This window comes from Desulfosporosinus acididurans (assembly GCF_001029285.1).
Classification (GTDB): domain Bacteria; phylum Bacillota; class Desulfitobacteriia; order Desulfitobacteriales; family Desulfitobacteriaceae; genus Desulfosporosinus; species Desulfosporosinus acididurans.
Genome location: NZ_LDZY01000001.1, coordinates 1 through 57671 on the forward strand (window position 1 = coordinate 1; position 57671 = coordinate 57671).

Below are 57671 nucleotides of genomic sequence, written 5' to 3' on the forward strand. Positions count from 1 at the left end.
AAAAAATCGCATTCAGAGGTGGCTGAAAATCTACTTTCCCGAGCATGAAACGGTGTTTGGAAAGTTTGATGCGACAAGTAGCATGCTGGTTCTGCAAGTTGCCCCGCAACCTAGGGATATCAAAAGACTTGGAGTAGAAGGAATAAACCGAATTTGGAGAGACAACAAGTTGAGAGCAGTCGGAATGAAAAGGGCTAAGAGCCTGTATGAAGCTGCTCAGAAGAGCATTGGTTGCACCGAAGGAGAGTCTTGTTCCCGAATGGAAATTCAGCTATTACTCCAAGACTATCACACTAAAACAGCACAATATCAGGCAGTCATAGAAACCATCGATGAGTTGTGCCGTCAGATACCAGAAGTAGCGAAGTTACTTGAAATTAAAGGTGTTGGCCTTGTTACCGTGGCAGGCTTTCTCTCCGAAGTTGGAGATATTAGACGCTTTAATTCTCCAAAGCAGATCCAAAAGCTTGCGGGCTTAGCCTTACGAGAAAGCAGCTCAGGTAAGCACAAGGGACAGACCACGATCAGTAAGCGCGGCCGCGCACGACTGAGGGCAATCCTATTTCAAGCAGTGATGCCGCTAGTCGCAAAAAACGCAGAGTTTGCAGAGATACACAACTACTACACAACAAGGATCAAGAATCCCCTGAAGAAGAAACAATCACTAATTGCCTTAAGCTGTAAACTAATTCGGGTGTTCTATGCAATATTAACAAAAGGTACAGAATACGATCCGGAAAAGCTAATTAAGGACATTCATCGTCCAGTTGAGCATTTAGCAGCGTAATTAGAATAGCAGCGAAACCATAAGAAACAAACGATCTGTGGGTTAAAGCGTCACCACAGAAGCGAGCAATCCAGGTAACCTAGCAAAACAAAAGAGCTGGTAGTCAGTCGCATATTTTTCCATTAGAGCAAGGACTCGGTAGAGGAGCATAACTGACACCCAATCATGGATAGGTGGAACGAAGGAATTTAGGGCAGATTTATAATCTTGACCCTGTTAGACATGGGAGGTTTACCACCGTGAGAATCATGGGTTTACAACGGCCAACATATCCACAAATAGTAGACGTTGGCTTTGCCATATCCAATTTCTCCGAATTAGACATTTTATGCGAATTCTATCCGTGGTGAGCTAATTTGGTTAGCTAGGAATTCTATGAAAATACGAGATATCTAAAGAAAATATCAAGATATTATAGGGAGGGAAAAATTAAAATCAACAACTGTTCTGTCTATTTCTACGGAGATTATGATGAAAGCACATGAAACCACGTACTCTGGCATTATATACTTCGTATATAACTAATTGCTGAGTGAATAGTGTAAAATAAATTAATATTTTCTTAAAGCAGGTAATTCTGAATTATTAGCGAACTCTAATTATTAGGAAGAATAATGACATGAGATGTTGTAAGGTGCCATTACATAGTCACGTAAAAAGGAGAGAGGCTAATGAGCGGAAGGTGTTATACACTTCATAATGGAAACAAAAAATTAAATGGTAATTTCAATACCGCCATAAGAGGAACTACTGCTGCTGTCATCTATTTAAAGACATCGAACAACTATAACGCCAAAGAAGACCAAGATGATCGAAAAAAGGCCATAATCTCGGTGAGTATTATATGTACCTTCTTATTCTTCTTGACTACTCTTGTTATGGTTGCAAATATAAACTAATTTTTAACATAAACACGAAGATTGTTAGAAGCCGCTCACAGTTAGCGGCTTCTAACAATCTTCCAACAGATAATATAAATAGATTTACTATGTTATAATGAGAGACCGATGTTGGTAAGAGAAAGATTATAACATTCTGGGATTTCCCTTTACTGTAAGTCCATTATAGACAAAATGTCCTCTGGGAAATAGGCGATATAATCTGGTTGTTCACCTTGTAACATCTCTAGCAAATCATATCCCCAGTTGGCCCAAATAATCTTAATGTCCAGCTTTTTACAGGAACTTACATCTCTTATTTCATCTCCGACATAAATTACTTCTGACGGTTCTAACTTTTTGGAGATTAATAATTTTTTAATCACCTTGTCCTTACCTAAAATATTATGAGAATTAATAATAGTTTCAAATACATTAAGTTGTTTTTTACCCAAAAAATCTCGGATGTTACTCTCAGAGTTTGAAGAAACTATCGCTAATTCATATCCTTTTTTCTTCAGCTCAATTAAAATTTCTCTCATACCTGTAACCAAAGCAATACTTTCCAAAGAATGTTTGTACTGTTTAGCAAAATCAGCCGCAAAGAGCGGGAGTTTGTAAATCGGAAAATTAAGGGTCCTAAATCGTTCGTGCAGAGGAAGCCTTTTAATTGAATCGAAACTCTTGATTTTCCTTACATGATATTTGTCAGCGAGTTGATTGTAAATGTTGACAGAAATATTTTGAGAATCAACCAGAGTGCCGTCGAAATCAAACATAAGTAATTTCACCATCGGAATGCTCCTTTTATGTTATTAAAAGGGTAAACGAATCTTGTATAGTATATTCACCCTAAAACATAATTTGACATTTGACAGTTCTTCTTTCACAGACCATCAGTGATTAGTTATCATCGTTATATTCAAGAATGACAAAAGGGGGACAAAAGATTTAAAATTTGGCTATATGTCCTTGAAAAGCTCTTTGCTCTAATTTAGTGTTTACTAATGAATAAATAACCGGTATCACGATAAAGGTCAGGAAGGTCGCTGTCAAGAGTCCAAACATGATCGTTACCGACATCGGTCCAAATAACGCGCTTTTGGATAAGGCAAGAGGTATAAGCCCGGTGATGGTTGCCGTAGAACTTAGTATAATCGGACGAAATCTTTGACTAACAGCAAACATACAAGCTTCATCAATCGATAGCCCCTCTTCCCTCCCGCCGTTAATATATTCAATAAGCAGGATCGCGTTTCTAATGACTACCCCAATAAGGCTTATGATTCCCATTACGGCTGTTAAGGATAGCGGCATTCTAAAGACCATGAGTCCAATAACAACTCCTATTAAGGATAATGGCAGAGAGCACATAATAATTAAAGGCTGGACAAAGGATTTAAATTGAATAAATAATAAAACGTAAATTATTAGAATCGTTAAAACTCCTGCCAAGGCGAGACTGGTGAAGTTCTTCTCGATTTGATTTTTTTCTCCGTCATAGAGAACATTGACACCATTCAAATCCATGGCAGCAATCTGCTGACTTAACGCATTTTCGATATTAACCGAATTGTATCCAGTTTTAACATCACTGTACACTGTCACCGTTTTTTCCTTTTTGTAGTGTTTAATTTGATCTAGCTCAGGAGTGAGTTTTATGGATGCCACCTGGGCTAAGAGAACCTTATTATCTGTAACACTGGATTTAATTTGCAAGTTTTCAAGATCTTTTACTGAGGAAATATTAGTTTTTACTAAAATGCCAAACTCACTGCCGTTTTTTCTGTAAACTGAGCCGCTGTAACCATTTAGGGCAATGTTAATTTGCTCAAGAATATCTGATTTAAGCAACCCAAGCTGTGACGCTTTGGCCACATCAATATTGACCTCATATTCATAGGATTTCTGCGCCGCATCATCTCTAACGTTCATAGTTCCAGGTATATTTAACAACTTCTGCTGAATCTTTTCGGAAGCAGAATATAGTTTCTCCAAATCATCTCCTGTAAGCCTCAAGCGTATAGGGGCCCCTATTGGCTGAGCTTGTTCTAATTGTTTTACTGTAGCTGTCCCTTGACTAAGTTTGCTGTCCAATAAACTTTGTAGATGCTCAGCGAGCTCCTGCCTTGTTTGGAACCGATTTGTTTTGTTCAGATCGATTCGTACCATTATTTGTGCTGTATCTTTGGAAGCTGCTACTGAAGCTAAGGTTATATAAAATTTTGGCATACCTCCGCCTATGGCAGAGGTATATCCTGTCACTTCTTTTTGAGCTTTAAGGACATTTTCAACTTGTTTAACCAAATTTGCTGTACTGTCAATATCTTCAACCTTCTCATTGGAAACATCGATATACAGGATATTCTTATCAACATAAGGGAAAAACTGCATTCCTAAGGTTTTCATTAGGCCAAGAGCGGCTAAGAAAATTCCTAAGGCTACGACAACAATCCTCAGTTTATGCTTTAGTCCATAGCTTAAAAGTTTACGGAACATTTTACGGACAATGCTTTCTTTATTAAGAGTTTTACTTTTTCTAAAAAATAGAGAAGACATGGCAGGCGTTACAAGTAAGGCGGAAATATACGAACAAGTCACACAGATCATAACAACCTGAGGCAAGGTCCTTAGAAATTCCCCAACAGCCCCTGGGATCGTGAGCAGCGGAGCAAAGGCACCCACGATAATTAACGTGGATGTAAATACCGGCACAAATAGTCGCTTTATGCCTTGAAATGCTGCCTCATTTCCAGATAGCCCTTTATCAATACCTACTTGGACAACGTCACCGATTACAATTGCATCATCGACCAGTATTCCCAGAGCTATGATAAGGGCCGTGGTAGACATTTGCTGAACTTTAATCCCCAGGATATACATCGCAAGAAAGGACATGGATATAGATATTGGGATAACCGCAGAAACCACCATGGCATTGCGAAGACTCATTCCAATGAGTACAGTGATAATAACCAGAATTATTCCTTCGCGAAGATTCTTCATGAAAAAAGAAACGGAATCACTGACGTCTTTAGGCTGAAACGTTACCTCGTCGATCGTCAAGTCATTTGGCAGTTGTTTCTTTAGAGCATCTAATTTTTTACTAATGTTATCACCAATCAGGACAATATTTTTATTGTCTTGGAAATATCCTGCCAGCAATACCGCATTAGCACCGTTATCTCTAAATTTAAGACTCGAATCTTGATCATAATCCATGTATACTTTAGCAATATCTTTGATTCTTAAGGTTTCTCCGGTAGTCGGTGAAACCCCTATTATTGTATTTTGGATATCTTGAAGGGAAGTAAATGTCCCCGGCGTTTCAACCTTGATCTTCCCTGTTTTCAAATTCAAAGATCCGGATGGAATATTAATATTTTGAGCTTTTAGTACTTTACATACGTCGTCTAAGGACACGTTATATTTATTGATTTGAGTCCAATCGACGTCAACGATTACTTGTTTATCCTGCTTTCCCTTGACATCAAATCTGGAAATACCGTCAACATTGCTCAATTCTTTCTTAATATCATCGGCATAATCACCCAGTTGCTCATAGGAATAATTCTTACCCGAGATACTTAAAATCATCCCCGCTGTCTCTGTAAGGTTAGTATCAATCGTACTATCTTGACATCCATCAGGAAGCTCCGATTTTAAATCTTTAATTTTATCTCTTAGGTCTCTCCAAGCTTTATCTTTATCGGCATCATTGTTCAAATAGACGATAACGATAGAAGCACTATTCTTGGAATATGATTCGGCATAATCATAGCCATCAATTTCCTCAACTTTATCTTCTATTTTCTTAGTGACAAGTGTTTCTATATCACTTGGAGAAGCTCCGGGATAAATCGTGGTAATCATAGCAGCAGGAGAGGAAACGTCCGGGCTTTCTTGCTTAGGAACTACATAATAACTATAAAACCCTGCGATAATAACTAAAACTACTAGAAATAAGACTATTTTTTTATTCTCAATGGCTGCTTTAATCAGTCTCAATATTGTTCACCTCACTTTTCAGAAACTTGATAACCCGCTTTAATATTCTTCATTCCCTCAATAACAAGTTTATCTCCGGCTTTTAAACCTTCTACTGAAACTTTATCCTCATGCGCATCGCCTAAGGTTATATTTTTCCGAACAGCTCGGCCATTCTCTATAACATATACGTAATCTTCACCGTCATTTAGAATGCAGCTGATGGGAATCAAAATCGACCTCTGATCCCCTGTCTCTATGTACACTTTTACACTTTCACCGATATAAAATTGATCGTTGTCGATAGGATTTAAAAGCTTAATTTCAGTACTAAACGTCCCTGATTGCTGATCCGCCATTTGCACAATATTGCTGATTTCGCCATCAACACTCTGATTATCTATAGTTATCGTTGCTTTCGTGCCGACTTTAATTTTCTTGACATCCTTATCTGATAATCCGACAGTAATGACTTGATCATCGCTTCTCATTAAAATAACGGGATTTCCGGCTGGCTGTAATTCCCCTTCTTTACAGAGAACATCGACCACATAACCATCCAGATCCGAAACCATTGAGGCATCCTGTACCAAGTCCATTTTGGAATTATAATCAGCAGTCGCTGCATTCAACTGAGCTAAAAGTGCTTCTTTGTCTTCATCTCTAGATCCATCTCGAAGCTGCTGCAAAGTCTGCTGCGCACTGTTCAGAGCAGCTTCGCTGCTGTCAAGTTGCAGCTTTGAACCATCCAAAGCCTGTTTGGAAATCGCTGAACTATTATATAAGGTAACATTTTTATCATACAAATCCTTATAATAATTATAATTATCCTGCGCATTTTTCACCGCAATCTCGGCCTTATTAATATCTTCTTGCTGTGCACCATTTACGGCTTTGTTATATTGGGCGGCTGCTGCATTCATTTGGGACTGAGCAGCTTGCATTGCATAATTTAAGTCTGTTTTGTCAAGATCAACCAGGGGCTCGCCTTTGGTAACATGCTGTCCTTTCGTAACGTAAATTTTGGCAATTTTGGCGGAACTTTTAAAGGATAGCTTTCTTACCTCACTCTCGCCGGTAATCCCCTGATACTCCAGCGAAACTGGATAGTTCTCTTCCTTTACCTGTATTGTCTTGACAGGATAGGTTTTTGTATCAGATTTATTGCTGTCACTATTTGCTCCACATCCACTAACGAGTAAAAATGACAAGAACAATGAGAAAATAAGTAAAACTCTTTGTTTCATCCCCTAATCCCCCTCGAGTTATCTCTTAGCAAAATGATTACCGTTCCCTGATTTTTATCTGCTTATCGTGTTCACCCAACTATTCTTTAGGCCTCTTAATTTTGTAAGCCGTTGACTAAAACTTTGGAAGCGCTTCTGCATAATCGTTCAATTTCCATCGGTATAAGGTCGCCTTTCAATCGAGTCTGAACAATAAAAAGACCAATTAAAGATTCTACATACATCAAAGAAACTGTAAAAAAGTCATTTTTCTCAAGTTTCTTTTCATCATGTAACCTGACTAATTTTCTCTCCAATATTTCAACGATCGATCTAAACGTGCTTGTAACATTTTCAACGAGCTCTGATCTCTGCTTGGACTCAATTATTGCCACAATCAATACACCCTTGCTTTGAACGATCCTCCTATACAATTCCATTCCAAATTGAAAAAGCATTTCTTCTAAGGGAATGTCACTTTCTATGATGCTCTCAAGTTTTGAATTGCTGTGTTTAGTAAGATCTTTGGTTATCGCTAAGAAAATCCCCTCTTTATTTTTAAAGTGCCTAAATAGAGTTGCTTCATTGACATTAGCTTCTTTGGCGATCATTTTCGTAGTCGTACCTTTAAAGCCATGATCCACAAAAAGTTGTTTAGCTGCTTCAATAATTCTGATACTCAGAGTATTATCAGTTAAATTACCAGTCTCTATCGTCTCCATTTTATAACCACCACCTATTGACATTATGCGTGCAAGCACTTGCCTGTTTATTGTACCAAACCAATGCTGTCTATGCAAGCAAGTGCTTGCACTTATTTTGCCCGGATCACTAAGCCTAGCGCAAAAGAAAAAGAGCAACAGTTTTTTGTCACTGCTGCTCCCTAAATGATCAGACTTCCAAATTAATGAGTCGAAATATCTTCAACAAATGCTAGAATATCCTGACTCTTCGCAGTTAAGTTTTCAAGTGATGTTGAAATTTTCTCGACTTGATTACTTATTTCAAGCATTTCTTGGTCTAATGTCACGGATATATTGGCAATACCTCCGATTAAATCCACCATCAACTTCTCATCATTGATTGTTGATTTCACGACTTCGTTAGACCTTTCAGCTAATTTTCTTACTTCCTGAGCCACTACTGCAAAGCCTCTGCCTTGATCTCCCGCACGTGCGGCTTCAATTGCGGCATTAAGAGCCAAGAGATTGGTCTGACTTGCTATTCCTTCAATTAAATTCGATGAATTAACAAAATGGTTTAATTTATCATTCATTTCTTCAACATCTTGTCGTAAAGTTGAAGCTATTTCGGTATTATTAGATACCCTGGACATAATGTTTTGGATGTTTTTCACACCGTTCTCATTTTCAGCTGCTATTTCGTTTAAAGAAGCCTTAATATTAACAACATCATTTTCAAGTTTTTTACTGTATTCCAGTCTTTCAGCGCTCAAGTCCTGAAGTTGAGTTAATATCTCGGAGTTCTTACGGTTTAAATTAATTAATTCGCCTTTAGAATAGTTAACACAATTACTTGGAACGCTTAATCCGTTGTGGATTGCCTTCGCCATTTCTTTACATGTCGAATAACCACAGGCAACACAATTAATTGTACGAGATTCGACATCTTCTTTGTGCATGGACTTAAATAATTGATCATACTCAGGCTCAGTTGGTTCCGATAAGTCTCTCGCTTTTTTGGCAGTATTATATACACGTACGAAATCTTCTAATTTTAGAGTTCTATTAAAATAATCGTTTAACCATTCCATACGCTTTATAGATTTTTTAAATCCCTGTTTTTCTTCTTCCTTCATTTTCCTAGTTTTCATGGCATTAAAACTAAAATCTATATCGTCTAGTACGTTATCCTTGATTATTGAAGCTGTGCCGATATTACAGCCATGCTGACAATTTAAAATATCGACGAGAAGAGGTACAGGCTTATTTTCTTTAACACGATCACCATAGATTTCCAAATAACCATAGACGGTATCTGGTCCTTCCACTTGTCTTACCCAAGCATTGGGAACAAAAGCCTCAACGTTTTCTCTTAACCCCCCTGGTCTGCTATAAAGGCACCCCAAAGAACAGGCTAGATCAGAAAAATCGACCTCATTGTAATTTTTGAGGTTAATCTTGTTATTTTCCAGATATTCTTTCAGTTTTTTAAACGTTACATTGTATCCTATTATATTTTGTGTGGAGCCAAATTCCCCCTTTTTTGCTATACAAGGAGACAACATTGCTAATTCCGAGTTATCCTTTAAATACTTTTTCACATAAATTGCTGAGCAAAGCATCGGACTATGAATGGGAGAAAGTTGGGGTAATAATTCTGGCTTTAACTTCTCAATGTAATTAACTATCACAGGACAAGGTTGAGCAATCACTGTGTGTAAGTTCTGCTGTTCTATAGTTCTTAGATATGCCCATGTCGTAATATCTGCTCCAAAGGAGACATCATAGATTACATTGACACCATTTTTAATCAAAAAACCGAATAATCTTTTAAAGTCAGGAAAATTTACTCTGATCGACGGCGCTGCCAATACAGTAATCTTCTTCCCATGTTTTAGATCATTAAAGAAGCGTTCAGTATCATCAAGATAAGAACGTGCACCATGATCACATGTTGAGATGCATTTACCACATTCAATACATCGTTCGTAGTTTATTTTAGCCTTAACCTTATCATTCTTAACGTAGACAATATTAGCATCAACGGGACATTCCCGAACACATTTATTACACCCCTGACAACTACTTTCGTCCGTTACAATATTACCATTAAAAGTTGAAGAATCTTGCTGCATAGTTTCCCCTTTCATACATTTCCTCATAAGCAAATAGGCAGAATTTTAGAGAGTGCGTCCATACATCATTCAGATCGGAAAACTGCGAAAATAACAATTAAAATTATAGTCCAAAATAAAGATCCAAAGAAGTCCCTATGGTCACATAATTTAATGCCAAAAGCATTAATACGATTGGCATTGGATTTTATACGCAAAAAACACAGGCAAATAATCGGCCTGTGCTTAGATTAACTTTGAAGGGCAATTTGTTATTACTTTTTTTCCCCTTACTCCCTTAATTTATTTTGCACCGCATTTTCTTCTTCAAATAATGTCATTTTATAGTGTAAATCCTCCAGGCAGGCGGGGCCAAACCCTTTTAGATTTAATAAATAATCATCTGTTGTTTTTTGAACATCGTCAATAGTATCTATTCCGGCATTTGAGAATATTATAGGTCCTGGAAGTGAGATTTAATACAGATAGTTCAGGCGATTTGAGTAATTTTGCACAAAGGAGTTCGCATTTTTCGGCGTCTTCCTGCCGATTATACCTGGTCTGACAAAGCGAACAAGCAAATACGCTAGTCAATATTTCCATGACCATAGTTACCCTCTCCTAACCCCACAAATAAAATGTTTTATAACATTTCGGTCATATCAATTTCGTGGAAGGTGAGAATATCATGGTGACATTCTCACCTTTAAATTTGCTTTCTCAACTCGTCCAAATTTAAAAGTTAAGAGCAGCTCTTGCCCTTACTAAGGCATTTGAGGTTGAAGCAAAGACTTCATTTTCGGACATAAAGATATTTTCCGGGCCAATGTCAGTATCAAAGTTTGACTTTTTAAACAAGGCTGCAAGATCCGGTTGAACACCACTAATGATCAAAGTTCCGTTATTTTCCCGCACATTCCTGACAAAGACCTTCAAAGCTGTCAGTGACGTTAAGTCAACAGTGGTTACATGATTCATTCTGAGAATAAACACTTTGGATTTATCAACCAAACTTTCAAGTTTATCTCCTAAATCGGTTGCTCCCCCGAAATAAAGATTTCCTTCAAGTTGAATTACCAAAACGTCAACCTTTTCTTCAACGGTTTTCACTTCTTCGAGAATCACCTGGGATCCATCACTCTGTGCTGGAATCAAAAGCTTAAGCGGTGCTTTGTTGGTATCCTTCAGATATAAGGCAATGGATAGAGCAATCCCTGAATAAATTGCATAATCCAAGTTTGGCAGCACAATAACTAAGATACAGGTTACCCACATGGCAATGGAATCGGAAGAGAATATACCTGCTTTCACGACTTTCTTTATTTCTTCTTTGTCAATCAAACCATACCCTGTATAAATCAGGACCCCTGCCAAACCTGCACTTGGTATATATTTCGCATAGGGTGCAAACAGCATGAGAACAATGGCTACAAACACACCGGAAAGAATTCCGGCTAATCTGCTGGCTCCCCCGTTAATATAGTTAATGGCGGAACGGGAAAATGAACCCGAAGCCGGAAGGCACTGGAAGAAAGCCCCTATGATATTTGATAAACCCTGCCCTATAAATTCTTGATTGGAATCAATTTTTTGCCGGGTTTTCGTGGCAATTGATTTAGAAATAGATATTGCTTCAACTAAACCAATGATGGAGATGGCAAACGCTCCGCTCAGCATATCTTTGACTGAGGAAAGGCTAAAATGAACCATGGTAAAGGGAGGAAAGCCGGAAGGGATATTACCTGTAAGTTTGACGCCTTTCTTTTCCAGATCAAACATAATGATAAAAAAGATAGGCAGAATAATCCCAATTAAAGCTCCCGGAAGATTTTTACTGATCTTTTTGCATATCAGCACAATTATAATAGTCATCAGGCCGATGCCTAAAACATAGGGATTCGTTTTATTTAGATGAGTGATAATATAATATACTTTTTCCAGCGTAGACATTGCTGAAGAGTTTTTAATCGATATCCCCAGAAATGTATTTAATTGTCCCAGAGCAATGATCGTTCCTGCTCCGGCTGTAAACCCTACCAAGACGGTGTGGGAAACAAAATCAATCACTTTGCCGAGTCGAACTACTCCATAAAGAACCTGTAAAACGCCAACCATAAAGGTCATTAGGAAAAGCATTTGATAAGCATTAGGGAGATGCATAAAGCGTATCATAGCGCTTGCAGTGAGTAAACAAATCGCATTCGTCGGTCCTGTAATCAGTTGGTTAGAACAGCCAAAGGCGGAACCTATAATCGCCGCAATGATCCCGGTATAGAGACCATAAATCGGATTGACGCCCGCAATCAGAGCATAAGCCATATACTGAGGAAGACCAACAACTACAACAGTTAAGGCACCTATAATATCATGCTTGAGATCCCCTTTTTTATATCCTTTAACCGTTTCAATAATCGGAACCCATTTAGTCATTGAAGGCATACAACTCCCACCTTTCAATAAGCGCAGTAACGTAAAGTGAAATTTTTCACTATTAATCTAAGAGTTTTTCTTTATTTTTGACAAATCATTTTTTACTTCTACAATCTCTTAGCTGTACATACTTTAAATTCCAACGATGATACCGAAGTCACATTTTTTAGCAGTCTTTATGACTGTTTTATCTAATATCGATTATTAGTTATAGAAGGTAAAATTCAAAAATCCAATCAGGGCGCTAACGAAACTCTTTCTAAATCATGTTCCTCCCCTTTCCCTCTGAATTTTGTTAATAACGTTAGAGATTGAATTAGTACTAATCCTCAACAAATCAATCATCCTTCCTCTCTTTGAATTATCACTATTTATTACAAATTCAGATTAGCACTGTGGACTGTATAAGTCTATAGAAAATCAGTATCCTCACCATCATATATGCTTATGAACAATTTGATAATTCATCTTATCACTAGTCCCATTGGCATTTCTCAAGTTCTCTTCTGAAAACCTTAAAAAAGCTCCCCAAGCAGCATTTGGGGAGCTAAAGAATAAGAAGGGTTCCTATAACTTTATGCACTAATTTGTAGTTTATAACTGCTATCGAAATAGCCCCGATGTTCAGCTTTAACTGAACGAGTTCATTTGACAATTAAAACTGAACATTTTGCGCCATAGAGAACACGTTGACTAACACTGCCTAGCAGACAATCTGTGATGGCTCCATATCCGCATTTCCCCATGATTACCATGTCGATTCTCTCATCTTCAATTTCCTTTAGTATTACCTTGTCAGGTTTACCGTTCAATATTTTCCGTGTGACGGTAATCTCTGCGGTATTATTGATGCCGGCCATTGTTGCGTCTAAGGCAAACTTTCCTTCTTGTTCAATCTGGTCTGGTGAAATAATGAACATATCCAGACATGAAACTTCAAGCAGAATTTCGGCGGCGTTTTAATTTTTAGTTAATTAAGCTGTTCGATGACGGGTTATCTTGGGATACCTAAATCCAGCCTCTTTGGCCATAGTTACGAAAAATTCTTTGTCACATGCGACCGTGATCTTAAAATAGGATAATTCCTTAAAATGGGTATCAGTACACTCTTTAATTTCAACCTGCCATTGGATTCCTTGACCTTGGGCAAACGTTAGTATTTTCGTCAGATAGTCCAAACTTACATTAACCAATCCCAGCGGAGTTACATTATCATCATCAGGGGTAACAATTTTATTGATTACTTGTATCTCCATATCCTGAGGGACTTCCGCACCGGTAGCAATGAGTCGTTTAATTAAATCATCATATATTAATTGATACGATTTCAGCTCTTCTCCTCTTAAGTTTCTGACGCCATCATCTTGACCTTTTAACGTAAATCTCTGAATTAATTGATCACACTTTCTCATATAGAATAACCTCCTTTGCTTGATAAAGTACTAACATTCACAATTACACCTGTCTTTATCCACCATATCCTTGTTAAGAGCTGCTATCCTTCGAGATTGATTAAAGATTAGCGTTATCCTCAACTAAATCGTAACATTCCCCAGGCTCTTATGTCTATAGGATATCCCTATGTTATCGATTATTCATTTTAATCGGCATTATAGTAACCCCGCTTCAGGCTCTGGAAAATCTGCAGCTAGTTGCAATGATGTAAGAAGAAAGTATTAGATTTTTGCAAAAAAAGAGCTGTGTGAAAACACAGCCCTAAAACTGAATTAAAGTATTAGTAGTTTAATTCCCCGTAATTTTAGCGCTCATCTTGAGCTAAAAAAGCATTGATTTCCGCCCGTTGCGGGATTGAAGTTTGGGCGCCTTTTCTAGTTACAGTAAGAGCCGAAGCTGCTGAAGCAAAATGCAAAGCAGCCTGAAGGGGCTTGCCCTCAGCAATAGCGGCAGCGTAGGCCCCTACAAAAGTATCACCGGCTGCCGTTGTATCCAGCGCTTTAACCTTGAACGCCGGTTGATACATCGTTGTTCCTTCACTGCTCATATAAAATAATCCCTTGGCGCCTAAGGTTACAATGATTTCCCGACACCCTTGTGCCACTAAGATTTTGCCGGCAGAGTGCACTTCCTCAATACTTTCAGTTTTAACTCCAGTTAATACAGCCGCCTCTGTTTCGTTAAGAATTAATAAATTAACCATGTGATAGATATTCTCTGGCGGCACAAAAGCAGGCGCAGGATTGTATATAATATACTTTCCTTTCGCTGCAAAGTATTCGAATACATAGGCTAAGGTTGGGTAGGGTATCTCATTCTGAAGAATGATTAGGTCTGGCTCGTCCAGCAACTTGCCTGCCTCGTCAATATCCTTCGGATCTAACGCTCCGTTGGCCCCTGGAGAAATAATAATACGATTTTCCCCTAGTCCATCGACGGTAATGAAAGCCAGTCCTGTTGAAATATCCTGCTTGACAAGCACTCCACCTGTTCCGACACCCGAGGATCGCAGGTTTTCTAAGAGAATTTCTCCATAAGCGTCCACGCCTACTGCCCCGATCATTTCGACTTTAGCTCCCGCACGAGCTGCAGCTACTGCCTGATTTGCGCCCTTCCCGCCCGGAATATAGCTCGTTTCAATGGCTTTAATTGTTTGGCCCGGCAAAGGCGCTTTTTCAACGCGATTGACAATATCCATGTTAAGGCTGCCGATCACTGTCATGGAACGCATCATCCTGCTTCACCTCCCTTAAGACATAATCCAGAAACAGTTACAAAGGAATGATTACTCCCTCGACTAATTTACTGAAATAAAAGCATCTGATCAGCTTAAAAACCTTTAAATGATGTTCCTTTTTCAACAAGTTTCAGAGGTGAGCTGACAGTCGCCGAAACGGAATTGCCCTTGACCAGTTTCATAGCGTTCTGAACTCCTAATACTCCTTCTTCAGCTGGCTGTTGAGCAATGTCAGCATAGAAAAGTCCTTGTTGAACGTTATTGACCGCTTCTTGTTCACCATCAATACCGACAATCGCAATCCCTGTTTTATTGCTTTGTTGAATTGCTTTCGAGGCGCCTAGAGCCATCTCATCATTTTGGGCGAAGACCCCTTTAACATCGGGATTAGCCTGAAGAATATTTTGCATAACGTTTAACGCTTTACTGCGGTCAAAATTAGCCGATTGTTTAGCAACAACTTGAATTCCCTTTGCTGTCGCAATTTCTTGGTCAAACCCTTGCTCTCTGTCCCGTTCAGCTGAAGTACCAATGATCCCTTGAAGCTCAACGACTTTGCCCTGGCCATTCAGAGCTTTTATAATCTCATCAGCAGCCATTTTTCCTGCCTGAACGCTGTCGGAGGCAATGAAACAGGATACTTTACCGGAATTTACACTACGATCCAAGGTTATAACAGGGATGTTCGCTTTATTAGCAGCAGCAACTGCGCTGGACAAACCTTGACTATCGGTTGGGTTAAGAATAATAGCACTTACTTTTTGCTGAATTAAGTCTTGAACTTGGTTCAATTGAGTAGCAGCGTCATTATTACCATTATCGATAATAACTTTTACGTTTTCTTTCTCAGCTTCCTGTTTAACTCCATTTTCCATAGCTACAAAAAACGGATTATTGGTCGTGGAGACAGCGAAACCAATGGTATAATCGCCGGATTTTGCTTGAGCAGCTGTTTTGTCGCCTGAACCATTGTTAGAAGCAGTACCGCATCCAGAAACAAGACCCACTGTCAGAACACCTAGCCCCAAAATAGTTTTCCATTTTTTCATTGCCATTTCTCCTCTTTACATTTATTTTTATTTATTTGAAGAAGAGGCCGCAGGGCCTCTTACCTCGCTGAGGATTTCTTGCGATCAAGCATAATCGCCGCAAGAATAATTAATCCTTTCACGGCATCTTGATAGAAAGAATTGACATTGAGCAGATTCAAACCATTATCAATAATTCCGAGAATCAAGGCCCCGATAAGAGTCCCTACTAACGTGCCTTCTCCCCCGGCCAAACTGGTCCCGCCAAGTACGACTGCCGTAATGGCATCCAGCTCATATCCTACGCCTGCAGTTGGTTCTGCAGAGCCTAAACGGGAAGCTAAAATTATTCCTGCTAAAGAAGCCAAAATACCACTGACAACATAAACACTCAAAAGATAACGTTTTACTGGAACTCCAGCCAAGAAGGAAACTCGCTCATTTCCTCCAATTGCATAAATGCGTCTTCCGGCAATTGTTCGATGGAGTACAACCCAAGCGGTAATAAGGACAAAAGCCATTACCCAGACCGGAATAGGAATTTCCAAAAATGTCCCGGTGCCGAATTTAGCAAACTCTTGAGGCAAATTATAAATAGGCATGCCATTGGTATAGATTTCTGTCATTCCTCGAAACAGCGTCATCGTCCCTAAGGTAACAATAAAAGGGGCCAAGCCTGCATAGGCGACAAACAATCCATTAACTGCTCCAGCCACCCCCCCAAAAGCCAAAGCTGCAATAACAGCTACCCAAGGGTTAACGTGTCCGACCATTAGCTGCGAAGCAAGCGCTGCACTTAAAGCCAGAGTAGATCCAACCGATAAATCAATCCCAGATGTAAGAATGACAAAGGTCATTCCCACTGCAATCAAAGCATTCACTGAAATTTGCAGGGCAACGTTGCGCAGATTTCCAAAGGTAAAAAACTTAGCGGTTGCAAAAGAGAGAATGAAAATTAAAATAATGAGACCAATTGTCGGTCCTAAATGATAACGTTTAATAGTTTTGATAATTCGTTCCATTATACCTCACCTCCCGTAGCTAAACGCATAAACGCTTCTTGTTCCATCTCTCCGCTCTGTAATTCGCCCATAATAACTCCTTCGTGCATTACATAGACCCTATCGCTCATGCCCAACAATTCAGGCAAGTCGGAAGAAATCAGCAAAACTGCCTTTCCTTCTAACTTCAATTGGTTCATTAGCTGATAGATTTCCTGTTTCGCTCCCACGTCAACGCCTCGTGTCGGCTCATCCAAAATCAGCAATTTCGGGTTACAAGATAACCATTTACCAATGACGACCTTTTGTTGATTTCCACCGCTTAAATTTTGTGCAGACTGCTCAATAGTTGGAGTTTTAACTCTCAATTGTTTAACCCAATGCTCCGCATTCTCCCGTTCCTTTTGCCTGGAAATTATGCCCCAACGACTTCGCGCATCGAGGGTTGGGAGAGCCAAATTTTCACGAATGGAAAAGGGAAGATGCAGTCCTTCATTTTTACGGTCCTCGGTTACAAGGGCTATCCCGGAACGAATTGCATTAATAGGGGTTCTTAAGGAGAGTTTCCGGCCTTCAAGGATGATTTCGCCGGACTTTAAAGCATCGATTCCACTTAAAGCACGAGCCACCTCCGTGCGTCCGGAACCCATCAGGCCGCCAAGGCCCACGATTTCCCCTGCTCTAACTTCTAAACTAACGTTCTGGACAAATTGCGTACTTAATTGCTTTGCACGCAGTACAATCTCAGTCGGTGTCGTTTCAACATGAGGATAGCGTTCCTCAATCTCCCGGCCAACCATTAAAGAAACCAATTCCCGCTCTGTTGTCTCCTCGGTCTTAACCGTGGCAATGAACTGACCGTCCCGTAATACTGTCACCCGATCTGCCACAGCAAACAATTCCTCCAGGCGATGGGAAATATAAATAATTCCAACGCCTTTATCCTTGAGAGAACGGACAATTTCAAAAAGTCGTTCTGTTTCAGCCCGGCTCAAAGCGGAGGTAGGCTCGTCCATAATGAGAAAGCGAACATCTTTCTGCAAGGCCTTGCCAATTTCCACTAACTGCTGTTCGCCAACACTTAGGCCGCCCAGCGATTCTTTGGGATCACGGTTAAGATTCAATGCTGCCATTGTCTCCCCAACCTTCTTATAGAGAAGAGGATAATTAACGAAACCCAGAGTCCGAAATTCATTCTCATGCCCAATCAGAAAGTTTTCGGCCACCGATAAGTTAGGAAATAGGTTAAGCTCTTGATATATCATCTCGATCCCTAGGTTCTGGGCATCGGGAATCGCCTTAATAGATACAGTCTCTCCGTCGATTGCTATTTGCCCTGCATCTGCTGCATAGACCCCAGTTAAGATTTTCATTAATGTGGACTTACCGGCGCCATTTTCACCAAGTAAGGCCACTACCTCTCCCCCACTGACCTGCAGGTCTACCCCTTGAAGAACCTTGACACCTGAGAAGCCTTTACAGATTCCCTTCATTTCTAAGAGTGCCATAAATTCACCACCTAAAATACAACGCTAGACTTTAAGATGACATTGGCATAAGAGGTCCACTCACCAGTGCGGACAATTACTGCAGCCGATGCTAAACGTTCTTTAAATACTTCGTGACTTACAAGTTCCAAAGGAGCATCTGTCGCCTCCTTGATTTTAGCAAACAAATCCGGATGAGCCTCTTGCAGTTCCTCAGCGATTGTAATTTGTTCGACGCTCAATTCGCCAAGAACAGCATTGAACACATCCTCAAAAGCAGGAACACCCTCACAAACCGCTAAATCAACAAATGGGATCTGGGGCGGGATCGGTAACCCATAGTCTGCAATAACTAAGGTCTGACCATGACCTAATGCAGCAATGAATCGTGACAATTCCCCATGAAGCACGCCTTGTTTTTTCATTCCCTTGACACCCCTGTCTTTTTTTCTGTATTATCGCTTGATCGAAGGCAGTAGTTTGACAATGACATTTGTACCTTTTGCACCTTTAGAATATGATACCGTTACCACATCGAATCGTTAAAACTATAGTTGAAGGACATTGTTAGGAAATGATTGCCAGTTCATCTAAGTAACTTAAATACACTTTGTTGTTGAAGCCCGGGGCACTAACTTAACCTCTAATTCATAAATGCGATTATCGACCTCGGCCCCTTCTATTTTCTTGATTAATAAATCTGCAGCCAAGACTCCCATTTCATAAATAGGCTGAGCTATTGTTGTTAACTCCGGTTCAACAGCCTCTGCCAGATGAATTCCATCAAACCCGCAAATAGCTATCTGATTCGGAACGTTTATACCCAAACGCAGGAGAGTTTTTAGCGCACCCACCGCCATCAAATCATTGCCCACAAAAATACCATCGACATCAGGATGCCGTTCCATCAACACATGGGCGGCATTCATTCCTCCGTCCAGCTTAAAATTCCCAGGTACCATTAAAGTCGGGCTGTACCATTTAAAATTCTTAACAGATTCCTCATAGCCGATTAAACGGTCTTTAGCAGTATTAATTTCCTGAGGCCCATATATATGAGCAATTTTATTGCATCCTGCGTCAAGTAAATGTTGAACAGCAAGTTTGGCGCCTTCAAAATTGTTGGAGCGAACAACGGTACAACCTTCTTGGGAAGGTGCTCGGTCTAAAACAACAAAAGGTATATCGATTTTCTCTAAATACTCGACATCATTGCGGTTAAGGTTATGGGAAGCAAAAATAATCCCACTGATATACTTTTGTTTAAGAATATTAATGTAGGCCTTCTCTTTATTTGCCTGGCCGTCAGAATTGCCGAAGATTACAGTATATCCTGACGTCCGCGCCACATCTTCAACAGCCCTGCTTAACTCAGGAAAAAAAGGGTTCACAATATCCGGCAGAATTAAGGCAATCGTTCTGGTCTTCTTATTCGTTAATCCCCTGGCAACGTCACTCGGCTCATATTTTAACATTTGAATAGCCTTATTGACTTCTCTCTCCGTCTCGATATTAACATAACCACTCTTATTTAAGACTCTGGAGACCGTTGAAATCGAGACCCCCGCTAACCTTGCAACATCCCTTATAGTAGCCATATATAACTTTCAACTCCGATTGTCTTGCATATCATGTGGAACCGCTACCACAGATTTGCCTAATATGTCTCACCAAAGTACAGAATAGTCTCATTTTTCACAGGTCGAAATCCTTCTTTTTAATCATTTTCATTTTTTCTGCCACGAATCTGCAAAATAACGCTGTTTCAAGCACTCTTTGCATAGCTTATTCTTAAAAATAGCTAAAATCATGTCTCCGGATGTCAGTTTATTTTCTTGCAGCCTAAGATCTGGGAATCAAAAAGCCAAGTCACTCAGCTACTCTTCATTTAAAATATGAAACCGTTTTCATATGGTTCGTTATCAATATACTGATTTTTGGCTGAATTGTCAATCAAATAATTTTACCAGCAGCTCAATTTCAGTCAAGATGATTGTTTCTTCTTGGCCTTTCCATAGAGCTTAAAGGTTAAAGAATGACCGTTGATATCACTTCGGATTAGAATGAAATCCCCTGAGTCATTTCTGAACTTGAAATCCAGATCCGGATAGGCAACCGTTGCATCCTGCCCTGGAGGAACATAGGCCACAGGCAGGCTATGACGCGACCGCTCAATAACAGTTACCGATGAGGATGCTAAACGAACTGCATTGTATAAAGTGCTGGAGACCTGACAGACTCCGCCGCCTAGACCCGGCACGAAGGAATTTCCTTCAATAATTATAGCTTCTTGATACCCAGCTTCAACAGTTCTGGGTCCTACAGTTTGGTTAAATGAAAACGTCTCTCCCGGTTTTAGAACCAAACCATCAATAGCTTTGGCTGCTAACTTAAGATTGATGGTCCGTTCTTTTTGATTTAAATCGAAGATGGTTGAGTATTCACTTATAAGATCATAGCTCTTTACTTTCTCCAAGTCCTCTTGGGTTAGACCTGGCTTTATGCTTTTAAATGGGATAGGAATATGTGCTGCATCCTCGATAGGAACCTTTTTTATGCTTGTTATTAGGTTCTCGATATCAACTTGTTTTCCAACCTTTTCGGCGACTATTTGCATTGAGTCATCAGGGTTAACGATAAAGTGGGCATTTTCTGCGGGCATATTCAAACTTGAGAGACGTTGAGTCAGGATGCCTGACAGGGTTTGATTATTCCACGTGTAGTCTGGTGTAAAAGTTATACCCCAACTCGCTTTAAATTTAGCTTCAGCTTTATTAAGGATATTCCCTTCTCTTCCGATAAGATAGGCCTGCTGCAGTGGCTCTTCATAAGAATATGTGAAACCAAGTTCTTTCATCGTAAATGAAAAGGTTTTCTCGCCGGCTGTGAGCTGAAGGGGATGTTCGTATAGTTTAGTTCTCTGTTGTTCCAGCTTGGACTGGGCATCTGCAAACGTTAATTGTCCCAAAGGAATTTCTAAGACAATACCCTTGGCAATCTGTCCCGTGTCCCTGGTATATAAAACGAGTGAAAGGCCTATCCCACCGATAATTACAAGAGCAATAATGGCAATAATTATGAGGGGGTGCCGTTTGGCCGAAATCAGAGGTTTTGACTCATCTGCGGAGCCGGAATCTTTATCCACGTTAAAATCTCCCTTCGCGCTTAGTAACGTTTAACTATATGCGGGAAGGAAGAAAAACTTCATTGATCTTCCGCTGGATATTGCTGGAGAAGACATACAATATTAAGTCTGAATTAAGTCTGAATTCTTGAGGGGCTGTTGCATAATGAATAAATGGATGATTCAAACCACTATTTATGCAGGGCTTTGTTTAATGAGGGACGCTTATGCATTTTGCAACGCAACAGCCTCTTTCGGGTTTTTAAAAAAAGCTTTAGAAATTCACAAGAAATTCACAACTCATTCATAACAAAATCGTATTGGATCCCTATACTTAAACCATAAAATTGCAGATCAATATTAGGTACTTTTAAGCACAGGAGGAACTAAGTATGAAAAAAACAAAATGGATTGTAGGTCTCTCAATCGCTAGCTTAATAGCTTTTTCTGGCTCAGTATATGCTGCTATGAACTCTAAATCCGTAATACCCCATTCCTCGGGGAATAACAGCAATTATTTACTTACTGTTTATAAAAATCCAACTAGCCAAACAGCCGCCAATACCAGTGCAAGTAATTTTGCAGATGATAATTCAAACACCAGCCCAGGATCCTACGGATTTCCTGGTGGGTATGGTATGATGGGCGGCTACTACAGCAATAGTTCCGGAAACAACGGTTCCGGGAACAATAGCTTCAGTAACGGCCAGACAGGTGGCTATTGCGGTGGCTCTGGATTCATGAATGGTTACGGATATGGAAATGGAAACGGGAACACATATAGTCAATCTTTAAAGGATGCGACTAGTGCGGCAAACGAAATGAACTCTTCTTTGACCAATGCCACCGTCGACAAAAATTCAAATACCATAACTTATACTGGCTCAGCAATAAAAATTGTAATGCTGGGCGGACCTGAGGAAGCAGACGGCAAATTTGTGATCGGTGGTTTAATAAATCCAACTCTAAAAATTCCTCAAGGCGCTAATGTAACGTTAGAAATCATCAATGAAGATAAGGGCATGCCCCATGGAGTTGAGTTAACAACCGCAGCTCCTCCCTATGCCTATATGCCAATGATGCAAGGAGCCACTTATCCCGGCAGCTTTATCCCACCAGTTCCGGAGTCGGCAAATAACCAGTATCCCTCTGCCCAAGTCTCATTCTCCGCAAGTCAAACCGGTGAGTTCTACTATATCTGCCAATACCCTGGGCATGCAGCCAAAGGAATGTTCGGCAAAATTGTTATTGGCTAAAATATTAAGACGGCTCCAGAGTCAAAAATCTCGCAAAAAAAGGACAAATTTCTTGATTGATTGCTGTTTCGTGAAAAACTATAGTCTTCAAAATCAAGGAGCGCACCCGTTTAAGACGAGTGCGTTCCTTATTAGGAAACTAGCCGAGTCTTTAATTGCTTGAGATTGTCCGAAAATGTCGTTTTCTTGTATAATAGCTATAAGCCTTGGGAATGGAGGAACTAATTTATGAGAATTTTGCTCGTTGATGATGAAAAGAAAATCACTTCAGTGCTAAAAGCCTACCTTCAACAAGAAGGCTTTCAAGTGAATACTGCCCTCAATGGTTTAATTGCACTAACCATGTTTAATGAAAACGCTTATGATCTTGTTATCCTGGATTTAATGCTTCCTGGCATGTCAGGAACAGAAATATGCCAAGAAATTCGGAAAACCTCCTCAGTACCGATCATTATGCTCACAGCCAAAGTGGAAGAAGAAGACCGCATTCAAGGTTTAAGTATCGGTGCCGATGATTACATTACCAAGCCCTTCAGCCCTCGTGAAGTCGTTGCCCGTGTACGGGCAGTCCTTCGGCGATCAAATAACGAGACCTCTCCTCTGGCGGATGTCATTACTTACGACAATGGTCTCACCATCGATAACATTCAGCATGAAATTCGACTTCATGATCAAGAAGTCTTTCTAACTCCCACCGAATTTAAAATCCTGGGCGCACTGGCCAAACATCCCGGACGAGTTTACTCCCGCGGCCAATTAGTGGAAATCGTTCAGGGCCACGACTTCGAGGGAGATGACCGGGTTATAGACGCCCATATTAAAAAAATCCGCCAGAAAATCGAAACAACACCAAGCGATCCTCAAATTATTATGACGGTTTACGGAGTTGGCTACAAATTCAACCCCAACGCCGGAGGATAAGATGAGAAAAAAATTATTTCTGTCCACCCTTATCATTACCCTTATTACCTTAACCTTCAGCATACTTGCTGTTGATCTGGTTTTTCACCAGCAATTCAGTAATTACTTAACGAAAACCAACGAAACGTTAATTGAACAATTACCATCACGTCTTAGCGCCGCCTATCAGAGCAAAGGGGCCTGGGATCCCGCTTCACTCCAAGACATAAGCCAATCACTCCCTGCAGGGACTATTGTGACCTTGACTGATCCCAGCGGCAAACAAATTACTACGCTAAGCAACATGATGGGCGGTATGATGAATGGTCAGGATGGAATGAGTATGGGGATGTCGATGTACTCGACTCCAGCCACAAGTTGGAAAACAAAAACTCTGACCGTTTCCGGGCCTCAAGGAATTCTGGCTACAGCCTCTGTTCGCTACCCCTCATCGGCACCGATTCTCAATCCCCAGGACGTCCAATTTCAGTCCTCAGTCTTTTACTCGTTACTGTTAGCTGGAAGTCTAGCCTTACTCTTTGGAATTATCCTCAGTTATTTTACCAGTCGTCATCTCGTTAAACCGTTGAAACGATTAACTCAAGCCGCCGATCACATCGGCAAAGGGCACTTAGATGAACGAGTAGATATTATGACCAACGATGAGGTCGGACAATTAGCCGTCGCATTCAACGTGATGGTTGACAATTTGAAACGCCAGGAAACTCTCCGCAAACAGTTCACAGCAGATATTGCCCATGAACTGCGCACACCTCTAACGTCTATCAAGAGCTATATTGAAGCATTCCAAGACAACGTTCTGCCTGCGGATGAAGAAAACCTTTCCTCCATTCATGAGGAAATTGATCGCCTTGTTGATCTATCCAGTGACTTAAAAGACCTAAATGTAGCTGAAATGGGAGCTTTGAAACCGATCTTCGAATCGGTAGACTTGAAACATCTTCTGGAAAAAGTTACCCATAGTCTCAATCCCTTAATTCAAGAGAAACAATTAACTCTCAATTGGAACCCTCCAGCCGAATCGGTCATTATGACGGGAGACGGGCGGCTCTTAACAAGGCTGTTTTATAATCTAATACACAATGCTTATCGCTATTCGAATGCCGACGGTGAAGTAACCGTCACGTTGAAACCAGAGCCCAATTTTTCAACAGTCAGTATCAAAAACACGGGCAGCGGCATTCCGAAAGAGGAACTTCCTTTTATCTTTGAGCGCTTTTACCGTACCGACAAATCCCGCGCCCGCGAAACTGGAGGAACGGGTATTGGTCTCGCACTAGTACGCCAAATCACTACCCTTCATCAAGGGACGATCCAGGTTCAAAGTGAAGTAGACAAGGAGACGGTATTTAGTATCCGGCTTCCAAGAAAAATCCAACAATGACCCGACTATTAAAAATGCCATCGTTAAGTAACAACTTCCCATGCTCGGATGAAAATAGATCAAGCTGCAAGGAACTGTTTTAGCCTCAGGGCCAGAACAGTTCCTTTTTAGTTCTTAAGATTGCTTCCATTTATCTATATTTACAGATAGCCTTTGTTTCTCAGCTGACTCACTTTAAATCACTCGAAATTAGTGCACTATAATCTACTTTAACGGAATATTAAGAACCTCATTATAGGTCTTGACATAAGTCATTCGCTGGACGTCGAGTTCAAGGTTTTGCCCTGTTCCTGGAAAATGAAGAGTTCGCGTATGAATAACCTTATCCGATTTTCCCTCCATAATTTTGTCATAACGATCATTCTGAGTATCATTCAGGCTCACCTGTTTCCCATCCATTAAAAGGTAGACTTTTGTCAAAACCACTCCATCCTCACTGCTCAGGGTAATATAGGTATCCCCTCCTGAGGTATAGACTTTCTTGATTTCGATGGTTTGCCCAAGAATGTTAAGGGCAGAATTATCCGAACCGATCTTGAGGTTAAAACTCTTATTCACCTGGTGATCCGCCCCTAAGCTGACAAGCTTTATCTCTAGTTTTTGGAGGTCCGTAGGCAGAGCATCATAATCTTCATTAAAAGTTATCCCGTGAAAGTTTGTGCCCATTCCTCCCCCTTGTATAGCAACTTCCTTATCGTTCGCATAGAGTCTTAAGTCAAAAGAATTCAAAGAGATATGCTTAAGGTGCTCTTCCCCGCTTAATTTTGCTTCTGCAAGCTCCAGAATATTCATCACTGACCCCTCAATTACGGTTTTAGTGGGTGATGCGAGAAGAGAATCGATGTGGATTTTATTTCCATCAACATTAAATGTTTCATTAATGTTCTTTTTCAGAGTATAACCCATAGCTGTATTGCGATTGAGGGTGAAAGTGATATTGCCCCTATCCGTCGTACCCTTATCTGTTATAGACACCGTTAATGTCAAGTTCTTTTCGAAGAACTTTGGCGGGGCAAAACTTGTTACGGATTTGATTTCGGTATTATCCGCACTAATTTGCCCAGTACTGTTATTCTCCATATACTCTCCAAACAAACCCTTAATAGTCATCATCGGCGTCATATCTCCATGCTCCAACTCTCCTGCCGGTGCTTTCAGGGTACTAAAGAGCAGAAGCTGATTGCTGTCCAGCATTACCCCGTCCAAAGTCAAGGTAAAACCATTCTTAAAGGTATAACTTTTCCCAATGCTCTGTCCTTTCCCTAACGTATTCAGTTGCTTTAAAGTCCCGTTCATAATCTGGTCATATCCCAGCAATTGCTTACCATAATACGCCAGAGCATCATAGTTATAAGCAATGAGAGAAAAAGCTACGAGAATCACAGCAATACTCACTTTCCATCTCTCTAGCGGACGCCGAGGGGCCCTTCGACTAGTCAGGGCGCTTCGCAGCCTTATTTCCAATTCATCGGGAACAGATAAACGTTCAACGTTTGCTTTCCCTTCTTCAAAAAGTTCCTCAAATTTGTTCAACCCACTCACCCCCAATGCTTCGCTGCAAGAGTCTAAGTCCGGTATGAATCCGTGATTTTACCGTTCCCAACGGGATATTCAGAATCTGGGCAATAGATTCATAATCCAGGTCCAAATAGAAGCGCAGTTTAAGTACCTCCCGCTGTCCTTCGCTTAATTTAGCCCAATGCTTCTTGAGCGAGATTTGCTCCTCCTTTTCAGAAAAAACATCTTGATAACTGCCTTCCGGAACCTTTTCCATAGCAATAACCTTTTTCTGCTTACGTAACATCTTGTGGCAGCAGTTAACTAAAATGGTCTTGCTCCAACTGTAAAAAGAGGCTTCGTTTTTTAGTCGCCTGATGTTCTCAAACAGAAGCACAATCATATCTTCCATTGCGTCCAGTGCATCCTCTTTGTTCCCCATATAAACATAAGCCAGCCTGTAGAATTCTTCTTTTTTCGCCATTACCAGTTGGACCAAAGCCTCTTGATCCCCCGCTTTTGCCCGTTTCAGCTGTTCTTCCAGATCCACCTTGTCACCTCACTCCGGTCTGTTCTGAAAGTAAGAGTATTAAGGATGGTAAAAAGTTCATTAGAATCACAGGAAATTTATACAAATACAATTTATACCTATTGAACTATAACCAAACGTAAATTATCCCAATTTCCTTGAATTGATTATAGTTTATCAAGGCGCCTTCTGCCTAGCATAACCGATGCTCAGTAGCCACCCCTGCATTAGTATGGTATTGGAAAATGTTTCTGATTATTAAGGAGTAGTTATCGAAACAATAGTAAAAAGGAAACTTTTTCGTCGAGGTACCCCCAAAATTACGGACCTTTACACGAACTATTTACTAAGTGGAGGGGTTAAAGTGCAAAGCGTATCGATTCAACAGATGTTAAAATTAGCCCAAAACGGAAATGAACTTGTGAGGGAAGAGCTTATTAGAACTCATAAACCTTTTATCATAAAAATCAGTTCAAGCGTTTGTAAGCGCTATCTTACTTGGGGGCATGACGATGAACTTAGCGTTGCTTTGGTGGCCTTTAATGAAGCCATAGACAAGTACAACCCTGATGAAAATGCAGCTTTCTATGGGTTTGCTAAAACAGTTATAACCCGCCGCCTAATTGATTACTTTCGCAAAGAATCTAAATATCAGCATTTATCACTTAATCCTACAGAATTTGACGATAACGAACCGTTCGATTATGACTCAGAAGTATCTTTTGAACGTTATAAGGAAAAGGAACAAAACAATGATTTCGCCCATACAGTCAAAGATTATATCCAAATCCTCGCTGACTATGGAATAACTATGGAAGATTTAGTTAAAGTTTCGCCAAAACATCGCGATAGCAAAGCGACTCTTTGCCGAGCAGCTCTTGCACTTTCTCAGCAACCTAATTTAATGCAATACCTTAAAAAGAATAAATGCTTGCCTCTTAAAGAGTTAGAACTTTTGACCGGTATAAAACGCAAGGTCTTAGAAAGAGGGAGAAAGTATTTGATTGCCACTGTTTTAATTCAAACCCATCCAGATTTAGGACCTTTAAAGAGTTTTACACAATTTGATTTTGTCAATCAAAGAGAGGGGTTAGCGTAATGAAAGAGGCTAGAGGTATCGTTATGAAGACCTCTAAAAAGAAGACGATCCTATATACTGAAGGTGGTGACTATCTGGAAATTCCAACCCCAAAGACACCTCCTATGCTGGGGCAAGTGATCGAAATGGATCTGCCTATCCATAAGGCTTCCGGGCAAAAATTTATTAAATTAGCTTCCATTGCTGCGGTGCTTCTTTTGGTCGTAGGTTTAGGGGTATTCAATATTGCTTCCAACGCAAATACTGCCGTAGCTGCCGTTGTGATGGATACTAATAATAGTAAGGAACTTTTAGTTAACCGCGATGCCAAGGTTCTCAAGGTCGTTGATTTGGCCCACGGAACTCAAGCTTCATCATCTGAAGTACAACTTCAAGGAAAAGATATTTATACTTCGGTAAACTTAATAATGGCTTCGGCGAATTCTCAGGGAGTATTCAAACAAGGTAAGAACCTGATCATGGCCAGTGTTATTCCCTTAGACAGCCGTCAATCGGATATTGTTAATCAGGTCAAGCTCCGAGACTCAATGGGACAATATATGCTTGCCAATAACATTTCCGGTGCCCTGATGGTAACCAAGACGGATGAAAACACTCAAAAAACTGCGCAAAGCCTCGGCATGAGTGTAAATCATTATCTGGTCTATAAACGTTTAAGGGATCAAGGATTCATGGTAAATCAGAGCAATTCAAGTTATAACGACACATCACATATGCTGGCCGAGTCAAGCACTACCCTTAATTCACTGTTCCCTCAAGAAAGTATGACAATCATGCCGCATAAGGGGACAAATCAAGAGGCACCCAACTCCATGGGGACCCCGATGACCGGCGAGAAAATGCCCTCAATGAGTTCACCAGAATCCGGTTCAGTTCATAATAAAAGCCAAGATCAAAATCGAAGTCCAATGAATGGAGATAACAATCAGAGTCCCCCAAATATGATGAATTCATCACCTTCTTCATCAAATCAAACAACGCCTGTCCAGCCTCACATGGGCACCGCTCCTTCAAACTCGATGCCAAAGTTAAACAGCTCGGGCAGTGCTGGCAGCTCCGGAAGCCATGGAATGATGCATTAAAACTTAACACAAGAGGCAGATGGATAACAAATATTTATTCTTTTTTATAAATAAACCATGTATTTAGTGGCTGATTGAAACCACTATTTATGCATGGTTTTGTTTTATGACAAGTTGTATTTTGTGAAATACGATGACCCGAACGCTAAGAGCATTACTCAAGAGTTTGAGATAAAGAAACACCCCGTGACAATCATCATCGACAAAAATAATCATCCTGTTTTAAGGATCAATGGATTTGATCAAAATAAGCCCAAACTAATTGAAGACGAGGTCACTGAAGTTCTTAAATAGTTCTTAAAAAGCAGAGGACATGGGCGTCCTTCGACAGTAGCCCTTGTCCTCTGCTTCATTTCAACTGAATGAAGTTATTGAACTAAAAATATCTAAAAATTCATCATGCTGCTTCCGGCGCTTGTCGTTGTCCCATTTCCGTTGGTCATCGTATTTCCGCCATACTGGTTCATAAATTGATTCATTTTATCAAGATTGTCCTGTCCAATTTGAGCTTTAACATTAGGATCCGAATTCATCATCCCTTCCATTGCCTGAACATCCCCGGTTTCCATGGCTTTTTGCATGGCACTTGAATTATGGAGATTTTGCATAGCCGGTGAATTCATGATCGCTTGGTGCTGGCTAGGGGTAAACGTTTGCTGCATGAAGTTTTGCATTTGACTATACCAGCTGCTGCCTTGTTGCTGATTTGTTCCAGCGAGTGCCGGTAAAGCCAAAAGACCTACTGCTAACGTTGCGGTGCCCACAATTGCAGTAATTTTTTTACCAAAGTTTCTCATTGATTATTCCCCCTAAATTATTATCTTGAATCTACATATTTATCTTCCATGTACTTAGTGTAACCTCTGCCTACGATTATCTCATGAAAAAGTTTTGAATTTCCCATCATTTTTTATTCTCCCTTTCGTTTTTATAATAGACTGAACCTGATATTTAGAATTTTAAGTAAGGCAGCTAATTGTTACCTCATCATTCCGTATCCACCATTTTCTCTAATATCCGCCCATCATACCGTAGCTGCCAGTTCCACCGTTTTCACCATATCCGCCCATCATACCGTAGCTGCCAGTTCTACCGTTTCCACTATACCCGCTCATCATGCCATAGCCATAGCCATAGCCATTACCATTATTACTGTCATTTGATCCATAGCCTCCGTATCCATTCATACCATAACCATATGGCATGCTCCATGCAGGCGTTTGGTTATTTGAAACTTGATTAACAACTCTTTGAGTCATTGTCCCAGCTAATGCCGGAATGGCAAAGAGCCCAATCGCTAGTACCGTTGTTCCGAAGAGCATGGAGATTTTTTTGTTTAGTTTTTGCATGATAATTCCTCCCTTAAATTTTTGTAAGCCTCTTGCTGATCCTTATTATGACATTACGTTTTGAATAAGCCATGAATTAAATATGAATAACCTATGAACGGAAAGGCTGAGTTTTATATACCAGTTAAAATAATTACTTAAATATCAAACAATTCCCATTGAATTAGTAGGATTTATATTGTAAAATATGAAACATATAAATGATAATTGTTATCATTATTTTTAGAGCTGCTTGCCTCTAAAGTACATAATCATGCTAAAGTTTCGTTTTAATAGTCTATAAAAGTTTGGAGGTAACTTAATGGCAGACGAACAAACTCTTAATATTGAAAAGATATCTCCCTCAAATTCTAGTGGCATTAAACGACTAGTACTGTTACTTGCCACCATAGGACCCGGTTTAACTGTCATGCTCGCAGATACTGACGCAGGTTCAATTATCACTGCCGCACAATCAGGAGCACAGTGGGGATATAAACTGCTGACTCTCCAGATACTTCTGATCCCTATTCTATATTTTGTACAAGAATTAACAATTCGAATAGGGATTACAACTCGACGTGGGCACGGTGAGCTAATCCAGGAAACCTTTGGAACAAAATGGGCTTGGGTATCCATTGGCACTCTCTTTCTAGCAGCGCTCGGCGCCTTAGTAACAGAATTCTCGGGGATTGCAGGTATAAGCGCTTTGTTTGGTGTACCACAATGGGTCACGGTTCCTTTCGTCGCCTTAATTTTAATTCTCATTTCCTCAACTGGAAACTATAAAGTTGTTGAGCGAATTGCCATATTGGTTGGTCTTTTTGAACTCGCATTTGTTCCGGCTGCCCTTTATGCAAAACCAAATTATTATTCAATGATGCACGCGATCGTTGGTAATCAGCCGCTTAATAACCATTCCTATTGGCTGCTGGTCGCCGCAAATGTTGGGGCAGTCATCATGCCCTGGATGATATTCTATCAACAAGGGGCTGTCGTCGACAAAGGCCTATCGTCAAAGGTCATTAAGTACAGTAGAATTGACACAGCAGTTGGGTCTGTCGTTACCCAAATTATTATGGGATGTGTTTTGATTTTAACTGCCTCTACCATAGGCCGGGTTAATCCCAATACACCACTTGAAAATGTTCAGCAGATTGCCGCTGCTTTGACGCCCTTTCTCGGTACCATAACAGGCAAAACACTCTTTGCTGTCGGTTTAACGGGAGCTGCCTTGATCGCCGCTATCGTCGTTTCTTTGGCAAGTTCTTGGGCATTCGGTGAAGTTTTAAAAGTTCCGTGCAGTTTAAATAATACATGGAAAGAAGCGCCTGCTTTTTATGGTTTCTATTGTGCTACGATAGTATTAGCTTCAATTATTACCCTTGTCGGCATCCCTCTGATATCACTCACAATTGCAATTGAAGTGATGAATACACTCCTCCTGCCAATTGTCATGGGGTTATTGCTGGCTCTGGGTTGGAGGGTTCTTCCCCATCCGTATCAGCTCCGCAGATGGGAAAAATGTATTCTTCTGTTTATCTACATCGTTGTTTGTTCTTTAGGACTTTATACACTTATTCAATTGTTTCTGTAGCCTGATTCCCTTCCCCTCGAAATCACTTCTACGCATTTAAACATTCTGTTAACACAAGAAAAGGTTATGGGCTGTACACTCATAGCCTTTTCTTGTGTTCTTTCACATCTGTGAAAGTTCGTATAACTCCGTTATCTTAAGGTAAAAGAGCATTTTTTGCCTATAAATTAGAACCTTAAAGAAAACCCTCCCATTTTATTGAGAGGGTTTTTGCAAAATTATTAAACATGAATATAATCAAAGTTTGTATTGCTTATATCCCAAGATTTCTTATTGAGCGCTATATCCGGCATCAGTAACCGCTTTGATCAGATCTTCGCGATTAGCATTACCAACGACAATAGCTTCCCCTTTTTCAAGGTCAACACTTGCCTTTTCGACACCACTTACTCCGCTGAGTGCTTTTTCCACATGCATTTTGCAATGATTGCAAGTCATTCCTTGAACTTTTAACGTAGTTTCGCTCATCTTATTTACCTCCAATTAATTGTTTTATAATTATCTCCAGGCAGATTGGATTTACCCAGAGAAATTTAGCAGTAATTTAAACCGCAATACAAGACTTACGCCGCTAGCTTTTTATCATAGTTTTTGAGGAGCAGAGAACTTGTTACAACCGAAACGGAGGAAAAGGCCATAGCCAGTCCAGCCCATTCTGGGGGTAATAATTTACCGGTAATCGGATAGAGCACGCCGGCTGCTATGGGAATACCAATGGTGTTGTATATCAGGGCCCAAAAGAGATTTTGCTTAATTTTCCCTAAAGTTTTTCGTCCCAAGCGAATGGCACGCTCAACATCAAGCAAGTCATTCCGAACTAAAACAACATCACCGGTTTCTTTCGCAACATCTGTACCGGAACCGATAGCTATGCCGATATCGGCCTGAGCCAAAGCGGGTGCATCGTTAATGCCGTCACCGACCATAGCAACCTTCAGCCCTTGATCCTGAAATTTTTTAACGATATTAATCTTATCCTGGGGCAGAACCTCAGCAATCACCTCGTCAATTCCCACTTGAGAGCCCACAACCTTAGCCACTTTGTTATTATCCCCGGTAATCATAAACGTCTTGATTCCTAAATCATGCAAACGAACAATGGCTTCTTTGGTGCTTTCCTTGAGAACGTCGGCCAGAGCAATCAAGCCAATAACTTCTCCACCTAACGCTACAAAGCTTGTGGTTTTTCCTTCTTCAGCCAAACGCTGGAAGTCACGCTCTGAAGAACCTAAGTTGGCGTTATATTTTTGGATCAATTTGATATTTCCAATCAGCATTTGCTTGCCTTGGTAAGAACAGATAATTCCGTGACCGCTTTCTTCCCGATAATTCTGGACTTCTTCGATGGCTGCACCTTCATCTTTAGCCCGGCTAACCACTGCCTGGGCCAGAGGATGAATCGAAGGATTTTCTCCGGCTGCTGCCACTTTAAGAACGTCTTTTTCCGTATAACCATTGAAACCTATGATGTCGGTCACTTCCGGCCTTCCTTTTGTAAGCGTACCTGTCTTGTCGAATCCAATGGCCTCAAGTTTAGAAATTCCTTCTAACACCGCTGCGGATTTAAATAAAATCCCTCGGTTTAACCCCACGCCGCTTCCCACCATTACTGCCGTCGGGGTTGCCAACCCTAAAGCACAAGGACAAGCGACAACAAGTACAGCAATTCCAGCTGTTAAAGCGAAGACAAAGCTGCTATGAATTAGAAAATACCAGATCAAAAACGTAACGAGTGCAATGGAAACAACAGTAGGAACAAAATAATTCGCGATGGTATCGGCTAAGCGCTGAATCTCGGGTTTAACTCCCTGGGCATCTTCAACCATCTTTATGATTCCTGAAAGCATAGTGTCTTTGCCTGTTTTCGTTGTCTTTACCTTAATCGTTCCTGAGGAGTTGATCGTGGCTCCGACAACCGGGTCTCCTACTCCTTTGTCAACGGGGATCGATTCCCCCGTGATCATTGCTTCATCAATACTGGCTTGACCTTCGATGATTTCACCGTCAATGGGGATTTTTTCACCGGGTTTAATGACGACGATATCTCCGATTTTCACGCTGGAAGCAGGAACTTCCTTTTCCTCACCATTATCGAGGATTCTTGCTTTATCGGCCTGGAGTTCAAGCAGTCGTTTTAAGGCTTCCCCTGCGCGCCCCTTGGCTTTAGCTTCCAGATATTTGCCGAAACGAATAAACACAATCAATAAAGCGGAGGTATCAAAAAACGTGGGGCCTTTGAAGAAGATTCCGGGAAATGTTGTCATGAAACTATAGGCGTAGGCTGCTGTTGTCCCTAAAGCTACCAGGACATCCATATTCGCGGAACGGTTCTTTAAAGCATGGTAGGCTCCCCGATAAAAGGTCCAGCCGGCGGTAAATTGAACAATGGTAGCCAAAACAAACATTAGATATACACTCGTTTGACTCATCTTGAGATACATGAGAGGCATAATGGGGGCCGAAAGAACAGCACTGAAGATCAGCCAATAAAGTTGCTTTTTAACCGTTTGATCCTCGCGGTTCTCTCCTTTCTGTTCAACAGGAGTATAGCCAGCATCCCTCACCTGCTCGAAAACTCCCTGAAGGTTAATGACACTCGGGTTATACTCAACACTGACGGTCTCTGTGGCAAAATTTACAGTGGCAGAGTTTACGCCCGGTGTGTTCTTCAATTTCTTTTCAATGGTTAAGGCACAGTTAGCGCAAGTCATGCCATTGACTTTAAACTGTTGCTTACCTTCCTCTCCGCCTTCACTATAAGCTCCATAACCTAAATCTTTGACTTTGGCTACGACGTCTTCTGTCTTCACAAGGTTCGGATCGTATTCTATGGCCAGCTTTTCCGAGGCAAAGTTCACAGATGCCCGAGTTACGCCTGACATTTTTCCAATACCTTTTTCGATGGTCAAAGCGCAATTGGCACAAGTCATACCCGTAAGTTTAAACAGCTTTTCTCCTTTATCTTCAGTCGGTTTGTTGGTGGTGAGCGGAGGATTTTGCTCTCCCTCATTTTCCTTTAAATCCTCTTCCGGTAGAGGTGACAATGAATACCCCGCTTCCTCGACCGCCTGCCGGATATCTGTTTCATTTACCTGACTGGGATCGTAATCGAAATTGGCTTTCGAATCGTCTAATGAAACCTGTACGTTTTCCATTCCCGGCAGCTTTTCTAAGGCCTTACTTACCCGGTTCACGCAATGCTGACAGGTCATTCCATACACTGAAACTTGACCGGGTATTTTAGTGGAATCCTCTTTAAATTCCGGATCATCCACCTCGTAACCTGCCTCCTCAATCGCATGGTGAATAGTCTCACGATCAGTTAATGATGGTTCCCAGTTAAAGCTGGCATTTTCTTCGTTTAAAGAAACCTGAACATTGTTCACTCCGGGAAGACCTTCCAAGGCTTTAGTAACATGCTTAACGCAGTGCTCGCACGTCATGCCCCGAACGTTAATTTTTAAGGCTTGTCCTTTGGTCATAAGTGATCACCTCAATCTCAATCTCAATCTCAATCTCAATCTCTATCTCATCATCCTGAAAATTGTATTAAGGACTTCATCGATAACTTCATCATCGTTAGCATCAAGACGCTCGCGAACGCAGGATTTCATGTGTTTTTCAAGCAGAAGCTTGGAAACGCCATTTAAGGCGGACTGTACAGAGGAGATTTGATTCAGTATATCGTCACAGTACACATGTCTTTCAATCATACCCTTTATGCCGCGAACTTGACCTTCTATTCGATTCATACGGTTAGACAAATCTTTAATCGTTTTTTCACTGTGATGACTTGTCCGGTTATTTTCATTGCTCGTCTCTGAGCAACACCCGCACGATTGGATGTCTTTATCTTCATTCATTGAATTCACTCCTTTGTCTATGAACCTATAGTATACCCCCCTAGTCTATTTGTCAACGCTTCATACATATGAAAGCTTTTCCTTCTTACAATATAATAATGTACAAGTTCCTTGATCTATCCCTTGGCCCAACTCCGAAGAAAAAAGCCCTTGAAAATTATCAAGGGTATCATGCAAAATAAGAGCAGAATCAGCTTACTTCTATTCAATTTAAAAGCCCATAACTTTCGTAAGCTAACCTTCGTCATTTCTGATGGCAGTCCCAACAATAGAGCTTTACCCCAACGTATGTATGACATCTTTGGCAAAATTGCTCTTCGTTGGAATGAAATAAGAATCTCTTTATGATCTTAGGGTAACTCCAAGGCGAGAACAAGTAATGAAAATTAATGTGAATTTTTAATGAACAAAAAAATACAAGGGCATAGCAAACTTTGTTCGCAGCGCCCTTGTTATTAAAGCATATAGATTCAGCGTGGATTAGTGCACTTATCTACAAGGTAAACAATTGATTGATAGCTAATACCACTATGATAGGAGAGCCCGATTTCACAGGTTCTGCTATTGGAATAACCAGCCTGACAGTTTTCAGGGAGAGAATCTTTCAAAGCCGCTAAGGCCGAACGATTTAGTTCCGGAAACGTGAAGCCGCGATCTCCGGCAAACCCGCAGCAATGAACATCTTTGGGCATGATAACATTTTCAGCACAGGCATGGGCTACAGTATAAAACTTCTCTTTCAGATTCATCTTCACCGAACTGCAGGTTACATGAATAGCAATTGTTTCTTTCCGCTGATTGAAAGTCAAACGATCAAGCAAATAGTCGTGAATAAATTCAACGGGTTCATAAAGTTTTAACGAGTGCATCACACGCTTCATTCGATATAAACAAGGGCTTGTATCACACAGAATAGGATATTTTCCTCCTTCACTTGCTGCAAATAACGCTTTCTCCAGCTCAGAGCTTTTCTGATCAGCGGTCTCGAAAAACCCCTTGCTTTCCCAAGGCATACCGCAGCAAAGTTTGTCCATAGCGGGAGGATAAATCACTTCATAACCGGCTTTGTCCAAAACAGAGAGCATGGCCTCACTCAAACTCCTCTGATCAAGATCGTTTTTGGCTGCTCCCATGGAACGGCTGATACAGCTGGGGAAATAGACAACTTTCCTCCCATCTTTCCCACCGGTATGCTTAAGGGAGGAAACTCTGCCAGCTTTAGGCATCCACGGGTTCCAGAGAGGAATCGCGTTCCCGGAAATCTTTCTCGCACCTTGGGTTAAACCCTCCATCAGCTTCGTGCCCAAAATACTGTGAACTCCATGGACAGTACCCAGCCCTAAACGCATGACTCCCGTTACACCAGTCATATGATTAGCTAGACTTTCCGCAATTCTGCGGCTGTTAGCTGTTGTCTCTTGAGAACGCAAAAATTTAATGTAGTCCCCCGTATTGATTCCTAACGGACAGCTCGTTGCACACAAGCCATCGACAGCACAAGTTTTATTGCCGGAATAGGCGAAGTCTTTCTCCAGACGAGATAAGCGTTGGGGGTCTGCTCCTGTTCGGCGCAATTCCTGAATTTCTCGCTGCACAACAATCCGCTGTCTTGGGGTTAAGGTTAAATTCTTAGAAGTACAAATATCTTGACAAAAGCCACAGTTTGTACAGGTATCAATAATCTTATGGGCTTGGGGCATATTTTTGAGATTTTCCACATAGACGTTAGGATTGTCATTAATAATAACACCTGGATTAAGGAGGTTATCCGGGTCAAAGGTCGCTTTAAGCAGTTTCATAAACTCATAAGCCTTTTTCCCCCATTCCACCTCCACGAAAGGAGCCATGTTGCGGCCAGTACCATGCTCAGCTTTCAGGGATCCGCCAAAACGATTGACAACCAAATCACTGACTTCTCGCATTAGTCCTTCATAACGGGGTAAATCCTCCGGACGACCGAAATCTTGAGTAAATACAAAATGCAGGTTTCCATCAAGGGCATGTCCGTATATAATAGCATCCTGATAAGCATACTTGTCCAAAATTCCCCGCAAGGCCAAAGTCGCTTCGGCAAGGTTCTTTTTAGGGAAAGCAACATCTTCTATGACTACCCCAGTCCCCAAAGCTCTTATCGCGCCGACAGCCGGAAAAATTCCTTTGCGAATATTCCAGAGGTTCTCATACTCAGCCTTAACATCAGTGAAACTCAATGGCAAAACGGTCGGAATTTCTCTGAGCAGATCTTCCACAGTTGTAATAGTTTGCTGCAGTGATTCTTGATCAGCACCCCGTACTTCAACAAGCAAAGCCGTGGCTGTCGGAGAAAGAGTTTTCAAGTACTCAGGCATACCAGGCTTTTCTTCCATAGTTTTCAAAGAAATCCGGTCCATTAATTCGGCGGCAGATACTGTTTGTCTGTCCAATTTTTGCACAGCTAAGCAGGCTTGTTCCATATCGGGATAGATGATTAAGGCAGACGCTTTATGCTTATGCTCCACGACGGTATGATAAGTAATCTCTGCTATAAAACCCAACGTTCCTTCGGAACCAATCATGAGATGTTTGATAATGTCAATGGGGTTTTCAAAGTCCACAAAAGCATTGAGACTATATCCTGTTGTATTCTTGATTTTGTACTTGTGGCGAATTAAAGCTTCAAGCTCAGGGTCAGACATGATTTGAGCTCTTATTTCGCGGATTTTGCTAACCCAAACAGTATGAGAATCCAGAAAACTCGAGCAAGATTTCTGATCTTCGGTGTCCAACATAGTTCCATCGCCGAAGATTACTTTCATCTCCGCAACAGTTTGATAACTGTTGTCTGCTGTCCCGCAGCACATGCCGCTGGCATTGTTGGCGGCAATGCCGCCAATCATCGCATGATCAATTGATGCTGGATCAGGTCCGATCTTTCGGGCATATTGAGCTAAATAGCGATTTGCTTCAGCTCCAATAATCCCTGGCTCCACCGCTATCTTGTTACCTTCATCCAAGATGGAGCAGCCCCTCCAAGACCCTTGCAATACCACGAGGACAGAATCCGTCACTGCTTGTCCCGAGAGGCTGGTGCCTGCTGTTCGAAAAGTTACAGGCACCTTATATTCCAGGGAAGCATTCAATATGTGTTTGACCTCCGCCGCATCGCGCACTTTGAGAACAATTTTGGGAATTAAACGATAAAAGCTGGCATCAATCCCATAGGCCAATGTATGCAAAGGGTCGCAGAAACGACGATCGGCGGGTATATATTGGGCTGCTCGTTCCCAAAAACCTTGATAAGGTTTTGCTAAATTCGCTGCATCAGCTTTCTGATCTTCGTTCAATGAAATCGCCCCGCCCTCTCTACTTGATTAAAAACAAGGCATTTATTTTTTTGATGTGTTCTTTTTCTTCATTCAACAAGTCTTTTACTATATCTTTGCCTGTATTATTAACAAAGTTTTCGAACTCTTGAAAGATCATGATAGAGTCCTTTTCGAAGCTCAAAGCGAAGCGCAAAATATCCAGATCGGTTTTTATTCCTTTAACCAGGTCTTCAACATTATTCAAGTTAAAAATATGGTTATTTACAATTGACGTTAAATAGTCTCCATATTCCCCGGCATAACTTTCATTGGGTATAAATTCCTTAGAAAGCCTTTCGCCTAATTTCTCAAAGTCTTTTAAATGTTTTTCTTCTTCCTTCGCGAGATAAGCTAAGACCTCCTTGAGTTGAAGATCTTGGGCATAGGAGAGAGCTTTTTCATAAAATTCCTTTCCCGATTTCTCCATTTCAAGCGCCAGCTTAATAATTTCTTCACCTGTAAAGTTAACAATACTCCAAGACATCATGATCCACCCTTTCTCTTCCTAATAGATTATGTGATGTAGGATATGTAAGAAACAACAGAATAGTTTTGTTTTTATTTTATAATTATTATAAATATAAGTCAATAATATTTTGACAGCAATTTAAAATTAATTATTATATAGTTTTTGATTCAGTGAACTAGAAGTGGGGGGCTTAAAAAATGGATCAAAGACTTTTCGTAACAAAGTAAGTTGAGATAACGACTTATGCCTTAATATAGATATGGCTTTATAATTTCAGAATCTGTGATGAACTCAAAATATCTTCATATAATCAATTAGAAATTAAATTATAGAAATTCTCTTCGACTACCTCCCATTGCTCAAAAGAAAGGTGAGTATGTTATGGTGGTTAACTCATTACGAAGCTGGCTGCATCAATTGCGTCAAGAAGGCAAACTCAAATATGTCAATCGAGAGGTCGACCGCCGTTACGAATTAGCGGCTGTCTCTAAAAAGGCGGATGGTTTATATTGCCTTCAGTTCAATCATGTGCGCGGCTCAAATATCCCTGTCGTTACAAATATAGCTCATAGCCGAGATCTTATTGCGCTGGCGCTCGGCGTTCGCAAGGAAAAGCTGGCTGAACATTTTGCCTGGGCCCAAGGCCATCCTGGTCAGTGTCAATTAATCCCCCCGGGTCAAGCACCTGTTAAAAGCAAAATAATGCAGCCTGATTTAAGGAGCTTACCAATCGTCATCCACCACGAAAAAGACGGGGGAGCATTCATTACCGCAGGCTTGCTGATAGCCAAAGATCCGGAAACCGGCATACGCAATGTTTCTATTCACCGTTTACAGATGTTTTCTCCCAAACACCTAGGAATCCTCATGCTTCCTAGACATCTGAGGCAGATTTATCAAAAAGCCGAAGCTATGAACGTCCCGCTGGATATTGCCATTGTTATCGGTGTAGATCCTATTCCTCTGCTTGCATCCCAAGCGCAAGTGCCACTCGGTTATGATGAATTTGCTGTTGCTGCTGCACTTTACGGCCAACCTTTTCCCATGGTGCGCTGCGAGACCGTGAATCTCGAAGTTCCCGCTCAGGCCGAGATTGTCCTTGAAGGCCGAATGCTGCCCCATGTTCGTCATATGGAAGGACCCTTTGGCGAATTCCCCAAAACCTATACTCCCTCATATCCCAAACCCATGATTGAACTTACAGCCATGACTACGCGCAATAATCCGATCTACCACACCATTGTCCCCGCCAGTAACGAACATTTTTTAATCGGAGGGATTCCCCGCGAGGGCGGTTTATTTGAAACAATGAGCAAGACTGTCACTTGCGTCAGGCATGTTCGTTTCACTCCAGGAGGTACTTGTCGTTTCCATGCTATTGTATCCATCGCTAAGAAATCAGACGAAGAACCTAAAAATGCTATTTTAGCTGCTATTAACGGCAGCCAGGATATCAAACATATTGTAATCGTCGATCAGGATATCAATATCTTTAATAATTTAGACGTCGAATGGGCTATTGCCACTAGAACCCAAGCGGCTCGTGACGTTATTATCGCCCGTGATCTGCCCGGCAATCTTCTGGATCCTTCGGCAAGAAATTCCATAAGTGACAAAATGGGGATTGATGCCACGGTGCCGCTGGGGCATTACGAACGTTTTGCCAAAATGCATATTCCTGGTGAAGAAAAAATTGTGCTCAATAATTATCTGAGCAACTGAGAATCATAATGGTTTTATCCACTATCATATGACTCCTGCTTCTGCTTCTACACTTTCGTCACCGAAACCACGGTGTTCAGCTTTAGCTGAACGAGTTTACTATGGATTTTAACGTATAAAAAAATCGCCCACTGTGATTACTCATTGGTGTTAGCACAGTGGGCGATTATTATTTTTTGTAAAAAATGGCAATACTCTGCTTTACCTAGCATTAATTTGCAATAATTAATCAAGGCTTTATATAACAATATCCTTCATTTTGTTTTACAACAAGTTCTATTACTCCGGCTGGAACGGTTTCAACGTAATCATAAAGATTATCCTTTTTTAGATTATTGGCCACTAAGGCATTGTGGCAGGCTGCAAACTTGACGCCCTGTTGATTCAAGCTTTCCATGATCTTAACATCATTATCAAAATCTAAAGCATGCTGATTTTGATCATAATACTTTACCGCCTCGGCATTTGCCAAGACCTCAACAAAATAATTATCCTCACCCGATGCTTTTAATAAATTGCTTACATTCGTTAATAACAGTTTCCATTTCGTCATTTCGTCGATATGAAATATAACCTTATAGTCTTTCATTACATTATCCCCTTCTAGAATTTGTTGGACGGCTCAATAATACGTCCAAGCTCCAAAAATATATGTCTATTATATTCATTCCTACAATTATCTACAATATTTTTGTCCTATTTTAGGAAAAAATCCGCCTGCTCAGTGAACACGTTCAGCTAAAGCAGAACATCGGGGCTTCAGATACAATAATGTCCAGTGGACATTATTGCCGAGCCGCCTTTCCCAACTGGAATACCTTGCGGCGAAGGAGGACTCTACTTTAGTAAAAGGCTGTTATAGCGAAGAAATCTATACCTTTCTTAAATAATGGTACCTAACATTTTCTTAAGCTCTTTAAGATCCTTTTGGGTACGTCTGGCGTAATCGTGCATTTGATCCTTATCAATTCTATGAATATCAAAATAGTTGGCCTGGTATGAACTGAAGTACAAGCCGCAAACACTAGCCACAGGGTCCATCATATAATGGTCTGTTAAGCTGACACCCGTATTTTTTTCTCCCTCTAATAGGTGAAACAGCTTGGCTTTTTCACTATGATCTCTAAGACAAGGATAGCCAAAAGCAGGCCTGATTCCATGATAAGATCCTTTAAATAAAGTTTCAGGTTCTGACATTTCATCTGGAGCGTATCCCCAATAATCCTTTCTGACATGATAGTGTAACAACTCAGCGAAGGCCTCGGCCAGCCTATCCGCAAGAAGCTTCACCATAATTGCTCCATAGTCATTGCCTTGTTCTTTAAGTTTCTCGGCAAACTCTTTGACTCCTATACCCGCCGTGACAATAAAACCGCCTAAATAGTCAGTCTTGCCGGACTCTTTGGGGGCTATATAATCAGCTAAGCAGCGATAGACCTTATCGTTGACAACGGTTTGCTGCCTTAACATATTGAAGGTTGTAACCCTTCCTTGATGATACAATTCAATATCATCGCCTTGAGAGTTGGCAGGAAAAATACCGCAAACAGCATTGGCTGTCAGTATTTCTTCTTTCTCTAGTAGGTCTAACATTTTGTTAGCATCGGCCAAAAGCTTTCGGGCTTCATCACCGTATTTAGGATCTTCCATAATTTTAGGATAGGCCATTCCCATATCCCAGGCTACAAAGAAATAAGACCAATCGATATAGGCTCTTAATTCGCTCAGAGGATAATTTTTCAACAATTTGGTGCCAATAAGGTTTGGTACCCTGATGGATTCTTCATTCCAATTTATCTCAAATTTCTTTTCCCTGGCTTCAGCGAGAGGCAGCAGCTTTCTTTTGGCGTTCTCATAGTTTTCTCTTAACGTTTGGTATTCATTGTCTATCTCCTTTAAATAGCCCTTGACCGTATTTCTATCAACAAGCCTTTTGGCAATTTCTACGGATTTCGAGGCATCAACGCTATAAACGACACCTCTTGAATAGTTAGGGGCAATTTTCAAGGCTGTGTGAGTTTTAGACGTTGTGGCACCTCCAATCAGCAAAGGAATCTTAAACTCTTGCCGTTCCATTTCCTCCGCCACATGACACATCTCTTCCAAGGAAGGGGTGATCAGTCCGCTCAGGGCGATAATATCTGCATTTTCTTTTTGAGCCGTCTGGAGAATTAGTTCAGTGGAAGCCATAACCCCTAAATCAATGACTTCAAAATTGTTGCAAGCCAGGATCACTGCAACGATATTTTTACCGATGTCATGAACATCACCCTTGACCGTAGCCATCACGATTTTTCCAGCGCAGTTTTTTGCGCCTGTCTTCTTCTCAGCTTCTATATAGGGTAATAAACAGCTGACTGCCTTTTTCATAACTCGCGCACTCTTCACGACCTGGGGGAGGAACATTTTACCGTCTCCAAATAAGTTTCCGACCATCTTCATGCCTTCCATCAACGGTCCTTCGATCACCTCTTCAGCTCGGGCATATTGCCTTCTGACTTCCTCAACATCTTCATCAATAAATTCGGAGATACCCTTGACTAAAGCATGAATGAGCCGGTGTTCGCAGTCTTGCTCTCTCCAGGCAAGATTATTCTCGGTTTGGTTTCTGCCCGTCGTCTTATAGTTTTCCGCAAAAGACAAGAGTCTTTCCGCGGCATCAGGCATCTTGTTTAAGACGACATCTTCGACCGCTTGGAGAAGTTCCTGATCGATTTCATCGTAAATTTGAATCAGACCAGGATTAACAATCGCCATATCCAGACCGGCAGCAATAGCATGATATAAAAACACAGAATGCATAGCTTCTCTGATGGTATTATTTCCTCGAAAAGAGAAGGATAAATTACTTACCCCTCCGCTCACTTTGGCAGAGGGAAGATTATCTTTAATCCATTTTACGGTATTAATAAAATCGAGCGCATAATTATTATGTTCTTCAATGCCTGTGGCTATGGCTAAAATATTCGGATCAAAAATGATATCTTCTGGGGGGAACTTCACCTTATTCACCAATAAATTATAGGCTCTTTGACAAACGGCTATTTTCCGTTCAAAAGTATCAGCCTGCCCCTGCTCGTCAAATGCCATCACGACTAGGCCTGCGCCATGCTTTTTTATTAACGCCGCTTGCCGGATAAACTCCTCTTCTCCGCCTTTCAGGCTGATGGAATTAACAACAGCCTTTCCTTGAATGGCCTTTAAACCAGCTTCGATGACCTCAAATCTCGAGGAATCAATCATCACCGGAACTCTGGAAATCTCCGGTTCAGCGGCAAGAAGCTTGAGAAAACGATCCATTTCATGTTGAGCATCAAGAAGTCCGTCATCAAAGTTTATATCAATGATTTGAGCCCCATTCTGTACCTGTTCCTTAGCGATTGCTAACGCTTCCTCATAGTTTTTCTCTCTGATTAAGCGGGCAAATTTCGCTGATCCGGATACATTCGTTCTTTCCCCAATATTGACAAAATTATTTTCTTTCTTAATGGCTATAGCTTCCAATCCGCAAAATATCGTCTCTTTTTCGAGCAGAGGAATTCTTCTTGGTTTGATTCCTTTTACAGCTTCACTGATCGCTTTAATATGGGCAGGTGTGGAACCACAGCAGGCCCCAACAATATTCAAATGTCCTTCTTCTGCTAATTTCCTGACTAGAGCTGCTGTTTCTTCCGGACGTTCCTCATACTCCCCCAGTGAGTTAGGCAAACCGGCATTAGGGTGAAAACTTATATATCGATCTTGCGATTTTGACAGGTATTTTAAGAAAGGAATAAGATCCCTGGCACCAAAAGAACAGTTTAACCCTATACCAAGAATCCCCTCTCCCCTAAGAGTGTGAGCGAAGGCCTCCAGGGTTTGTCCGGATAAGATGCGGCCACTTTTATCAGCAATTGTTCCCGAGATAAATACGGGCAAAATGATACCTTTTTCCTCACAAATATTTCGAGCTGCGACAACTGCAGCTTTAGCATTTAAAGCATCAAAAATCGTTTCGATTATAATAATATCCACTCCGCCGTCGGCAAGACCTGCGATCTGTTCTCGGTAAGCGAATTCAAGTTCGTCAAAGCTTATATTTCTGAACCCTGGGTTTTCAACATCCGGGGAAAGAGACGCTGTTCTATTGGTCGGTCCCACTGACCCGGCTACAAAACGCGGTTTGCTTGGGTCAATCTCTGTAAACAAATCGGCCTGGGCTTTCGCCAGCTTTGCCCCCTGATGATTGAGTTCATAGATCTTTTCCTCCATCCCATAGTCCATCTGAGATATTCTTGTGGCATTAAAGGTATTTGTCTCGATTATATCGGCGCCGGCTTCCAAATAGCTTCCATGAATTGCTTGAATGATCTCAGGATGAGTAAGATTTAGCAGGTCATTATTCCCTTTTTGGTTTCTCTGACAAGAACACGTTCCTCTAAATTCCGGTTCCTGTAAATTGTATCCCTGGATGCAGGTTCCCATGGCTCCATCTAAAACAAGAATTCTATCCTTTAAATAAGTCTCAATATTGTATCTCATCTGTAAACCTCCTCGATCATTATATCTGCAACGGAATGTTATAACTATGAAGTGAACTCTTCAGCTTCAGCTTCAGCTTTAGCTTACCGTTATGACTTCAGTGACAAAAGTGTCCTGCGGACACTTTCGCTGAAAGCGCCTAGCCCATGATAAATGATGTCGCGCTAAAGAATGGACTTACCTCTACCGAAGTAAGGTATGGGAATACCGCTCCCACTTACTAGAAGTGGGACTCTTACATTTAGATAAATACACCCAATCTTGCAAGAAAGGTTTCTCGATTAGATTTACTATACCATCGAACAATGGATATAAAGTAACTCTAAAAAACTATGGCTTGTTATAGTTTAAAACTATAACAAGCCATTTCTTACTCAAACTTGTCACATAGGGTTTCTGTTCTTAGAATCAGTGATAATCTTGAATTACCTTCTCCAATTCCTGCACATAAGCAGCTGCCAGCTTGCTAAGTGTTACATTCTTATGCGAAATCCAGCCTACTGTTATTGTCTCGTCAATATTCAAGGGCACGGCGATAATGTTATTGCCGTTAAGGTCTGCACTTAAAACGCCGGTGGAAATGGTATAGCCGTTTAAACCAATCAAGAGATTAAAGAGTGTTGCCCTGTCACTCACGCGAATATTCTTTTTATGGGTTAACGTACTGAGAATTTCCTCAGAAAAATGAAAAGAATTATATTGCCCTTGTTCAAAAGATAGACAAGGGTAAGGATCCAGATCGTCTAAGCTAACGTTTGCTTGCTTGGCCAGCGGATTTTTAGCGCTGATAAAAACATGAGGCTGTGCTTGGAATAAAACAGTAAATTCCAGATTGCTTTCTTTCAAAAGCTTATTAATGACCTTGTTATTAAAGTCGTTAAGATAGAGGATACCGATTTCACTGCGGAGATTTTTTACATCGTCCAAAATTTCATAAGTTTTTGTTTCCCTTAAGGTAAACTCATAGTCTTCTAAAGCGTATTTTTGGATCAGATTTACAAAGGCATTAACTGAAAAAGCATAGTGCTGAGTTGAAACCGAAAAATGTTGAGGAGATGGCTTAGCATCCAGGTACCGGTTTTCCAACAGTTCTATTTGTTCTATAACCTGCCGGGCATAACCCAAAAATTCCGTTCCCTCCACAGATACATTAATTCCCTTGTTAGTCCGCTCGAAAATAGTGATCTTAAGCTCTTCTTCCAATTCTTTGATGGCCATGGAAAGACTGGGCTGAGATATAAACAATCGCTTGGCGGCTTCATTAATCGAGCCCCAGTTTGCAATTTCAATGGCATATTTGAGCTGTTGAAATGTCATCCTTCCCCCCCTATTCTTCGTTAAACTACTTCGTGCTTTTAATGATACAGTATATCGGAATTCTTATAAGAATACTAGTGATTAGTGAACTCGTTCAGCTAAAGCTGAAGCAAAAATGTATCTTCGCAAAAAAAGTACCCTTCCAATAATGGAAAGGTACAAACGAAAGGTTTTAGAAAATAAGTGTGCAAACTCGAGCTTAGAACAATCCTGTAATTGTTCCGTTAACATCGATATCCATTCTCGTCGCTGCCGGACGTTTGGGCAATCCTGGCATAGTCATGATTGCTCCTGTAATTGCCACTAAGAATCCGGCTCCGGCAGAAAGCCTTAGTTCACGCACGGTAATCGTGAATCCTGTCGGACGTCCCAGACGTGAAGCGTCATCTGAGAGAGAGTATTGTGTTTTGGCCATACAAACGGGCAAATTTCCATAACCCATTTCCACATATTTCTTAATAGAGTTTTGAGCTGCTTTATCAAATATAACACCATCGGCCCCGTAAATCTCTTTAGCGATCTTCTCAATTTTGGCTTCAATAGGCAAATCTAATTCATAAAGGACTTTGAAGTTCGACTCTTTTTCTTCCAGCACGCGAAGAACTGTTTCAGCCAGCTCAACTCCGCCATCTCCGCCGCTCATAAAGACTTCAGAAAGGGCCACCTCCGCACCCAGCTCCTGACATCTCTTACGGACTAAACTCAGCTCTGCCTCGGTATCTGTTGGGAAGCGATTAATTGCTACTACAGCAGGAACACCGAATTTAGCCATGTTTTCGATATGTTTCTCAAGGTTGACAATCCCTCGCCCTAAGGCTCCCAAATCCTCAGTATCCAACTGATCTTTGGCGAGACCGCCATTCATCTTCAAAGCTCTAACCGTTGCCACAATAACAACAGCCTCTGGTTTCAAGCCGCCAAACCGGCACTTTAAATCAAAGAACTTTTCAGCGCCGAGGTCAGCGCCGAAACCGGCCTCAGTAACGAGATAATCTACTAACTTGAGACCCAGTTTTGTTGCCATAATACTGTTGCAGCCATGGGCAATGTTAGCAAAGGGCCCGCCATGAATAAATACCGGTGTATTTTCTAACGTTTGAACAAGATTCGGCTTAATGGCATCTTTCATTAAGAGCGCCATGGCCCCTTCCGCTTCGAGATCGTGGGCCGTTACCGGCTTGCCATCATAGGTGTAGGCCACGACAATCTTGCCAAAACGTTCTTTGAGATCCATAAGGTCACTGGCCAAACAAAGAACCGCCATGACTTCAGAAGCAACCGTAATATCATAGCCGCTCTCGCGGGGAACCCCTTCTGTCCTGCCGCCCAAGCCTATCACAATTTTGCGCAGGGCGCGGTCATTCATATCTACAACTCGGCGGAAGACAATCTGACGAGGATCAATATTTAAGGGGTTGCCTTGCTGAATGCTATTATCCAACATGGCAGCTAAGAGGCTGTGAGCCGAGGTAATGGCATGAAAATCACCTGTAAAATGAAGATTAATATCTTCCATAGGAACCACTTGAGCATAGCCGCCGCCGGCAGCTCCGCCTTTGATACCAAAACATGGTCCGAGGGATGGTTCGCGAATAGCAATCATGGCTTTCTTGCCCATTTTCCAAAGGGCTTGCCCTAGTCCTACGGTTGTTGTCGTCTTTCCTTCTCCGGCTGGGGTAGGATTAATAGCCGTTACTAAAATGAGCTTGCCATCAGGCTTATCCTTAAGACGATTCCAAACATCAAGGCTAACTTTAGCTTTATACTTGCCGTAAGCCTCAATATCATCCTCTGTCAAATCAAGTTTTTGGGCAATCTCTGTGATTGGTTTCATTTCCGCTGCTTGGGCTATTTCGATATCACTTTTCATGTCTTTTACCCCATTTCTTTAATCACTATGGTTCAACTAAAATAAGGCTTACACAGGAAATAGTATTCTCACCATTATTGTAAGGAATTCCACAACTCTTTTCTAAGGCAATAACGTCGATCCCACTGGCTTCGACAGACCAGACAGCTTCTTCTGGAAATCGGCACTCTAGATTATCTAAAAAAGCACATCTGCCGCAGTAAGTGCAGGGACCAACATTCAATGGGAGCAGTTTCTTATAAGCAAACGTGCGCCTAAGCTTGTCCCATAGTTCTCGAAATATCCTAGTGTGTTCTGAGGTTCCTTCCTGCATACCTTCCCAATCAAAGGAACTCTCTAACTGATATACAGTTTGGAAGAGTAATCCTTGCCTAAACGTTAGAACCTTCTCCTTTAGTTCAGCAATCGATCCGACGGCAGGAGGACACATCCAGTTTTTATTAAAACTTCCGCAGACATTTTGCTCACATTGAGTTCTAAAGTCTTCATTAAATTGAATAGCCGCAACGTCGATAGTTGCCGCGTGTGCTGCTCCAAGGGATTTTGCCAGTAACGTCAGCTTTTCCATGTCAGGGTTCACAATCAGCCTCTCCCTTCAATTCAGCAGTATAACCCAGGTTGAAAAAAGTTCTTTTCAGCCTGGGTTGTTTTGAGGCTAAGCGTTTCAGAACATCTCTTTACTTATTTTGTCAATAGCTTCACTGGCACATTGATAGACACCTGGGAAAGAACTAAAATTCAAACCCTGAGTCAAATTAGGAATGAAGTACAACTTGCCGCAGTTTTTACAAGCTCTTTCAACTTCTCTGGCAACGATTTCAGGTGTCCATCCTGGGAAATCAACAACACCGCTGTCAATATCCCCCATGAAGGTAATCTGCTTGCCGTAGTTCTTGATAAGCTCAGGCGTATTGTTAGTTGTCATAACTCCTTGCCAAATATCAATTCCCATTTCAATCATAAAAGGTACGAGATTAGCCGCATAGGAATCACTATGGTGAACGATTAACTCCACTCCGTTTTGTTTGTAGAATCCATATATTTTTTTGTAAGCAGGCAGATAGAACTCCTCAAACATAGCAGGGGATATAAAGGAAGATTTTTGACTGCCCCAGTCATCATGATGGAACAGAGCATCAGGATGGAGACGGTCGATCAATACTTTGGCATAGTTCAACTCATATTCCGTCAGGTAATCAATGAGTTCATGCATAGCCTCCGGTTCTTCATATAACGCCATTAAAGCATCTTCCATGCTCATAAGATGGTGACACATTTCAAAGACGCCTGGTGCCACAAAGGCGGTTACGAATTGATCCTTGCGGTCAACGGAACTAGCATGAGCAACAGCTGCAGCCCAAGCTTCATCCGAATTATTAATAACAGGAGCTTTAACATAGTTTCTCCACTCGGTAATATCCTTTAATACTTTGTGTTCCTCGTCATGGACTGGGAACTGTCCCAACTGGCCTTCCGGCCATCTGAACGTAATACCCCAATCATTCTTGAACTCAGTTCCTGGTTCAGCCATAAGTTTCGAGGGAACTTCCAAGATTATCTCCATAAACTCGTATTGATTAACAAATCGATCTGGATTTCCACCTTTAATCGTTTCCAGTAAATTTTGTCGTTTCGTTAACATATGTTACCCCCCTTTTATTTTAGGTTGTCTTAACCTTTTACCAATTCCTGAGCTTTTACTGCTGCACTTCCTGCATCAGGTGCAAAACCATCGGCGCCAATTTCAGCAGCATATTCAGCGGTTACAGGCGCACCGCCGACAATCACCTTAAATCCGCTTAAACCGCTGTCTTTAAGTGCTTGAATAGTGCTTCTCATGGCAGTCATAGTTGTTGTAAGAAGCCCTGAGCAGGCCACCAGGGTAACATTTTCATTTTCTTTGACGGCATCGATAAATTTAGATGCTGAAACGTCTACGCCGAGGTCAACCATTTTAAAGCCGGCACTTTCAAGCATCATTTTGACAAGATTTTTACCGATATCATGGAGATCACCTTCAACAGTACCAATAACACAGGTACCTAGCGAGGAGGTGTTATCGCTTACGAGATGGGGTTTAAGGACTTCAACCCCTTTGGACATTGCTTTAGCAGCCATCAACATTTCAGGAACAAAAATATCTCCGGCGGAAAAGCGGTCACCGACAACTCCCATCGAGTCAATCATGGCCTGTAGGATAATTTCCGCTGCGTTTCCTTCATCTAAAGCCTCTTGTATCAAACCAGGTACAATTTTAGCTTTACCTTTCTCGACATTTGCTTTTACTTCTTCGATCTTCGACATTCCGAATTCCTCCCTTATTTTTTATTCAGACTTTAAGGTCACCACTTCTATAAGTGGTGGTGCCGAGTTCACTGATTATTACTTCTTAACACCAAATTTTCCTTCTCGATATGCACCAATGTATTCCATGCAATATTCGTCCATGCCCAGAAGGGCTTCTGTTGCATAGAGCATACCCATTAGATCTTTGTTCGTCGGATCAAGGATCGCACTGTCCATACCGGAACTCATCGATAAGACAATAAAGGCTTGATTAACGAGTTTTCGGACAGGGAGATTGAAGGAAATGTTGCTGGCACCACCCGTTACATGAATGTCCGGATACTGCTTCTTAATTTCTTTGATAACATCCATGATCGTAAGAATGCCATTTTCTGAAGTGCAAAGCATTTGCACTAAAGGATCTATGTGTATTCTTGAAGGAGCAATATTATACTCTTTCGCTTTCTTCATAATCTCTGCAAACACTTCCAGACGCTTTTCACCCGTCTGAGGTATCCCAGTATCGTCACACAAGAGGGCAGCGCATTCCCATTTTGTCTCAGCAATGAGAGGGAAGACAAGTTCAATCTTGTCACCTTCCATGGATACAGAATTTATGAGGCCTGGCTTATTACAAAATTTGATAGCTTCTGCACATATACGCGCATTAGGACTGTCTATAGATATAGGGGTATCTGTAACCTCTTGCACCAAATCAATAAGCCATTTAATGGTTTCAAGTTCAAGACTGTCTTCAACAGATGCACAAACATCAATGAAATTGGCACCGGCTTCACTTTGAATTTTAGCAAGGTTTTTAATAAATTCGGCATCTTTGCCGGCAATCGCCTTAGCCACGGAAGGAATAGCGCCGTTAATTTTTTCGCCAATAATTATCAAGATTAATCTACCTCCATTTCAGGTCGTTCTTCAACGAGTTTCCTTTTCTCTTTTCAAAACAGGAAGCACGTCACCTCCAAATCAAAATATTTGTCTATACATTATATTATTATTATATATTTTATTTTTAAAAAATTCTACCTTTGTGAAATTTTACATATAATTCTGTTGAGATTGTACATTACACTAGCCTATAGCTCCGACGAATTAATATTTGCAAATCTTCTAGCAAAAAAGGTACCCAATCAGGGTACCTTAAAACCATTAATTCACAGACTTTTATCTGGCCATATCATTCTCTTAGTCAACATCGACCTTTGCTTCTCTATTTAAATTGCTATGTTTATACCCATACAAGAAATAGATAGCCAAACCAATGACTAACCAGACAAAGAAACGAATCCAGGTAGCTCCAGGTAGTTTAAACATAAGAAATAAAGAGAATGCGGCAGCTAATAGTGGGACGACAGGTACTCCCGGGCACCGGAAAGCGCGCGGCAGATCAGGCTGGGATTTACGTAAAACAATAACCGCAATTGAGACAAAAACAAAAGCTGACATGGTACCGATATTGACCATTTCCGCAAGGACATCGATTGGAGTTAATCCGGCTACTATTGCTACAATAATACCTGTTAACCAAGTGCTTTTATTAGGAGTTTTATGAATCGGATGGGTCTCACTAAAGATTTTCGGAAGTAAGCCATCACGAGACATTGCATAGAAAACCCGAGTTTGCCCATAGAGCATAACAAGCAGTACTGTCGTAATACCTCCAAGGGCACCTATGGAAATGATTCCGGCAGCCCAATTCTGATGCATTACTTGCAATGCTAAGGCAATAGGGGCCGAAACATTTAATTTCGTGTAAGAAACAGCGCCGGTCAAAAGAGCTGTTACAATGATATACAAAACAGTACAAACAATTAAAGAAGCGATAATTCCACGCGGTAAATCCTTTTGAGGATTTTTAACTTCTTCCGCTGCAGTCGAAACAGCATCAAAACCAATATAGGCAAAGAAAACAATAGCGGCCCCCCTGAACACTCCATTCCAACCATAAGGCATGAAAGGCTGCCAGTTAGCAGGCTTAACATAAAATATCGATACTACAATAAAGACTAAGACGGCAAATAATTTGATGGCAACGATAATATTGTTAACTCTGGTGCTTTCTTTAACTCCTTGGGATAAAAGCCAAGTAATCAGAAGAGCGATTAATAATGCAGGGATGTTGACTAGTCCTCCCGAACCCGCTGACAAAGTGCCCCAGGCAGGCAAATTAATGCCTAAACCTTGCAGCAGCTTAACAAAATACCCTGACCAGCCAATGGCTACAGTACTACAAGCTAGTGCATATTCCAGCATTAGATCCCATCCGATGATCCAAGCAAAAAATTCACCAAGAGCAGCATAACTGTAAGTATACGCGCTCCCGGCCACAGGAACCATTGAAGCGAATTCTGCGTAGACCAGAGCTGCGAAGGCACAGGCAATTCCGGAAATAACAAACGATAAAACCAATGCTGGCCCGGCATACTCAGCTGCTGCTACACCTGTTAAGACAAAAATTCCGGTTCCAATAATAGCACCAATACCCAAAGCAGTAAGATCCAGTGCGCCTAAGGCTTTCTTGAGGCCACTTTTTTGCTGTGATTCCAAAATAAGCTTGGTGATAGATTTTTTTCGCAATAAATTCATTAACTAAGTAGCTCCTTTCTTTATGACAATCGTTTGTAAGAAATCATCTCTTTGATTATTGGTGCCTATAACTGGGATTTAACCCTCCTTCCTCAGTTATAAGTTTACTCTATTTATTTTTAAAAATAAATATTATTTGATTTAATTTTTATATAAAATTTTTTATTTCCTATAATTTTTCTATATAAGTTATCACTTATTTTTATATAAGATATAATAAAAAAGAATGTTTATTATATAAAAGAATTAAAATTTTTATGTAATTTAAATATATGTCATTACAGGTAATTAATAACAGAGGTTTGATTTTAAACCTCTGCTCTCAAATTATTTAGTTATACTTTTGACATAATTTCAACCTGATATTAATACCTTGCTGTCCTTTAGTTATTATACTGTTCTATATCATTAACCATTTTTGAACGAATAATTCCTATTCCATCTTTATATTTTCCTCTGAAGCTTCAAAATTATCCACTTTCCAGGTTCCCTTCTCTTTTTTTATTAACAGAGTATAGCCAGTGCTGAAAGGGGTACCTCTCACAATTCTATTTTTCTTATTGTTCTTTTTGTTTAGTTCTTTAAAGTATTTGTCTTCAGCACTGATCACACACGTTTTTACGTTATAAACCACCTCTGCTTCCTGCCGATTCTCGCTCAAAGTAATTGAGAGAAACTCACAATCTTCATATTTAGATTTAATCTTATTGTCTGTAAGGATTTTGATGGTGTTTTCTTCATCATTGTTCTTAACCAGTTTAATAAGATGGTCTACTGTATATAGATGATATTCGGCCCTTCCATCTAAAGATTCATAATTGCGTTCGGTTAAGGCTTTGGCAAAATCTTGACATACTTTCTTAATCACCAGCATCTCTTCGGTATCCTCAATCTTCACGACGTTATGGCCATCATCCGGCCTGGTATTATTATCAATGGTCTTATCCTGAGCGATCAGAGATCCCAGAATATCTGTCAAGACCTTTTTTAAAACTTCCGTCTTCATTTGATCTCCCTCTTTCGCGGTCCTCATAAACTCACACTTAAAGTAGTTTATGAATCATGAAACAATTCGGATACTCACAAGATTTTGCCCTTTGGTCAATGATCTTTTCGGCAGGTATTAAGGTATATTACTTTTAGAACGTTAAAGATTGAAGTGAACTCGTTCAGCTAAAGCTGAACATCGGGCTTCAGATACAATAATGTCCAGTGGACATTATTGCCGAGCCGCCTTTCCCAATAGGAATACTTAGCGGCGAAGGAGGACTCTCTCCCACCTATGACAACGATTTTTTTCTAAACTCCTTGTCCATTTTAATGACTATCAGTGCAAATTTGTTCTTAAAAATAACAAGAAGGCTATCGCACTCCACCATAAGCGAAAATAGCCTTAATGCTTCTTAATCTTAAGGAGCCGCCATAAATCATTAATTATTTCTTCTTTGACAGAAGATTACTGATAAATCCTTTGATTCCGCCTTTTTTGGGGCTTTCCCAGGCAGGCTGAACAGGTATCTGCCCTCCGTACCCTTGATTAATCATGGGATTTGGATATCCCTGGGTTGGATAACCTTGGGGCGGATAACCTTGGGGTTGATAACCTTGTGGTTGATACCCTTGTGGTTGATACCCTTGGGATTGCGGCATCATTGGTTGCTGGAGCGCCTGATTTTGCTGGAAACCTTGCGGCGGATAACCGGGAGCAGCGTACCCCTGCCCTCCAGCTTGTGGACCAGGACCCCAATTTGCATTTCCTCCCATCATCCCGCCTGGCATAGTTCCAGCCTGACCGCCTCCAAAGTTATTTGTTGGCTGGGAAAATCCTGGTGGCATAAGCAAACCACCCGGAAGCCCGAACTTAGGTGCAAATCTTTGCAGTCCTCGGCCTAATAATGGTGTCCGGTCAAATTGCCCTGAACCATTCGGCATTTGGTAGCCTTGAGTTCCTTGAGGCATCATTTGGACTTGTTGATTCCCAAATATATTCATTTTACCTAACGGCATTGGTGCTTCACCCTCATTCCATTCTTGTAATATAGTAAATTATGGTACAATACAAGATATTCAAGTTATAACCGTTTGTCACCAAGTAAGATAACAACAAATTACCTCTCTTTTACTATAAAGAGAGGTAATTTCAATTGTTCTTATTATTTTCCGGTATGTAGGTTTGTTTTGGGCTCTCTTATCAACTGTTAGCTAACTTTCTTAATATATCTCTTTGCTGTCTATAGCGATTTCGATAGATTGTTGAATTGCTGCAATTTGGACTATATCGATTAGATATTTTTATGTTCTTAACAAGTGTCGTTGGCAAGTCCTCGATCGTTCCTGTCGCATAAGCCGCAATTAGACAATTTGTCAGTACGGCTCCACCATAAATTTCCAACGTAATAGCTTCACTTTGCATAACATCGGCCTTAATCTGATTCCACAGATTATCTCTGCTCCCGCCCTCTGTAATAGTTATTCTGTTAATATCAATCCCGGCATTTCTGTAAGTATCTGTAATTTCCATGTAATCATAAGCAATTGCCTCTAAGACAGCTCGCCATAAAACAAATTGGTCCGTATCTAAATTCATGTTTAAAAAACAACCTTTAATATTAGCCCATTCACCGTATCCGCCGGTTAAGTATGGTAGAAACATCACCTCATTACATCCAGGCGGAATTTTTTCCGCTTTTTGGCTTAGCGATTGATAATATTTATCATCTTCAGCCTTTTGACAAAGATTATCCTTAAACCAGCGCAAGGCTAAACCTCCGGTTCTAACAAATCCCCAATAAAAATAGGTATCTTTCAATGTTCCGCTATTAAAAATCAAACCGCTTCCTTTTTTACTTAATTCCGGGATTATTCCAGTGGTAGAAACACAGAACATAGCACATGTTCCTGCCACATCAACAGCCTTATTCGCTTCAATAATTCCGCTTCCTAACATGGACTGCATTGTATCTCCTGCTCCGGCACAAATCGGGATACCTGCTGGACATCCAGTTTCTTGTGCTGCCTCTTCCGATAAGGCACCAATAATATCCCAAGGTTTTACAATCTTCGGCAGATATGCTTTATCAATCTTTAAAAGAGCTAATTGTTCATCGGACCATTCTTTATCATAAATTCGGTAACCAAGACCCCAGCCCGACATTGTTCCCCAATCAATAAAAGCATCACGGCTGTCTAAACCGGCCAAATTCATAAGAATGTAAGGAGCATTGTGGACAAACTTTCTGCCCCTTTCTTGAAACGCTTTATTATTAGCCAACAGCCACCTGGCATGCAAAGCAGGAAACATGCAAGATGGTTCAGCATTGCCTGTCTCTTTGCCCCAAATATCCAGATCCAATTGATTTAAAGCTTCTACATCGCTTTGAGTCCTAGAATCCAAATAATTAATGTAAGGAGTAATCGCCTTCCCTCTCTCGTCAACCCCAACAATTCCACAAATAATTCCGTCACCCATAATGGCTTTAATTAGACTAGGATCAATGCCCTCAGTTTGCAATTGCTCAATACATTGTTTAATTCCCAATTTAGTCAAG

The 57671-nt window shown here is 40.9% G+C and carries 46 protein-coding genes (1 of these 46 running past the window's edge); 10 read left to right on the forward strand and 36 right to left on the reverse strand.

The features are described 5' to 3' along the window. Positions 1–787, forward strand: a 787-nt coding sequence (locus DEAC_RS00005) for an IS110 family transposase (RefSeq protein WP_047808005.1), incomplete at its 5' end; no start/stop codon positions are given. A gap of 671 nt (positions 788–1458) precedes the next feature. Continuing rightward, positions 1459–1686, forward strand: a complete 228-nt coding sequence (locus DEAC_RS00010) for a hypothetical protein (protein WP_047808006.1) — start codon at positions 1459–1461, stop codon at positions 1684–1686. A gap of 149 nt (positions 1687–1835) precedes the next feature. Here DEAC_RS00010 and DEAC_RS00015 read toward each other — a convergent pair whose 3' ends face one another. From DEAC_RS00015 to DEAC_RS00085, 15 genes are all read right to left on the reverse strand, one after another. Further along, positions 1836–2459, reverse strand: a complete 624-nt coding sequence (locus DEAC_RS00015) for an HAD-IA family hydrolase (protein WP_047808007.1) — start codon at positions 2457–2459, stop codon at positions 1836–1838. Between the two features lie 157 nt (positions 2460–2616). Beyond that, complete coding sequence (locus DEAC_RS00020) at positions 2617–5673, reverse strand: efflux RND transporter permease subunit (protein WP_047808008.1); 3057 nt, start codon at positions 5671–5673, stop codon at positions 2617–2619. A gap of 11 nt (positions 5674–5684) precedes the next feature. Then, a complete protein-coding gene (locus tag DEAC_RS00025) occupies positions 5685–6899 on the reverse strand; it encodes an efflux RND transporter periplasmic adaptor subunit (RefSeq protein WP_047808009.1) in 1215 nt (404 codons plus the stop codon). A gap of 95 nt (positions 6900–6994) precedes the next feature. Then, a complete protein-coding gene (locus DEAC_RS00030; RefSeq protein WP_047808010.1) occupies positions 6995–7600 on the reverse strand; it encodes a TetR/AcrR family transcriptional regulator in 606 nt (201 codons plus the stop codon). Positions 7601–7782: 182 nt separating this feature from the next. Further along, positions 7783–9711, reverse strand: a complete 1929-nt coding sequence (locus DEAC_RS00035) for a [Fe-Fe] hydrogenase large subunit C-terminal domain-containing protein (protein WP_242847035.1) — start codon at positions 9709–9711, stop codon at positions 7783–7785. Positions 9712–10410: 699 nt separating this feature from the next. Continuing rightward, a complete protein-coding gene (locus tag DEAC_RS00040; RefSeq protein ID WP_047808011.1) occupies positions 10411–12114 on the reverse strand; it encodes a SulP family inorganic anion transporter in 1704 nt (567 codons plus the stop codon). 635 nt (positions 12115–12749) lie between these two features. Continuing rightward, entirely contained in the window at positions 12750–13025 is a 276-nt protein-coding gene (locus DEAC_RS00045) for a universal stress protein (protein ID WP_053006225.1), read from the reverse strand. A 54-nt stretch (positions 13026–13079) separates the two neighbouring features. Beyond that, on the reverse strand, positions 13080–13517 hold the full coding sequence (locus tag DEAC_RS00050; RefSeq protein ID WP_047808012.1) for a hypothetical protein: 438 nt from the start codon (positions 13515–13517) through the stop codon (positions 13080–13082). 347 nt (positions 13518–13864) lie between these two features. Then, positions 13865–14794 (reverse strand): ribokinase, encoded by a 930-nt coding sequence (gene rbsK / locus DEAC_RS00055; protein ID WP_200903066.1) that lies wholly within the window; start codon positions 14792–14794, stop codon positions 13865–13867. 95 nt (positions 14795–14889) lie between these two features. Next, positions 14890–15846, reverse strand: a complete 957-nt coding sequence (locus DEAC_RS00060; RefSeq protein WP_047808013.1) for a substrate-binding domain-containing protein — start codon at positions 15844–15846, stop codon at positions 14890–14892. Positions 15847–15905: 59 nt separating this feature from the next. Then, the gene (locus tag DEAC_RS00065; RefSeq protein WP_047808014.1) at positions 15906–16847 is read right to left on the reverse strand and encodes an ABC transporter permease; all 942 of its coding nucleotides are present in this window, start codon (positions 16845–16847) and stop codon (positions 15906–15908) included. After that, a complete protein-coding gene (locus DEAC_RS00070) occupies positions 16847–18334 on the reverse strand; it encodes a sugar ABC transporter ATP-binding protein (RefSeq protein WP_047808015.1) in 1488 nt (495 codons plus the stop codon). Before DEAC_RS00070 ends, DEAC_RS00065 begins: the two co-directional genes overlap by 1 nt. 11 nt (positions 18335–18345) lie before the next feature. Beyond that, positions 18346–18738: a D-ribose pyranase gene (rbsD, locus tag DEAC_RS00075; protein ID WP_047808016.1), complete on the reverse strand. Its 393-nt coding sequence runs from the start codon at positions 18736–18738 to the stop codon at positions 18346–18348. Between the two features lie 174 nt (positions 18739–18912). After that, the gene (locus DEAC_RS00080) at positions 18913–19911 is read right to left on the reverse strand and encodes a LacI family DNA-binding transcriptional regulator (RefSeq protein ID WP_047808017.1); all 999 of its coding nucleotides are present in this window, start codon (positions 19909–19911) and stop codon (positions 18913–18915) included. 386 nt (positions 19912–20297) lie between these two features. Next, positions 20298–21458, reverse strand: coding sequence for a VanW family protein (locus DEAC_RS00085; RefSeq protein ID WP_047808018.1), 1161 nt, complete (start codon positions 21456–21458; stop codon positions 20298–20300). A 371-nt stretch (positions 21459–21829) separates the two neighbouring features. On the opposite strand from DEAC_RS00085, the gene DEAC_RS00090 reads away from it, so the two are divergent. From DEAC_RS00090 to DEAC_RS00100, 3 genes are all read left to right on the forward strand, one after another. Next, entirely contained in the window at positions 21830–22693 is an 864-nt protein-coding gene (locus DEAC_RS00090) for a cupredoxin domain-containing protein (RefSeq protein WP_047808019.1), read from the forward strand. Positions 22694–22921: 228 nt separating this feature from the next. Further along, positions 22922–23614, forward strand: coding sequence for a response regulator transcription factor (locus DEAC_RS00095; RefSeq protein WP_047808020.1), 693 nt, complete (start codon positions 22922–22924; stop codon positions 23612–23614). 1 nt (position 23615) lies between these two features. After that, positions 23616–24998, forward strand: a complete 1383-nt coding sequence (locus DEAC_RS00100) for a sensor histidine kinase (protein ID WP_047808021.1) — start codon at positions 23616–23618, stop codon at positions 24996–24998. A 204-nt stretch (positions 24999–25202) separates the two neighbouring features. Here DEAC_RS00100 and DEAC_RS00105 read toward each other — a convergent pair whose 3' ends face one another. Then, positions 25203–26531 carry a DUF4179 domain-containing protein gene (locus DEAC_RS00105; protein ID WP_047808022.1) on the reverse strand — a complete coding sequence of 443 codons (1329 nt, stop codon included), beginning with the start codon at positions 26529–26531 and terminating at the stop codon, positions 25203–25205. Further along, complete coding sequence (locus tag DEAC_RS00110; protein WP_047808023.1) at positions 26518–27045, reverse strand: RNA polymerase sigma factor; 528 nt, start codon at positions 27043–27045, stop codon at positions 26518–26520. Before DEAC_RS00110 ends, DEAC_RS00105 begins: the two co-directional genes overlap by 14 nt. Positions 27046–27388: 343 nt before the next feature. On the opposite strand from DEAC_RS00110, the gene sigI reads away from it, so the two are divergent. The 3 genes from sigI to DEAC_RS00125 all read left to right on the forward strand — a co-directional run bounded on the left by sigI (position 27389) and on the right by DEAC_RS00125 (position 29499). Further along, the gene (sigI, locus tag DEAC_RS00115; protein ID WP_047808024.1) at positions 27389–28123 is read left to right on the forward strand and encodes an RNA polymerase sigma-I factor; all 735 of its coding nucleotides are present in this window, start codon (positions 27389–27391) and stop codon (positions 28121–28123) included. Further along, a complete protein-coding gene (locus tag DEAC_RS00120; protein WP_047808025.1) occupies positions 28123–29205 on the forward strand; it encodes an anti-sigma factor domain-containing protein in 1083 nt (360 codons plus the stop codon). Before sigI ends, DEAC_RS00120 begins: the two co-directional genes overlap by 1 nt. A 93-nt stretch (positions 29206–29298) precedes the next feature. Further along, a complete protein-coding gene (locus DEAC_RS00125; protein ID WP_047808026.1) occupies positions 29299–29499 on the forward strand; it encodes a hypothetical protein in 201 nt (66 codons plus the stop codon). 92 nt (positions 29500–29591) lie between these two features. Here DEAC_RS00125 and DEAC_RS00130 read toward each other — a convergent pair whose 3' ends face one another. Beyond that, the gene (locus DEAC_RS00130) at positions 29592–30002 is read right to left on the reverse strand and encodes a hypothetical protein (protein WP_047808027.1); all 411 of its coding nucleotides are present in this window, start codon (positions 30000–30002) and stop codon (positions 29592–29594) included. A 213-nt stretch (positions 30003–30215) separates the two neighbouring features. Continuing rightward, positions 30216–30554 carry a hypothetical protein gene (locus DEAC_RS23780; RefSeq protein ID WP_053006226.1) on the reverse strand — a complete coding sequence of 113 codons (339 nt, stop codon included), beginning with the start codon at positions 30552–30554 and terminating at the stop codon, positions 30216–30218. A 301-nt stretch (positions 30555–30855) separates the two neighbouring features. Between DEAC_RS23780 and DEAC_RS00140 the strand changes: the two genes are divergently transcribed. After that, positions 30856–32130 (forward strand): NRAMP family divalent metal transporter, encoded by a 1275-nt coding sequence (locus DEAC_RS00140; RefSeq protein ID WP_053006227.1) that lies wholly within the window; start codon positions 30856–30858, stop codon positions 32128–32130. 270 nt (positions 32131–32400) lie between these two features. On the opposite strand, the gene DEAC_RS00145 is transcribed toward DEAC_RS00140, so the two are convergent. The 5 genes from DEAC_RS00145 to DEAC_RS00165 all read right to left on the reverse strand — a co-directional run bounded on the left by DEAC_RS00145 (position 32401) and on the right by DEAC_RS00165 (position 39821). Next, positions 32401–32598, reverse strand: a complete 198-nt coding sequence (locus DEAC_RS00145; protein ID WP_047808028.1) for a CopZ family metallochaperone — start codon at positions 32596–32598, stop codon at positions 32401–32403. Between the two features lie 95 nt (positions 32599–32693). Then, positions 32694–35612: a heavy metal translocating P-type ATPase gene (locus DEAC_RS00150; protein ID WP_047808029.1), complete on the reverse strand. Its 2919-nt coding sequence runs from the start codon at positions 35610–35612 to the stop codon at positions 32694–32696. 42 nt (positions 35613–35654) lie between these two features. Next, the gene (locus DEAC_RS00155) at positions 35655–35993 is read right to left on the reverse strand and encodes a metal-sensitive transcriptional regulator (protein WP_047808030.1); all 339 of its coding nucleotides are present in this window, start codon (positions 35991–35993) and stop codon (positions 35655–35657) included. 470 nt (positions 35994–36463) lie between these two features. Further along, positions 36464–39316, reverse strand: a complete 2853-nt coding sequence (locus DEAC_RS00160; RefSeq protein WP_053006228.1) for an FAD-binding and (Fe-S)-binding domain-containing protein — start codon at positions 39314–39316, stop codon at positions 36464–36466. 19 nt (positions 39317–39335) lie between these two features. After that, positions 39336–39821 carry a ferritin family protein gene (locus DEAC_RS00165; protein ID WP_047808032.1) on the reverse strand — a complete coding sequence of 162 codons (486 nt, stop codon included), beginning with the start codon at positions 39819–39821 and terminating at the stop codon, positions 39336–39338. A gap of 366 nt (positions 39822–40187) precedes the next feature. Here DEAC_RS00165 and DEAC_RS00170 point away from each other — a divergent pair, with 366 nt between their 5' ends. Next, positions 40188–41528, forward strand: coding sequence for a UbiD family decarboxylase (locus tag DEAC_RS00170; protein ID WP_047808033.1), 1341 nt, complete (start codon positions 40188–40190; stop codon positions 41526–41528). 229 nt (positions 41529–41757) lie between these two features. Here the strand turns inward: DEAC_RS00170 and DEAC_RS00175 are convergent, their stop codons facing one another. The 12 genes from DEAC_RS00175 to DEAC_RS00230 all read right to left on the reverse strand — a co-directional run. Then, on the reverse strand, positions 41758–42117 hold the full coding sequence (locus DEAC_RS00175; RefSeq protein WP_047808034.1) for a DsrE family protein: 360 nt from the start codon (positions 42115–42117) through the stop codon (positions 41758–41760). 293 nt (positions 42118–42410) lie between these two features. Next, complete coding sequence (gene metH, locus DEAC_RS00180; protein ID WP_047808035.1) at positions 42411–46049, reverse strand: methionine synthase; 3639 nt, start codon at positions 46047–46049, stop codon at positions 42411–42413. A 408-nt stretch (positions 46050–46457) separates the two neighbouring features. Then, positions 46458–47366: a LysR family transcriptional regulator gene (locus DEAC_RS00185; protein WP_047808036.1), complete on the reverse strand. Its 909-nt coding sequence runs from the start codon at positions 47364–47366 to the stop codon at positions 46458–46460. Positions 47367–47565: 199 nt separating this feature from the next. Next, complete coding sequence (locus DEAC_RS00190) at positions 47566–49236, reverse strand: formate--tetrahydrofolate ligase (RefSeq protein WP_047808037.1); 1671 nt, start codon at positions 49234–49236, stop codon at positions 47566–47568. 25 nt (positions 49237–49261) lie between these two features. Then, positions 49262–49816: a DUF2284 domain-containing protein gene (locus DEAC_RS00195; protein ID WP_047808038.1), complete on the reverse strand. Its 555-nt coding sequence runs from the start codon at positions 49814–49816 to the stop codon at positions 49262–49264. Between the two features lie 84 nt (positions 49817–49900). Then, positions 49901–50878, reverse strand: coding sequence for a uroporphyrinogen decarboxylase family protein (locus DEAC_RS00200; protein WP_047808039.1), 978 nt, complete (start codon positions 50876–50878; stop codon positions 49901–49903). A gap of 29 nt (positions 50879–50907) precedes the next feature. Then, positions 50908–51540, reverse strand: coding sequence for a corrinoid protein (locus DEAC_RS00205; protein ID WP_047808040.1), 633 nt, complete (start codon positions 51538–51540; stop codon positions 50908–50910). Between the two features lie 78 nt (positions 51541–51618). Further along, entirely contained in the window at positions 51619–52422 is an 804-nt protein-coding gene (locus DEAC_RS00210) for a methyltetrahydrofolate cobalamin methyltransferase (RefSeq protein WP_047808041.1), read from the reverse strand. A 300-nt stretch (positions 52423–52722) separates the two neighbouring features. Next, the gene (bcaP, locus tag DEAC_RS00215; RefSeq protein ID WP_047808042.1) at positions 52723–54123 is read right to left on the reverse strand and encodes a branched-chain amino acid transporter BcaP; all 1401 of its coding nucleotides are present in this window, start codon (positions 54121–54123) and stop codon (positions 52723–52725) included. Positions 54124–54556: 433 nt separating this feature from the next. Next, positions 54557–55129 carry a hypothetical protein gene (locus tag DEAC_RS00220; RefSeq protein WP_047808043.1) on the reverse strand — a complete coding sequence of 191 codons (573 nt, stop codon included), beginning with the start codon at positions 55127–55129 and terminating at the stop codon, positions 54557–54559. A gap of 428 nt (positions 55130–55557) precedes the next feature. Further along, positions 55558–56130, reverse strand: a complete 573-nt coding sequence (locus DEAC_RS23785) for a hypothetical protein (RefSeq protein WP_053006229.1) — start codon at positions 56128–56130, stop codon at positions 55558–55560. 184 nt (positions 56131–56314) lie between these two features. Then, positions 56315–57671 carry the 3' portion of an FGGY family carbohydrate kinase gene (locus DEAC_RS00230; RefSeq protein ID WP_047808044.1) on the reverse strand. It continues 167 nt past the right edge of the window, so 1357 of the gene's 1524 nt are visible here — the last part of the coding sequence; the start codon falls outside the window, past its right edge — the gene reads right to left on this strand; it ends in the stop codon at positions 56315–56317.

Bases quoted from the DNA above. Each gene is read 5' to 3' on its own strand.
- DEAC_RS00010 (WP_047808006.1), top strand. From the start codon at position 1,459: ATGAGCGGAAGGTGTTATACACTTCATAATGGAAACAAAAAATTAAAT.
- DEAC_RS00015 (WP_047808007.1), bottom strand. From the start codon at position 2,459: ATGGTGAAATTACTTATGTTTGATTTCGACGGCACTCTGGTTGATTCT.
- DEAC_RS00025 (WP_047808009.1), bottom strand. From the start codon at position 6,899: ATGAAACAAAGAGTTTTACTTATTTTCTCATTGTTCTTGTCATTTTTA.
- DEAC_RS00030 (WP_047808010.1), bottom strand. From the start codon at position 7,600: ATGGAGACGATAGAGACTGGTAATTTAACTGATAATACTCTGAGTATC.
- DEAC_RS00035 (WP_242847035.1), bottom strand. From the start codon at position 9,711: ATGAAAGGGGAAACTATGCAGCAAGATTCTTCAACTTTTAATGGTAAT.
- DEAC_RS00040 (WP_047808011.1), bottom strand. From the start codon at position 12,114: ATGCCTTCAATGACTAAATGGGTTCCGATTATTGAAACGGTTAAAGGA.
- DEAC_RS00045 (WP_053006225.1), bottom strand. From the start codon at position 13,025: ATGTTCATTATTTCACCAGACCAGATTGAACAAGAAGGAAAGTTTGCC.
- DEAC_RS00050 (WP_047808012.1), bottom strand. From the start codon at position 13,517: ATGAGAAAGTGTGATCAATTAATTCAGAGATTTACGTTAAAAGGTCAA.
- rbsK (WP_200903066.1), bottom strand. From the start codon at position 14,794: ATGATGCGTTCCATGACAGTGATCGGCAGCCTTAACATGGATATTGTC.
- DEAC_RS00060 (WP_047808013.1), bottom strand. From the start codon at position 15,846: ATGAAAAAATGGAAAACTATTTTGGGGCTAGGTGTTCTGACAGTGGGT.
- DEAC_RS00065 (WP_047808014.1), bottom strand. From the start codon at position 16,847: ATGGAACGAATTATCAAAACTATTAAACGTTATCATTTAGGACCGACA.
- DEAC_RS00070 (WP_047808015.1), bottom strand. From the start codon at position 18,334: ATGGCACTCTTAGAAATGAAGGGAATCTGTAAAGGCTTCTCAGGTGTC.
- rbsD (WP_047808016.1), bottom strand. From the start codon at position 18,738: ATGAAAAAACAAGGCGTGCTTCATGGGGAATTGTCACGATTCATTGCT.
- DEAC_RS00080 (WP_047808017.1), bottom strand. From the start codon at position 19,911: ATGGCTACTATAAGGGATGTTGCAAGGTTAGCGGGGGTCTCGATTTCA.
- DEAC_RS00090 (WP_047808019.1), top strand. From the start codon at position 21,830: ATGAAAAAAACAAAATGGATTGTAGGTCTCTCAATCGCTAGCTTAATA.
- DEAC_RS00095 (WP_047808020.1), top strand. From the start codon at position 22,922: ATGAGAATTTTGCTCGTTGATGATGAAAAGAAAATCACTTCAGTGCTA.
- DEAC_RS00100 (WP_047808021.1), top strand. From the start codon at position 23,616: ATGAGAAAAAAATTATTTCTGTCCACCCTTATCATTACCCTTATTACC.
- DEAC_RS00120 (WP_047808025.1), top strand. From the start codon at position 28,123: ATGAAAGAGGCTAGAGGTATCGTTATGAAGACCTCTAAAAAGAAGACG.
- DEAC_RS00125 (WP_047808026.1), top strand. From the start codon at position 29,299: ATGGTTTTGTTTTATGACAAGTTGTATTTTGTGAAATACGATGACCCG.
- DEAC_RS00130 (WP_047808027.1), bottom strand. From the start codon at position 30,002: ATGAGAAACTTTGGTAAAAAAATTACTGCAATTGTGGGCACCGCAACG.
- DEAC_RS23780 (WP_053006226.1), bottom strand. From the start codon at position 30,554: ATGCAAAAACTAAACAAAAAAATCTCCATGCTCTTCGGAACAACGGTA.
- DEAC_RS00140 (WP_053006227.1), top strand. From the start codon at position 30,856: ATGGCAGACGAACAAACTCTTAATATTGAAAAGATATCTCCCTCAAAT.
- DEAC_RS00145 (WP_047808028.1), bottom strand. From the start codon at position 32,598: ATGAGCGAAACTACGTTAAAAGTTCAAGGAATGACTTGCAATCATTGC.
- DEAC_RS00150 (WP_047808029.1), bottom strand. From the start codon at position 35,612: ATGACCAAAGGACAAGCCTTAAAAATTAACGTTCGGGGCATGACGTGC.
- DEAC_RS00155 (WP_047808030.1), bottom strand. From the start codon at position 35,993: ATGAATGAAGATAAAGACATCCAATCGTGCGGGTGTTGCTCAGAGACG.
- DEAC_RS00165 (WP_047808032.1), bottom strand. From the start codon at position 39,821: ATGTCTTGGAGTATTGTTAACTTTACAGGTGAAGAAATTATTAAGCTG.
- DEAC_RS00170 (WP_047808033.1), top strand. From the start codon at position 40,188: ATGGTGGTTAACTCATTACGAAGCTGGCTGCATCAATTGCGTCAAGAA.
- DEAC_RS00175 (WP_047808034.1), bottom strand. From the start codon at position 42,117: ATGAAAGACTATAAGGTTATATTTCATATCGACGAAATGACGAAATGG.
- metH (WP_047808035.1), bottom strand. From the start codon at position 46,049: ATGAGATACAATATTGAGACTTATTTAAAGGATAGAATTCTTGTTTTA.
- DEAC_RS00185 (WP_047808036.1), bottom strand. From the start codon at position 47,366: ATGACATTTCAACAGCTCAAATATGCCATTGAAATTGCAAACTGGGGC.
- DEAC_RS00190 (WP_047808037.1), bottom strand. From the start codon at position 49,236: ATGAAAAGTGATATCGAAATAGCCCAAGCAGCGGAAATGAAACCAATC.
- DEAC_RS00200 (WP_047808039.1), bottom strand. From the start codon at position 50,878: ATGTTAACGAAACGACAAAATTTACTGGAAACGATTAAAGGTGGAAAT.
- DEAC_RS00205 (WP_047808040.1), bottom strand. From the start codon at position 51,540: ATGTCGAAGATCGAAGAAGTAAAAGCAAATGTCGAGAAAGGTAAAGCT.
- bcaP (WP_047808042.1), bottom strand. From the start codon at position 54,123: ATGAATTTATTGCGAAAAAAATCTATCACCAAGCTTATTTTGGAATCA.
- DEAC_RS00220 (WP_047808043.1), bottom strand. From the start codon at position 55,129: ATGAAGACGGAAGTTTTAAAAAAGGTCTTGACAGATATTCTGGGATCT.
- DEAC_RS23785 (WP_053006229.1), bottom strand. From the start codon at position 56,130: ATGCCGTTAGGTAAAATGAATATATTTGGGAATCAACAAGTCCAAATG.